This is a genomic window from Rhodanobacter sp. L36 (genome assembly GCF_009765755.1).
Taxonomy (GTDB): domain Bacteria; phylum Pseudomonadota; class Gammaproteobacteria; order Xanthomonadales; family Rhodanobacteraceae; genus Rhodanobacter.
The window spans coordinates 1122451-1179571 of the sequence record NZ_LMUV01000002.1 but is presented as its reverse complement, the minus strand read 5'-3'; the positions used below and the strand labels follow the sequence as shown (position 1 = coordinate 1179571).

The window sequence follows — 57121 nt, the reverse complement described above, 5'->3', positions numbered from 1 at the left end:
CGTGACGATCGCAACATCCCAAAACCGCTCGTCAGGAGGTCGCTTATGTCGTCCGCTAGCCTGGCTGTCGCTACTCGTCCGCACCCCGACGCTGCACGCATCGCCGCCATCAGCGCGGCCATCGCGTTCAACCTCGCCGTTGTACTCATCGTCTCGCGCCCGATCGGCGCCGTGCTGTTTTCACACGAAACGACCGCCGCACCCGTGACACAGATCCGCTGGATCGAGCCGGTCAAGGTCATACCGCAACCGCCGATGCCCGTCGTCAAGCCGCTGCCTCGTCCACCAGCCGTCCCGCATACCCAGCCGCGAACCATGCCGGCCACGCCGCCGGTCGTGGTGCCAACTGATCAAGGCAACATCGCCGCACCGTTAGTCACCGCGCCGAGCATCCATCCCGCGACGACGGCGCCGCCCGGGCCGGCGGTAAATGCCGCGCCGGTGGAAACTACCCTTGCCTATCTCGCCTCGCCGCTGAAATTTCCGACACAGGCCGTGCGCGAACGCATGCACGGCAACGTACTGCTGCGCGTACTAGTCGACGAAACCGGCAAGCCGATCGACGTGGTGATCGAGCAAAGCAGCGGCTACCCCGTGCTGGATCGCAGTGCCCGGGCGCAGGTGCTGGCGGCTTGGCGGTTCCAGCCGGCCGTGGTCGATGGCCGCGCCGTGCAGGCGTGGGCGCGGGTGCCGGTCACCTTCGACCTGCGCCAGCAGTAACACGGCAATACGCACCGGCCGCCCGGATGGCGGCCGGTCCGCCAGGCGTCTCATGGGCGGCGAATTGGACGGCAAATGCCGCCAGCGAATGGACAAAAAAAGCCACCCGGGAGCTTACGCAGCTTTAACAATGCGCATGCTCCACTGATCGCCATTACCCCTCTGGTTCGACACATGGGCAGATACAAAAATACCCTCAAGATCTTGCGGGAGATCGCGCTGGAATATGGCACCGCCAACCAGCCCGACCTCGCCTCGATGGCACGCGACATGGGTCGCGTGGTCCATCAGGAATCGCAGGTGTTGTCCAATGGGCTCGCGCCGTTGCGCGGGCGCGGGTTCGAACGCTGGCTGCTGGCCGAACGGAAAGATCCGGACATCAGCGTGCTGGTGATGGCCTGGCCGCCGAACTACCTCACGCCGATCCACGACCATGCGGGTTTGTGGGGTCTGGAGGTCGCGCTGGTCGGCGCGCTCGAAGTGCAATCCTATTCGCGCGATCCTGTCTCCGGCGAGTTGAAGATGGAAGGTCGTGACTGGCTCGGCCAGGGCGACGGCACCTGGTTCGAAGGTGTCGACACCCACGCGCATCGCTGTCGTAATTTGTCCAAGCACGACACGGCGCTGACGCTCCACGTTTATGGCGGCGATCTGACCCAGTACTTCGCCTACGAGCAGGAAGAGATCACCGGTCGATGGACGTCGCTGGCACAGCGCAGCGCCGTCGCCGGTCGCCTGCCTGCCTGAGCCACACCTACTTCGCTATCGGGAATTCCATGTTTCGACGAGTCGCCATCATCGGCGGCGGCGCCGCGGCAGCCACTTTGCTCAGCGAATTGCTGGAGCGACGGCCATCGCAACCGCTGCATCTAGATTGGTACACCGGCGGCGGTGCGCTGGCCCGCGGCATCGCCTATGGCACGACCTCCGATCGCCACCTGCTCAACGTACGTGCGGCATCGATGAGCATGTTTGCCGGCAAGCCGCGCGGCTTCCTCGATTTCGTGCAGCGCGACGATCCGACCATCACCGGCACCGATTTCCTGCCGCGTCGCCGCTATGGCGATTACCTCGAAGCCGAAGTCACGCGCTCCTTGCAGCAGGGCGTGGCGCACGGCCACGACGTCAACGTGATTCCGTTCGCGGTCGACGCACTGGTGCCCGAGCAGGACGGCATCACCGTGAACCATGGCGATGAAAGCCGTCGCGTGGATGCGGCCGTGCTGGCCCTCGGCGCGCTGTCGCCGCAACCGCTCAACGGCGTGGGCGACGACGTGCTCGAAAGCGGTCGTTACCTGGTCGATCCGTGGCAGCTGTTGCGCAACGCGACCCGCATCGGTCCGCCGCCGCGCAAGGTCGCACTGATCGGCATGGGCCTGACCGCCATCGACGTGCTGCTGGAACTCTCCGCGCTATGGCCGCAAACCGAATTCACCGCCATCTCGCGTCACGGCATGTTGCCCGAGGCACATCACCTTGCGGCAAGTGCGCCGGCCGACGACAGCGCCGAACTGATCGAGGCGATGCGCCAGACACCGGAAATCCGTTCGTGGATGCATCTGCTGCGCGAGGCGATGTCGCAGGAAGGCGACTGGCGCACCGTTCTGGACAGCCTGCGTCCGCACACGCCAAGCCTGTGGGGCGCGTTGCCACTCGACCAACGCGCGCGCTTCATGCGCCACGCACGCTGGGCATGGGAGCGCGCGCGGCATCGCATGCCGCCACAGGTGCATGAAAAAATCGCGACGCTCGAACGCGAAGGCCGGCTCCATCGCCAGCGCGGACGCATGCGCACCGTCGCGCTTTCCAGTGAAGGTTTGACGATGACGCTCGAACACGCCGGACACGCACGCTCTATCGATGCCGACATGGTCGTGCAGACCATCGGCCTGAACACCGACGTGCGCCGCACTGATCATCGCCTCGTGAGCCAGTTGCTCACCAACGCGCACATCACGCCCGACCCGCTCGGCCTCGGTGTCGGCGCATTGCCTGATGGACGGCTGCAACACGACGGCGCGCACTGGACGCGCCTGTTCGCGATCGGCAGCCTGCTGCGCGGCACGTTGTGGGAATCCACAGCGATGCCGGAAATCCGCCAGCAGGCGCGCAGCCTCGCCGACCAGTTGCTCGCCGGCTAGACCAGCCACAAACGACGCCTGCGGATGACACTCACCCTGCTCACCGCGTGCATTTTCCTGCTGCATCTGCTCGGCATCCTGACTGCCATGCACGCAGTCGTGCATACGCGCACGCCGCAAGGCGCGATTGGCTGGGTGCTCGGGCTCGTGCTGCTGCCGTATGTGACGCTGTTGCCGTATCTTTATCTCGGCGCGAGTCGCTTCAGCGGCTATCTCGCCCTGCATTCAACCACACTGACAACGACCAAGGCACCGGCCGGGGATCGCTCCGTCGAGCCCGGCTGCGAACGCTTTGCATCGATCGCTGCGTTGCAGGGCCGCCCGTTTCTCGCCGGCCACGCGTTGCGGTTGCTGATCGATGGCAATGCCGCGTTCGACGTGATGATCGCCGCGATGGCGAGCGCTGAACGCTGCCTGCTGGTGCAGTTCTTCATCTTCCGCGACGACGCGCTGGGTCGGCGCGTGCAACACGTGCTGCTGGAGCGCGCCGCCGCCGGCGTGGAAGTCTGCGTGTTGTTCGACGGCGTCGGCAGCCGTGATTTGCCGCATCACTACATCGCCGCGTTACGTGCTGGCGGCGTGGCGATTCATCCGTTCGCGACGCATCGCTGGCGCAATCGCTTCCAGTTGAATTTTCGCAATCACCGCAAGATCGTGGTGGTGGACGGCGTGCGCGGTTTCGTCGGCGGACTCAATGTCGGCGACGAATATCTCGGCCTCAAACCACCGCTGGCACCGTGGCGCGACACCCAGCTGGAATTGCGTGGGCCAGCGGTCGCCGATCTGCAACGGCTATTCGCGGAAAACTGGCAATGGATCACCGGCACGCAGCCAACCCTGCTGCCGACGCCACGTTGCGACGGCATTGCCAGTGCACTGATCGTGGCCAGCGGACCGGCCGACACGCGTGAAACGGCGTCGCTGTTTTTCACAGCGGCGATCGATGCGGCACGCGAGCGCGTGTGGCTCACTTCACCTTATTTCGTGCCCGATGCCGCGGTGCGCGCAGCACTGCAGCTCGCAGTGCTGCGCGGCGTCGACGTGCGCGTGCTGATTCCCTCGAGGCCGGATCACCAGACCGTGTTTCTCTCGTCCACGCTGCATGCGCATCAGGCAGTGCGCGCGGGCGTGCAGGTATTCCGCTACCAACCCGGCTTCCTCCACCAGAAAGCTTTGCTGGTGGACCACGACAGCGCCGCGATCGGCAGCATGAATTTGGACAGCCGATCGTTCCGGCTCAATTTCGAGGTGAGCGCGCTGATTGTCGACCGCACGTTCGCCAGCCAGGTGGAAGCGATGCTCGAAGCCGATTTCGCTCGTGCCGTGCGCATGGACGAAAGCGAATACCACGAGGCGCCTTACTTGCGCCGGGTGGCCATGCACGTCGCGCGACTGTTCGATCCGATCCTGTGATGATTCTTCCGCAAGGCCGTTATGATCGGCCTTCGTCATCGGTAGCCGAATCATGACTCGCCTTCTCGCCCTGATTGGATTTTTTCTGCTCGCCTTCGTCGCACACGCCGCGCAGCCATCGCGTTTCATCGAGCGCTCGACCAGCGTGCACGGAACAACCTATCGATATCGGCTTTTCGTTCCGGACGGCTGGACGGCCAAACGCTCGTGGCCAGTAGTGCTGTTTCTGCACGGCAGTGGCGAGCGCGGCAGCGACAACGAACGTCAGCTAAGCCAGGGTTTGCCGCCATGGCTGAAGGATCATGGCGATCATTTCCCGGCCGTGGTCGTCATCCCGCAGGCGCCGGAAGGCACGGCCTGGAACGGCGATGTCGAAGTGATGGCGCTACAGGCGCTGAAAGAAACCATCGATACCTATCACGGCGACCGCCGGCGCCTGTATCTCACCGGCTTGTCGATGGGCGGCTACGGCTCGTGGCAGATCGCAAAGGATCACCTTGGCATGTTCGCCGCGGCGGCGATCATCTGCGGCGGCATCAACCAGCCAAAGGATCCCGATCCGTTGTCCGTGCAAGGCATACCTGCCGGCACCAGCAACAGGCACGCATGGGTGGCGGCGCATATCGGCAAGCTGCCGGTGTGGATCTTCAACGGCGCGATCGATTCGGTGGTGCCGCCGGATGAATCGCATCGGATGAATGCAGCGCTCAAGGCACTCGGGGATGACGTGCGTTACACCGAATTTCCCGGCGTCGATCACGGCTCCTGGCCGATGGCCTATGCAACCGCCGAGCTGTGGCCGTGGATGTTTTCGCATCAGCTCGCGGGTGTGCACGCGCGTTGACGCTGGCCGCCGCTGAACTGAAGGATCAATCCTTGCGCGAGCGGCCGAAGCGCGTGCGCCAGTCGGCGCTGCAGATCGCCCACCCGATATACAAACCCAGCACCACGCCAAGCAATTCGCACGACACGCGCGTGCCGATGCCGTCGGGGTCGTGCACCAGCGCAAGTTCGGCTTTGAGCAACTCCAGCGATTGCAAGGGCGCGTAATTGAAATAGAACATGTCCCACAGATCGCCGCTGGCGGTGAGCGCCAGCGCCAGCAGAAAAGCCCAGCCGATCTCCGGGCCGTAACCCCAGCCGCTGCGTTTGCCGATCCAGTGAAAAAAGAAAAACAACAACACTGCAGCAAGCGTGGAAATAGCCCCGGCCTGCATGCCGCCGACGATGCCGAATCCCATCCACGACTGGTCGTAATGCATCGCGTGTTTTTCCGATCGGTGATGGCAGAACATGCATTATGTGCCATCGACGGCGGCCGCGACGCCCGCGCCCGAGTTCCTCTTCCCCCAAGAAACTTCAGCCCATGAATCCTTCCGCGAATACCCACGCCGCCCTGATCGTCGTCGACGTGCAGCCGGATTTCATGCCCGGCGGTCCGCTCGCCTGCCACGAGGGCGATGCCATCGTGCCGGGCATCGATGCGCTGCTGCGGCAGCGACTGTTCCGCCACGTGGTGGCCACGCAGGACTGGCATCCGCACGGGCACGCTTCATTCGCCAGCTCGCATCCCGGGCATGCGCCGTTCGAACAGATCACGCTGCATGGTCAGCCGCAAACACTGTGGCCGGATCACTGCGTGCAGGGAACGCCGGGCGCGGAACTTCATCCGGGCATCGACTGGTCGTCGCTGGATGCACTGATTCGCAAGGGCAGCGATCCCAACGTGGATTCGTACAGCGGCTTCCGCGAAAACCACGGTCCACATGGACAACGCCCCAGCACTGGCCTCGCCGGCTGGCTGCGCGAACGCGGCGTGGAAGATGTCGTCGTGTGCGGGCTGGCGCGCGATGTTTGCGTATTGTGGACCGCGCAGGACGCCATCGACCTCGGATTCCGCGTGCGATTCCTATGGGATTTGTGTCGACCCGTCACGCCGGATTCGGACCGCGCCACGCGCGAGACGCTGCAACAACTTGGCGTCACGATCGCGTGAGCCGTCCTTTCGAGTGACTTCGTTCGCGCTTTCGTGGCGCGTCGCTTTTTCTTCACGCCGCCACGTCGCAATTGCTTGTATTGCGTTATTTACCGGCGGTTCCGTACGACAGTAAGAACCTGCGCACGTCGACCGGCTTTCGTGAGTCGACGTGACCGGGGAGCCGCGTCGTGCCGGACCGGATGTTCCACTCAACGACATTCCACCGAGCAAGGGAGAAGAGAGTGATCACCAGGCGTTTTCTCAGCGTGGCTTTGAACACCGCGATCTGCGCAGGCGCGGCCGCGCTGATCGGTTGCAACCAGCAGCCCGCATCGCCGCAGGCGTCCGCGTCCGCAGGCGCGTCGACGGCACCCGCGATAGCACCAGCAGCGAGCGCTTCGACAGCGCAGGCACCGGCGTATGCACCACCGACCGCCGACCAGCTTTATCAACTGGTTGCGCCGATCGCGCTGTTTCCGGACAAGCTCGTGGCGCAGGTGCTGGCAGGCTCGACCTATCCCGATCAGGTTTCCGCCGCGGATACGTTCCTCGAACAGAACCAGAAACTGCAAGGCCCGGAGTTGCAGGACGCGGTGGATCCGCAGTCGTGGGATCCAAGCATCAAGGGCCTCACGGTATTTCCCAAAGTTCTCGACCAGATGGCGCAGAACATTCCGTGGACCACCGCGCTTGGCAATGCATACGCGAACGATCCGACTGACGTGCTGAACGCGATCCAGGTGATGCGCCAGCGCGCGTCGAAGCACGGCAGCCTGCGCAGCTCGGCGCAACTGCACGTGGTCAACCAGCCGTCCGCGCCGGTGGACACCAGCGTCGCGTACGCGCCTTCGGATGATGGCTATCAAACCGTCTACTCGGGCCCGTCCGTGGTGCCCGCGCCGGAGCAGACAATCGAAATTCTGCCGGCCGACCAGGACACGGTGTACGTGCCCGAATATGATCCGCAGACCGTGTACGGCGAAGAGGTCGAGAGCTACCCCGACTATCGCTATGAACAGCCCGGCTACAGCACCGGCGACATGGTCGCCACCGGTGCGCTGGCGTTCGGCGCAGGCATCGCGGTGGCATCGCTGTTCAATCATTCGCACCATCACGATCACGATCGCGACCGATCGAACTACGGCTGGAACAGCTGGGACATGCGCTGGCGCGGCAATCGCGACGGTGGCGGCAACGGCGATCGCGGTCACTGGCAGCGGCCTGCCGTGGTTCACGACAACACTGTCTATGTTTCAAAATCCACCACCATCGATCGGCGTGGCGACAACAACCACCGGGCCGGCAATCACAATGGCTTCGGTGCGCCCGGCCAACCGCCGCAGAATGCCGGCGCAATCCGTCCGCCTATGCCCATGCCGAACGAACCGGGCAACCATCTGGCCGGTCCGGCGCACGTGCACATGCCATCGCAGCAGCCGATGAACCGCCCCAACTTCAACGGTGCCCTGACCAAGGGTCAGCCCGCGCGTTTTGCGCACCCGGGAACGTTGCCGGGTAACCCGCCTGGCGTTCGTCCCGGCGTCGCGCCGATGCCGAATGGACGTCCATCGGAAATCGCCCACCAGCCGCACCTCAACATGCCGGGTGTTTCCGCGCCCGGTGCCGGCCGCGGACTCGCTGCTCATGGGCAGGACTTGCATGTTCCCGTTCCGAACGGACCGGTTCCGCATGCGCCGGTTGCGGGACAGGCGGCTCCGGGACAACCGCACATGCAGGGCGGCCGCAACGGTTCGATGCGCATTCCCGGCCAGCACATCGGCGTCGCTGCACCGTCGCGCCTCGCCCCGACGATGCCGACACGTGCGCCGGTCGAACACCTGCCGCAACGCGTTGCGCCCGTCATGCAACAGCCGATCACTTCGCCGCGACCGCAGGCGCCAATGATGCATCGCGACATTCCGCACACATCGCCCATGCAACAGCGCACACCGATGCCTGAGCGCCGCGAAACGCCGCGACCGATGCCGATGCCTCAACAACAACGCGAGGCGCCGCGGCCGATGCCCATGCAGCAACGGGAAGCACCACGACAGGCACCTATGCAGCAGCAACGCGAGGTACCCCGCCCGCAGATGATGCGACCGCAACAGACGGAACGGCCACAACAGGCGCCGCGACCCCAGCCGCAGGCGCACGGAAATCCGCCGACGAGAAATGAGGGACATCAGAAGAAGGACGACAAGCAGCACTGATCGCTGGCTGCCGTGATGGATCGATCGAAGGGACCGGCAACGGTCCCTTCGCGTGTCAGCCCGGCGCTCTGTTTTTCGGCGCGTGCCACATTTGCGGAAGCAGGATCGGAAACCATCCGGACGAGCGCGTTCGTGCATCCAGTTTCAGCAATTCGCGATCCTTGCTCAGCAACCACTGCGCCCCCGACGCCAGTGCGAGTTCGAGAAATTTCTGATCGTCCGCATCGGCACAAAGCGGGAGACGCGCATCCGCCGGCGTCATCGCGTCTTCGTCGAGATGTTGCACCAGCGCATCGAACGCGGCGCTGATCGCTGGTCGGTTGGCGTCGTCGATCGGCAGGCGCGGATAGTGCAACACGCGCTGCCATTCATCGCGGCAGTCGTCGCGCGTGACGGCCTGCACGACGCCGTTGCGCATCGCCGCCAGCACATGCGAACACATCGGCTCGTTGAACACGAACAGGTCAAGGCACACGTTGGTATCAAGCACGATGCGCGGAACGAGGGATCCGTCACGCTCCGTCGATTCACTCGGAACATTCGACTCAGGCATCGTTTTCGGACGTCGCGCCCACGTGCGCGTCGCCGTCCGCATCGATGTGGATGTTCAGCGTGATCGGGCGGCAGCACACCTGGCAATCCTCGACGTAGTTCTGGTCGCCTGCCGACGCATCGACCAGCACCTCGATCGGTTCGCCGCAATACGGGCATGAGATATCGCACGGCACAAGCATGGTCGGACTCGATGGATCGGAGCGCGCAGCTTGCCACATGCACGCTGGCACTCGCGTCGTGCGCGTTACAATCGATGCGACTCTCGCCGAGCCATATCGGCGCAACGCACTGCGACCACGGACCATCCACCGATGCTGCCTACGCCGAATCGACCGAGGATCGTGCACGTCGCCGGGCGTCCCTTCCTGAGCCAGGGCCTGCCGCGACGCATCTGGGACGACATCTACCACCGCGCGCTGACCGTGCGCTGGCCGGTGTTCTTCGGTCTGGTCGCGGCGATTTTTCTACTGCTCAACGCGGCCTTCGCCGGGCTCTACCAGTTCGGCACAGCGCCGATCGCGAACCAGTATCCGCAGGGTTTCGCCGGCGCGTTTTTCTTCAGCGTGGAAACGCTTTCCACTGTCGGCTACGGCGACATGCATCCGCAGACTGTGTACGCGCATGTGCTGGCCACGCTCGAAATCTTCACCGGCATGGTGTCCATCGCGTTGGTCACCGGCCTGATCTTTTCGCGCTTCTCGCGTCCGCGCGCCAAGATCATCTTCGCGGACCATCCGGTGGTGCGCGTCATCGACGGCAAATCCACGCTGATGGTGCGCGCGGCAAACACACGGCAGAACGTCATCGCCGAGGCGTTCGCGCAGTTGCACCTGCTGCGACTGGAAGTGTCACCGGAAGGTTTTCGCTGGCGCCGCATCCACGACCTGAAACTGGTGCGCGATCGTCATCCGATCTTCGTGCTGAGCTGGAGCCTGATGCACGTCATCGACGAAAGCAGCCCGCTCCATGGCGAAACGCCTGAATCACTCGAAGCCATGGACTCGGCCTTTCTGCTGAGCATTGAAGGCGTCGACGAAACGACGTCGCAATCCATGCTGGCTCGCCAACAATGGAGCCATCGCGCGCTGCGCTGGAACCATCGCTATCTCGACCTGGTCAGCGAGGGTGCCGACGGCACCAACATCATCGACTACACCGTGTTCCACGATGTACTGCCGATCGACGAGGGCGACAATCCGCCGGGGTGATCCGCACATCGCTGATCCGTGCATCGCGGGCATGACCTACACTTCTACTCTTTTCTGCGGACGACACCGATGGCCGGGCGCGAATTCGACAACTATCTCGTGCGTTCCGGCGCCACGCTCGAAGGCTCGCGCTTCACCGCGTATCTTGCGGTCACGCCGCGCGCCGGCGGTTTTCCGATGTACTTCGCGATCTGCGAAAACCGCAGCTTCCGCGACAAGGGCATCGCCGAAACAGCCGCAGCGAAAGCCATGACGGACATGAGCGGACTGGAAGAAGACGGCACGCCGATTTTCCCCGAAGGCTATACCGGCTTCGACGATTGACGATTCGCCGACTATCGCCCTTGGCATATCGCCGGGCCGTCGCCACATCCTGATCATTCCGCGCGCGCCGCGCGGCCTTTGATGCGTTCGCGCATCCTCTGCAGGAATTCCCATGGATCTGAAACTCGCAAACCGCACCGCCATCGTCACCGGCGGCAGCGCCGGCATCGGGCTGGCCATCGTCAACGCGCTGCTTGCCGAGGGCGTGTCCGTCGTGGTGCCCGGCCGCAGCAAGGCCAAGCTCGACCAGGCGATTCCCGACGGCGCCAAGGTGCGCAAAGTCGTCGCCGACCTCGCCACGGCGGAAGGCGCCGCCGCGCTGATCCGCGAAGTGCCCGACGCAGACATCCTGATCAATAACCTCGGCATCTACGAAGCCAAGCCGTTCGCGCAGATCAGCGACGACGACTGGATGCAGATGTTCGAAACCAACGTGTTGAGCGGCGTTCGCCTTTCGCGCCACTACTTTCCGCGCATGCTGGCGAACAACTGGGGTCGGGTGATTTTCATCTCGAGCGAATCAGGCGTCATGACGCCCGCGGAGATGATCCACTACGGCGTCAGCAAATCATCGCAGCTGGCCGTGTCGCGCGGCATGGCTGAATTGACCAAGGGCACTGCGGTCACCGTCAATGCCGTGCTGCCGGGGCCGACGCGCTCCGAGGGCATCGTCGATTTCATCAAGAGCGCGGTGACGCCCAATCTCAGCGCCGCGGATGCAGAAAGCGAGTTCTTCTCGAAACATCGCAGCAGCTCGCTGTTACAGCGGTTGATCGAAAGCGAGGAAGTCGCCAGCCTGGTGACCTATCTGGCCAGCCCGCTGTCGGCCGCTACCAACGGTGCGGCATTGCGAGTCGAAGGCGGGTTGCTGCGCTCGATCGCCTGACTCGCTGCGCGAGCTCACGCAGCGGCGAGTTCGCGCAGTTTTGCCACCGCCGCCGGAATCGCCGAGGGCGCGTCGACAGTGACGATTTTCGAGCGCTCGTCGTCGTGCAGTCCGTCTTCCATTTCGTGCGCCCAGGTCACGTGGTACGGCACGTGCACGCCCCAGCCGCCAAGACGTACCACCGGTTCCACGTCGGAGCGCAGCGAGTTGCCGACCATCGCGAACTGATCCGGCCGCAGCGAGAATCCGGACAGCACGCGCAGATACGTGTCAGCGTCTTTCTCCGACACGATCTCGATGCGCTGGAACAGATCGGCCAGGCCCGATTGCGCCACTTTCTTTTCCTGATGAAAAAGATCGCCCTTGGTGATCAGCACCACATCGTGATGGCACGACACTTCCTCGATCGCCGCGCGGATGCCGGGCAACAATTCCACCGGGTGCTGCAGCACGCGCTTGCCGATTTCCACCAGCCGATGGATGTCTGATGCGGAAATACGCTTGTTGGTGATCGCGATGGCCGTCTCCACCATCGACAGCGTCATGCCCTTGGCGCCGTAACCGAACAGCTTGAGGTTGCGTCGCTCGGTCTCCAGCATCGTGTCGTTCACGTGGCCATCTTCGAGGTCCACATAGTTGCCGAGGATGCTGATGAATTCCTCGTTGGCATGGCGGTAATAGTCTTCGCTGCGCCAGAGCGTATCGTCGCCATCGAAACCGATCAGTTGCAGCATGCCGCACCCTTTTGTGTCGCAGGCGCACGATACGCGCGCCAGGCCGGCCTATGATAAACATCGTTTTTGCCGATATCGACGGAGTTGTCATGAACAGTCACTGCGATCATCTCGATACCATCAAGGACGTGACGCCCAGCGCGCGCGGTTGCGAGGAATGCCTGAAAACGGGCGACGAATGGCTGCACCTGCGCATCTGCCGAACCTGCGGCCACGTCGGTTGTTGCGACGACTCGCCGAACCGCCACGCCAGCAAGCATTTTCACCACACGCAACATCCGATCATCGAAGGCTACGACCCACCCGAAGGCTGGGGCTGGTGCTACATCGACGACGCCATGTTCGACCTGCGTGACCGCAAGACACCACAGCTCGGCCCGATCCCTCGCTACTACTGATCCGGACATCAACGCCATGGCCACACTCAGCAGAGTGCTGTTGCAGACGACGATCCCCACCACCGTCGACGACTGGCACATTGGTCGTTTCAGTTTGCTGCGCAAGTACCTCGCCGACTTGCGCGATGCCGACGGCGAACCCTTGTTCGACGTCGTGGCACGCGATCGCGATGCGAACGGTGCACCTGATCGCGTGTTGTCCACGCTCGACACCTCGTCGTTCGACGAAATGTGGCTGTTCGCGGTGGACACCGGCAACGGACTCACCGAGGAAGACTGCGCCGCCATCACGCGCTTCCACCAGCGCGGCGGCGGGCTGATGGTGACGCGCGATCACATGGATCTCGGCTGCTCCGTATGCACACTGGGCGGTGTTGGCGCAGCACATTTCTTCCACTCGAAGAATCCCGAACCCGATGCGTCGCGCCATCATGTCGACGACACCATCACCACCGACATCTCGTGGCCGAACTATCACTCCGGTGCCAACGGTGATTTCCAGCACGTCCACATCAGCATGCCGCTGCATCCGGTGCTGACCGATCCCGAATCACCTGACGGCGCTCTGCACTCGCTGCCCGCGCATCCACATGAAGGTGCCGTCGGCAAGCCGGCCAATGATCCGAGCGCCCGCGTCATTGCCACCGGCCGCAGCAAGTTGAGCAACACGGCATTCAACCTCGCAGTGGCGTTCGAAGCTTCCGTCGATGGCGGCCCGGCGATCGCGCAATCCACCTTCCATCATTTCGCCGATTACAACTGGAATCCCGCATCGGGCGCGCCCAGCTTCGTCTCCGAACCGCCCGGCGATGCGCTCGCCCACGCACCCGAAGCGCAGCGATCGATCGAACGCTACGTGCGCAATCTCGCGCTGTGGCTGGCCGGGCGACCGGTGGATACGCCAGCTGTCATCTGATGCGACGCCTGCACGCGGGAATGACTTCGTTTCGTATCGACCAAAGGAGTCATCGTCATGCGCCATATCAGCAGCTTGAAGTTCATGCTACTCGGTGGATTATTCAGTCCCTTCCCGCTATTTGCCAACGCAGGCGATTCGCAAGCAGCGTGGATACGGCTGCACGAAACCGTTCGCGTCACTGGCGTCATTCTCAAGGGGATTTCCAGGCCCTCGCCACTAAGCGATCTCCGCGCTGGAGCGTATTCCTACGTGAAGCTGGACCATCCCATCAATTTTGTAGACAGCGATGGAACAGCCGTCGGGCGCACCTTTCGACACCAGCTAACTGGGCATCGGTGCCAGCAAGACGGCATTGGCTGTAAGCCTTGGGCAAAATTACGGGAAGCACGTAGCGCTTGTGGGACACGTCAATGCCTCGGTCGATACGACGCACTTTGACTTGCAATTCGATGTCACGCAACCGATAGAACCCGCCAGACAGTGATTCACGAAAATACCCCCGACGACACGCGTCGCTGAGTCGATGGAAGCCGCGTGACGAACCGTGGCGAGCGGTACGCTCAGGTCAGGTCACCTGATTACCCAGCATCAGGTTGATGCCGAGTGCGGTCGCCAGTTCGCGCAGCGGTTCCGCATCGCGGGTCAGTGTCATGAAACCGGCGTAGGTATCGCCGTCGGTTTCCCACGCCCACAGCGTGTAACCGTGTTCGGCGAGGCGATCGTAGGCGATGGAGAAGAGTTCGGCGCAATCCATGTCGTCGAAGAACTCGTCGTCGACCGGGTCGCCGTTCCAGTCGATCGAGAGGTTCCAGCGCGACGAGAGTTCGTCGACGGCCTGGATCAGCGAGCGCATGTCCTGCGCGTCGATGATGAAACCCGAACGCCAGTCGATCGCACGGCCGATCACCGCAATCGGCTCGATGTCGTCCGCGTCGACATCGGCGACCGCTTCGCGATAGTCGGTGAACTGCAGCAACGCGGTTTCTTCGTCGCCGGGGTTGATCAGCAACAGGAATTGCCAGACTTTCGCCTCGACCGAATCTTCGTCGAGATCGTCGAACGCATGCTCGGCGTCGAAGTCTTCTTCGAAATCGCTCATGCGCCAACCCGCTGACGCACGGCTTCGAAGTCGCGCACCGGACGAATTTCCACGCAGCCGTTTTCGATCCATGGAATCTGCGACGCGATACGCACCGCTTCGTCCATGTCCGCCGCTTCGATCAGCTGGAAGCCGCCGAGATATTCCTTGGTTTCGGCAAAGGGGCCGTCGAAAACGCTGATCTTGTTGTTGCGGCTGCGCACCGATTTCGCCGTGGCAGGTTCTTCGAGTTGTTGCGTATCCAGCAGCTGGCCATGGGCTTTCAGCTCGTCGGCGTGCTTGATGCACTGATGCATGCGCGCGTCGAATTCGCCTTCCGGCAGCGCCTGCAACATCGATTCGTCGGGGTAGATCATCAGCATGAACTTCATGGTTGGCCTCGGTGGGGACAAAGCAACCTGCCAACTGTAACCCGCCCGCGCCGCTGGGCAATGGGATACTTGCCGCTTACTTCGACGCGAATGCCGCCATGCACGAATCGCCTGCCAGCTTTGCCAGCCGTCCGATCGCGTTCGTGCGTTCGCCTTATGCGCGGCGCATCGATGCGCCGCACCAGCCGACGGTGGTGGAAGGTACCGAGAGCGGCGCATCGTCCGAAGCGATCATCGAATTCATCGAGGGGTTTCCCGCGGCGGCGTTCCGTGACCTCGCGGGATTCGAGCGCATCTGGCTGATCTTCGCGTTCCATCGCAGTGACGGCTGGAAGGCCGAAGTGCGACCGCCGCGCGGTGGTGGAAAACGCAGCGTACTAGCCACGCGCTCGCCGCACCGACCCAATGCCATTGGCCTGTCGGCGGTCGAACTGATCGCCGTGGAATCGCACGCATTGCGCGTGCGTGGCATGGACTTGCTCGACGGCACGCCGATCCTCGACATCAAGCCTTACGTGCCTTACGCCGATGCTTTTCCCGATGCGCGCGCAGGCTGGATCGATGCCATCGACGCCACTCAGGGCCAGCATTCGGCGCCGGGACCGAAGCGGCCGCGCAGCAAACCTCCTGGCTGAAGGCGACGCGCGTCGCCGTGATTCCACGCGGTGTCACACACATGTCGCCGCACTGTCCGAGGATCTGAGATGCGCGCCGGCTAAGGTGCTCTCGCCCGAGCGGACCCCTCCGATGACGGCGCCGAACACTGGCAGTGGTCGGTTCAAACTTTGCCGCGCCGGATCGTTCCGACGCGGCTTTTTTGTGTCCGACACTTCGTCGTTCGGCGATGACATTGAAGTCAACGACGGGCGCCATACTCGTGGCGCAATGAATCGCGACGTCAGCTCAGCGCGACGGTGCGTCGATCGGCGTGGCTTCCTTCATCGGTACGCCGAAATCGGGCGTGCCGTCGTCGCGCCAGTGGAACGGCTGGATGTGCGGCGCACGCTTGCTGGTGCACTTCATTCCCGCACCTGAGTTGGCGTGATAGATGATCCAGTCCTCGCGACCATCGGGCGATTTGAAAAAACCGTTGTGACCCGGCGCATACACATTGTTTTCAACCGACTGTGCGAGCGCCGGCTGCGAAGATTTGGTCCACGACAATGGACTGGTCGGGTCTGCGCTGGCCTGCGCTGTCAGCAGGCCCAGCGCGTAACCATCCGACCAGCACGCGCTGGCCGAATAGGTGAGAAATAATTTGCCCGACGGCCCTTGAAGGAACTCCGGCCCCTCGAGAATCTTGCGGCCACCCTGCATTTCCCAACTGAAGGTCGGCTGCGCGATATCCACCTGCGGCTTGGACAGCGTCCATGGATTGCGCATCGGCGCAATGATCAGATCGCTGTGGTCGCCGATGTACGCGGAGTACACGAAGTACAGATTGCCGTTCAACTCGAACACGGTGCCGTCGATGCCGTTGTGATCGGTCTGCAACATGCCGCGATCGACCCACGGACCCAGCGTCGGATCGTCCGAAGCGTTCTCCAGCACGAAGCTGTGGCGATGCGCATCATCGTCATGCAGGCGATCGGCGGCGCTGTAGTAGAGGTACCACTTGCCACGCAGATAGTGCAGTTCCGGCGCCCACACCGAGGTCGAGTTCGGTCCGTTCTTCGGCGCACGCCACACCGTCACCGGTGAGGCTTCGGAAAGCCGCGCCATGTCGCGCGTTTTCCACAATGCGATGCGATCGCCGAGCGTGTTGGTGTAGTAGTACCAGCCGTCGCGCTGCGCGACCCACGGATCAGGACCGGATGGCAAAAGCGGATTGGTGAACGTCTCTTTTGCGCTGTCCGCGACTGCTGCGTGCGGGGAAGCACACAGCAGCGCGGCGGCGAAAGTGGCGGCGAGGAAATTTCGCAGCGGCATCGAGTGGCCTTTGTGTTTGATTCGGCGTCTTACTGACCAATCTCGCGCAGCCGCTTGCCGGCCATCAGGTTGCGTTCGATCTGCTCCAGCGTGACGCCCTTGGTTTCAGGCACGAACCATATGGTGAGGAAGATGAAGACCACATTGAAGGCGGCATACAACCAGAACGTGGTGGCGTTGCCGATGCTGTTGAGTAGAGGGAGGAAGGATATGCCCACCAGATAGTTGGCGGCCCAGTTAGTGAAAGTCGAGCAGCCAATACCGAAATCACGACCTTTGAGTGGCTGCACTTCCGCACACAGTGTCCAGATCAACGGGCCGGCGGACATCGCAAAACCGACGATGAAGATCAGCAGCATGCCGACAGTAAATAATTGCTGACTGTGGGTGTGAATACCCAGATGCATCATCGTGCCAACGGTGCCTAAACCAAGCGCCATCACCACGAATCCGGCATACAAAATCGGCTTGCGTCCAAGCTTGTCGACAAGGCCGATCGCAATGAAGGTGGCCAGCACATTGGTAAGGCCAACCGCCACCGTGGACCACATCTGCGTCTCGGTGTTTGAACCCATGCCCTCGAAGATCCGCGGCGAGTAATACATCATGACGTTCATGCCGGTGAGCTGTTGCATCACCTGCAACAGCACGCCCAAGCCGACCGAGCGACGGAAGTTGGAGTTCTCCTGAAACAGATGCCAGCCGCGCTGCGGCGTCTTCAACTGTTCGGCGATGTCGTTCAACTCATGCTCAACCACGCTGCGGTCGCCACGAAGTTTCTCCAGCACCTGCTCGGCTTCGGCGCGGCGACCGCGCATCATCAGCCAGCGCGGGCTGTAAGGCAGGAAGAACACACCGATTAAGAACAGCGCCCCGGGAATCGCAATGATGCCCAGCATCCAACGCCAGTTACCCGAATAGCTGAAAGCGGTATCGGAGAGAAACGCCGCCAGGATGCCGATGGTGATCATCAGCTGATACAGGGAAATCATAGAACCGCGAATTTTCTCCGGCGCGATTTCCGCCAGATACAGAGGTGCGGTGAAACTGGCAATGCCGATGGCGAGCCCGAGAACGACTCGCGCCACGATCAGCACCTCCGCCGACCAGGCAAATGCGCAAAGAATCGAGCCAGCGACAAACAGCACCGCGCCGAGAATCAGCGAACGCTTGCGACCGAGTGTATTGGACATCCATGCAGCGCTCAGCGCTCCGATCGCGGCGCCGGCCATCATGATGCTGACGATCCATCCGATCATGGTGTCACTGACGCCGAACTCATGCTGGATGAATTTCTGCGCGCCGGAGATCACGCCGACGTCCAGCCCGAACATCAGGCCTGCCAGCGCCGCAAGGATGCAGGTGAAGACGGCCGTTGCCTTCGGATGAAGCGGCGGTGCTGCGGTGGCATTCATGGTTGGCTCCCTTTGGATGGGTGCGCCGGCGCACGGCGCTGATCGTTGTTCATCATGTGGTCGATGCGATCATGCCGCATCGATAGTCCGAGGATGACCTGCGAAGCGTGCTTCGGGCAATCCCCGCTGCGAAACCGGGGCGCAAAAAAGATTTCCCGCCTGTGTATCTTCGCTCAGGGCCTGCGCCGAAAGCCCGTCGCGTGCGCTGGTGACATAGAGCTGACCCAGCGCTGCGCCGCCCAGCGCAGGGCGCGTCGGCTGTCGCGCAGATACTTGAACGATGAGATCTTCGCGGCCATCGGGCGCGTAGCGCACCACGCGACCCATGCCCCACTGTGCGTTCCACAGGCCACCTTCGGCATCGACGGTCGAGCCGTCGGGTTCGCCTTCGATGTGGCGCAGGTCGATCCAGTCTTCGGCATCGCTTGCATGACCATCGATGCTGTACGAGCCACGGCGAATCACGCGTCGCGGTGAATCGCAAAAGTACATCGTGCGACCATCGGGACTGAACGCGAGGCTGTTGGAAATCGCCACGCCACCAAGGTCCAGCCGGTGCAGCGAAAGATCCGTGTCGAGCCGGTAGAAGCTACCGATCGGCTGCTTCGGTCCGCCACCGACTGGCTCGTGCAGAGTGCCAAACACGAAACGCCCTTCGCGATCGCAGACGCCGTCGTTGAGCCGCGTGGCGAGTGCAGCTTCGACTTCACACAACGGCTCCAGCGCGCCACTGGGAAGGTGATAGAAAGCCAACCGCGTGGCGAGTCCGAGCAGCAACCAGTCGTCGAGTTCGCACAGCGCGAACGAGGCGAGTCGTTCCGGCATCGGCCAGCTTTCGGTGAGGGCGTCAGACGGCCGATGACGATACAGTTTGGACGTCTGGATGTCCGTCCAGTACAGCGCCTGTTTGCGATCACACCACTGGATGCCCTCACCCAGCACGTTGCGGGCGTCGAGCACGGAGGTGGCAACGACGCCGCTCACACCCAACCGCCATCCACAATGAAATCCTGGCCGGTGCACATGCGGCTGTCGTCCGCGGCGAGGAACAACGCGGCGTTGGCCAGGTCCTGCGCCTGCAGATAGCCAGGCATGCATTGCTTGCGCGCTATTTCCGCTTCGCCATCGGCGTCGAGCCACAGGCGACGCTGCTTTTCGGTGATCACCCAGCCGGGCACGAGGCAATTGATGCGGATGCGATCGTGCCCGAGCGAGCGAGCCAAGCCGTTCACCAGCCCGCGTACCGCGGCCTTCGCCATGGTGTACATCGGGTAGCCGTCGTTCTTGATCATCCAGCCAGTTGAACCCAGGCAGATCACCGAACCGCCGCCGAGCGCGCGCATGTCCGGCACCACCGCCTGCGTGGCGAAATACTGATGACGAAGATTCACCGCGACGTTGCGCTCGAAATCGGCCGGCGTGGTATTCGCCAGTTGATGACGCACGTCGTTGGCCGCGTTGTTGATCAGCGTCGAGATCGGGCCGATCTCCTTGCGCGCCTTGTCGATCGCCGCGGCGAGTGCGCCCAGATCGGTGACATCGCATGGCAGGAACAGCGGCCGGTGTGTGGTGTTCTCCAGACCTTCAAGCAACACAGCTGCGCCATCGGTATCGAGATCGAGGAGCGCCACGCGCGCGCCCTGCCGTGCGAAAGCCTGCACGAAGGCCGCGCCGATGCCGGTCGCGCCGCCGGTGATCAGCACGCTGCGATCGACGAGGCTGGGATAACTGGCGAGCGCCGACGAATCTTCCGGCGTCGCCTGATCCACGCCTACCATTCCGCGACGCTGCCGTCGGCGTGGCGCCAGATCGGATTGCGCCAGCGATGGCCGACCTTCGCGCGCTCGGCCACGTATTCCTCGTTGACCTGGATGCCGAGGCCCGGGCCATTTGGAATACTCACGAAACCATCGTCGTAGGCGAACACGCTGCGATCGCTGATGTAGTCGAGCAGGTCGTTACCCGCGTTGTAGTGGATGCCGAGGCTCTGTTCCTGGATGAAGGCGTTGTGGCACACGCCGTCGAGTTGCAAGTTGGCGGCCAGTGCGATCGGACCGAGCGGGCAATGCAAGGCGAGCGCCACGTCGTAGGCTTCGGCCATCGCCGCGATCTTGCGTGTTTCGGTGATGCCGCCAGCGTGCGATGGATCGGGCTGAATGATGTCGACGCCACCCGTCGCCAACACGCGCTTGAAGTCGTAGCGCGAATACAGCCGTTCGCCGAGCGCGATCGGTGCGGGCGAAATCGCTGCCAGCTCGGGGATCGCCTCAAGGTGATCGGAGAGCACAGGTTCCTCGATGAACATCAATTTGTAGGGCGCCAGTTCGCGCATCAATACCTTGGCCATCGGCTTGTGCACGCGACCGTGGAAATCAAGACCGAGCCCGATGTTGGGGCCTACCGCGTCACGCACCGCCTGCACGTTTTCCAGCACGCGCTCGACTTTGTCGTAGGTGTCGACGAACTGCAGTTCCTCGGTCGCATTCATTTTCACCGCACTGAATCCGCGCGCCACCGCATCGACCGCCGCTTTGGCGGTGTCCGACGGACGATCGCCGCCAATCCACGAATACACGCGGATGCGTGAACGCACGGGGCCACCGAGCAAGGCGTGAATCGGTTGCCCGAGGTGCTTGCCCTTGATGTCCCACAGCGCCTGGTCGATGCCGGCGATGGCGCTCATCAGGATCGGGCCGCCGCGATAGAAACCACCGCGATACATCAGGCTCCACAAATCCTCGACATGGCGGGGATCCTTGCCGATCAGGTAATCGGCGAGTTCTTCCACGGCGGCGGCGACGGTGTGCGCGCGTCCTTCGACGACCGGCTCGCCCCAACCGCTGAAGCCTTCGTCGGTGTCGATGCGCACGAACAGCCAGCGCGGCGGAACCAGGTACGTGGTCAGGCTCGTGATCTTCATGCGCGTGGTGTATCCCTGTTGCCTGATGTGACGGAAGACGAAATCCATGCGTGCGCGAAAGCGAGCGCCGCATCCGCGATCTCGGCGACGCTGCGGCCCGGTTTGTACAACGCCGAGCCGATGCCGAATCCGCTGGCGCCGGCATGACGATAGACGTCCATACCCTCCGGGTCGATCCCGCCGACCGGAAGCAAAGCCAGGCCCTTCGGCAGGATCGCACGCCAGGCACGCAGCACCGATGGCGTGATCAGTTCAGCGGGAAAAGCCTTGAGCCCGTTCGCGCCCGCGGCCAGCGCGGCGAACGCTTCGGTCGGCGTGGACACGCCCGGCACGCAGTACATGCCTGCGCGACGCGCGGCAGCGATTACCTGGGTATCCGCATGCGGCATCACGATCAACTTGCCACCGGCTGCGGCGACATCCGCCACTGCCTCGATGGTCAACACGGTGCCCGCGCCAATCAGGCAGCGATCGCCAAGCGCATCGGCGAGCAGGCGAATGCTTTCCAGGGGGCGCGGTGAATTGAGCGGCACTTCGAGAATACGGAAGCCGGCGTCCGCGATGGCCGTGCCGACAGCAACCGCTTCATCCGGATGCAGGCCGCGCAGGATGGCGATCAACGGCAACGGCTCGAGCCAGGTGTCAAACATTCAGTGCGCTCCTTGAGCTTGGGCAATAGCCGACGGACCGACGAGTGCGGCAGCGCGGCCGATCCGCCACAGTCCGTGCGCCGACGCGTCGCTGATGCAGTCTGCTTCCGGCAAGCGAAACAAGGTCGCTGCACGCGCGTAACGCGCGCAAAGTCGCTCGTCACCGACCAACAGTGGCGAGGTATCCGGCAACAACCAGCCGGAGGCGAGGCCGGCACGCCACTCTTCGCCGATCAGCATGCCGGAGAGATAGTCGGGCACAGCGTCGAGCGCCAGCCTTCCAGCGAGCATCAACGCGCGTGCGGAAAACAATCGCGTCAACACACCGGCGGCGCCGCTGTCGCGCGCGATACGCACGCCGGCATCGAATGCCTCGTGATTCGTTGTCGTTGCGTCGGCCTCGGGAATGCCTGCGCCGAGAATCGAATGCTCGCGTAGCACCGCATAGAGTTCGCCGGTCATCATCGTCGATACACGCACGATACGCCCGTCGCGTACTTCGACCCATTTGCTGTGCGTGCCCGGCAGCAACAGTTGCGCGCGACCACTCAGTTCCGGGCGACATGCGAGTGCGCCGATCACCTGCGTTTCCTCACCGCGCATCACATCCATGCTCGCTGAGTCGCGCACGCCGGGAACGATGCCGAGCTGCCGGCCATCCGCGCTGCGCACGGCGACGATGCCTGCCATCAGCACATCGACATCGGCGGGCGTATCCGCATAACCGACCTCACGCCAACCCTGTCGACTGCCAACCATGCCGGCGGCCAGCACCGGCACCTGCGGCCAGCCTTCGCAGATCGATGACAGCGCAGCGTCGAAGCCGCCGTCGGGCAGATGACGAATACCCCACGGGCGCTCGCGCGTTTCGTGCACGGCGCCATCGCCGTCGAACAGCATCGCCCGCAGTCGCGTGGTGCCCCAGTCCAGACCGATCAGCCATGGCATCGGGTCAGGCCTTCGCATTTCGGCGGCGCTTTTCCATGTTCGCGCGCGAGTCGTCGACCATGCGCAACATGGCGCGACGTGCCGCATCCGGCTGGCGACGACGGATCGCCTCCAGCACTTTCTGATGGTGCGGCAGCGAGTATTTGAAATCCTTGGCGGTGCGTGCGGACAACACGAAGAACGTGCCCAACGCGGTTTCGATCACCGAAAAAAGCGAAGCCATCAATTCGTTGTTGGTCGCGTTGAGCACAGCCTCGTGGAAGGCGAGATCCGCTTCAGCCCAGGCGTCGAGATCCTTCGCTGCGTCCATGGCCGCATAGGCCGCATCCAGCCGTTCGAGTTGCTCCACGCTGCAACGCACGGCAGCGGCCGCAGCGGCGGCCGGTTCGATCACTTCGCGCATTTCCACCAGCTTGCGCACGAAGTCTTCGGTGGGCATCAGCGCGCAGCGCCAGCCAAGCACATCGGCATCAAGCTGATGCCAGAAGCGCGTATCGCGCACGCGCGTACCGACCTTGGGTCGTGATTCCACCAGACCCTTGGCCGAAAGCACTTTCATCGCTTCGCGCAAGGCGGTGCGGCTCACTTCCATCTGCTCGGCGAGGGTTTCCTCGCGCGGCAGCAATTCGCCCGGACGAAGTTCGCCGCCGACGATGCGCTGGCCAAGTTCGTGCACGACATGTCCGTGCAGATTGCGCGTTGGCGTGGAGCCGACCGCGCGACGCGTTTTGCCGGATGCCGCGCGCTTCCCGGCGGTCATCGGCTTCGCCACCGCCACTTTCGCGACCGGCCTGGATACTTCCTTGATCGTCTTATTTGTCATACAAGTGGGTTATATCAGACCGTATGGACAGCGTCATCATTGTGACGGAAATTTTCTGCAGCGAGGCGAGAGGCAGCAGAAACATCGAAACTCCTTGCACTTTCATCGACTGATTTTTTGCCACCGTGTGCGTTTGTAATCGGCGCTGCCGTTGTGCTCTGCACACTTCCATTGATGCGAGCGCTGGCGCCGATCCAGCATGATGATACACCTCCTTGGTGTTGCGGCGCGTCATCGACCTCCCCATTTGCGACCCGTTCCGGCCACGCCGAACCACCCCGATATCGGCAGATTAGCCGCTTGCATATTGTCCTACAATATGGTCGCATACATCGCGCCTCGCCCGGCGAGCCCAGCACAACGCAGGAAGATTTCATGAAGCGAACGGAGTGGATCACGAGCCTGTTTTGTGCCGCCATGATGGCGGTGCCCGGCATGTCCTGGTCGGCCAGTGCCACGCGCAGCGTGTTCGGCACGCTGGCAGACGGCAGCAAGGTCGATGCGGTGACGTTGAGCAACAGCCACGGCGTGAGTGCGCGGGTGATGGCGCTGGGCGCCAGTCTGCAGTCGCTGAACGCGCCGGATCGTCACGGCAAGAGCGCGGACATCATTCTTGGTTACGCCGATGTCGGCAGCTATATCGACCAGCCGCAATACTTCGGCGCGACGGTCGGCCGTTATGCCAACCGTATCGCCAAGGGCAGGTTCACGATCGACGCCCACGCGTACAGCACACCGACCAATGATGTCACCAACTCGCTGCATGGCGGCACCAAGGGTTTCGACAAGGTGCTGTGGAAAGTGACTGGCGTGAAGCAGGACGCAAAGCAGGCCAGCGTCACCCTTCAATACAACAGCGCCGATGGCGAGATGGGTTATCCGGGCAACGTCGTCGTCACCGCGACTTACACCCTCGACGAAAGCGATCGTCTTTCCATTGACTACGGCGCCACCACCGACAAACCGACACTCGTCAACCTGAGCAACCACACCTACTGGAATCTCGGCGGCGAAGGCTCGGGCAGTGTGATGGACGACCGCCTGACCATTCCCGCGGACAGTTACCTGCCGGTGGATGCCGGATCGATTCCCACCGGCGCGTTCACTGATGTCACCGGCACGCCGTTCGATTTTCGCAAGCCCAAGGCGATCGGCCACGATGTCCGCCGCAACGATCCGCAGCTGCGCAACGGCCATGGCTACGACCACAACTGGGTGATCAGCCGCAAGGTGAGCGCAACGCCGCGGATCGTGGCGCACGTGGAAGATCTGGCCTCCGGCCGCGTGTTGACGCTGACCTCGTCGCAGCCGGGGCTGCAGTTCTATTCGGGCAATTTCCTCAATGGCACGACGGCCGGACCGGCCGGGCGCCTGTATCGCCAGGGCGATGCGTTCGTGCTCGAGCCGCAACTGTTTCCCGACACGCCGAACCATCCGGATTTCGGTTCAGCGGTGCTGCGACCGGGTCAGACCTATCGCAACCTGATGGTCTACCAACTCTCCATCAGCCACTGACTTTCCGCCACAGACGATGACGTAGCACGCGCTATGCCTCGACGAAACGACACGCACGACCTGCATTGTATTTTATATGACAAATAAGGGTGAGCTTCGGAGTGCGATGGCTATCGCATCCGCCGAGAGGCCGCCACAGATTCAATCGAGGGGTAGCGCTACATCATGAAACACGTCCTGCTTGTCGCGACATTCGCACTTGCTTCGCTCATGCCGCTGTCGTCGCACGCGACCGACACGCGCTGGCCGGCGGCGAAAGCGCATGCCTGGTATGCGCAACAGAAGTGGCCGGTTGGCAGCAATTACATTCCGTCCGATGCGATCAACCAGTTCGAGATGTGGCAGGCCGCCACGTTCGATCCGAAGCGGATCGACCAGGAGTTGGGCTGGGCGCAAAAGCTGGGCATGAACACCATGCGCGTGTTCCTGCAGGACCAGCTCTATCAGCAGGATCCAAAGCGTTTCGAGAAGCGCATCGACACCTTTCTTGCGATCGCCGATCGCCATGGCATCAAGCCGATCCTGGTGTTGTTCGATTCGTGCTGGGATCCGGACCCGAAGCTCGGCCCGCAGCATCCGCCGATACCCGGCGTGCATAACTCCGGCTGGGTACAGAGCCCGGGCGCGTCGCTCGCCGATGCGAGCCAGTACCCGCGATTCGAAAAATACGTCAAAGGCATCGTCGGCCATTTCGCCAGCGACAAACGCATTCTCGCGTGGGACGTCTGGAACGAACCGGACAATCCCGGCGGCGGCGATTACCAGAAGCGCGAGGCGCCCAACAAGATCGATCTCGTCGCGAAATTGCTGCCGCAGGTCTACGACTGGGCGCGCAGCGCGCATCCGGTGCAGCCGCTCACCAGCGGCGTGTGGCATGACCCCGACTGGTCGAAGCTCGATGCGCTCGATGCCGTCGAACGCACGCAGCTGACACAGTCGGACATCATCACTTTCCACAGCTACGACTGGCCCGAAGTATTTGCGCAACGCGTGAGCCAACTCAGCGGATATGGACGTCCATTGATCTGCACGGAATACATGGCACGCGGCGCGGGCTCGACGATCGACGGCGTTCTTCCGGTCGCCAAGAAGCTCGATGTCGGCATGGTGAACTGGGGCTTCGTCGACGGGCGCACGCAGACGCGTTTTCCGTGGGATTCCTGGCAACACCCGTACACCGCGCAGGAACCGCCGATCTGGTTTCACGACCTGCTGCACGCCGATGGCTCGCCGTATCGCCAGCGCGAGGCGGACATCCTGCGAAGTCTTACCGCGGCGCCGCGCGGCGTGGTGCCGGATGACGCGAAGCTGCTGCCGCTATCGCCATGAATTGAAACAACGTCCCGCGCGTGATCGCGCGTCGACCGCATGACTGCCTGCAAAGGGATGCAGACAGACGTGGCTCCGGCCACGGGCACTCAGGGACAGACCGATAACGGACGGATCCACGCGCGCGATGCGCATGGTTCTTCCAGGCTTTTCAGCATCACCACGACGAGACCGGCCCGACCGGCAAAACACCACACCTCTGAGGGGAGCCTTCCACATGACCCGCAACCGCATCCAAGTTACTTTGCTCGCCACGATGATCGCCGCTGCTTTGACACCGGCGTACGCCGCGACATCCGCATCGACCGCAGGGCCTGCGAACGGCACTGCATCTGCGCAGGACACCGCGCAGGATTCGACTACCGCATCGTCGACCACGCCGGCCACTACCGCCGCGGAGCGCGAGAAGAAACGCAAGGCAGCCGAACAGGCAGCGACCAATCTTTCCGGCGTCACCGTGACACCGTTGCGCGAAAGCCTGCAAAGCGCGCAGTCGCTGAAGCAGAACGCACGCATGGTGGTCGATTCGATTGTCGCCGAAGACATCGGCAAGCTGCCGGACAACAGCGTGGCCGACGCGCTCCAGCGCATCACCGGCGTGCAGGTTGCGCAGGGTTTCCAGGGTGAAACAAGCTCGGTCGTGATCCGCGGCTTGCCCAACACCATTACCACCTTGAACGGGCGCGAGATCTTCAGCGGCGTCGGCCGCAGCTTCGCGTTCCAGAATCTGCCGTCGACGGCGGTGAAAGCGGTCAGTGTCTACAAGACCAGCGAAGCGAGCCTGATCGACGGCGGCATCGCCGGTCTGGTCGACATGCAGCTGTACCGCCCGTTCGATTTCGAAGGCAGCAAGGTCGCGGCCACGGCCACCGAAACCCACAGCAAGTACGGCGATCACTCCGATCCCACCGCAAGCTTGTTGGTCAGCGATCGCTGGCAGACCGACATCGGCGAATTCGGTGCACTGGCCAACGTCGGTTATTCCAAATTGCACTACGACTACAACGCCGTGTGGGGCGACTTTCCCAAGTTGCTGACCGATGGTACGGGTGCGCCAATTCGCACCGACAGCGGCAACCTGATCGCCGCGCCAAACGGCTTCGGCGCCGACTACAACATTGGTGACCGCACGCGTGAAGAGTTCAATTACGCGTTGCAGTGGAAACCGAATGATTCCACCGAAGTCTATGTCGAAGGTCTGTACGACTGGGATTCCGATCGCTACAACCAGCCGTTTTATTTCAGCTTCCCCACCGGCGTGGTCTCGCCTTCACAGCTGACCGTCGGCAACAACTGCTACGCCAACCAGCTCACCGGTTCGCCGTATCTGGGCCAGACTATTTGCGATGCGACCAGCGGCACCTGGACCGGTAATACCTACGCCGCCACCAGCACGCAGGCGCATCGACAGTGGGGCCACGACATCCAGAATTCGCTCGGCGTCAAATGGCACGGCGATCGACTGAATCTTTCCAGCGACTTGTCCTTCAATTCCACCTCGTTCCACGACCAGACTTTCATCGTGGACACGTTCCTGAAAGCACCGGTCACGACGGTGTGGAGCGGTACCGCCGGCAACCAGCAGAACTGGGGGCTGGGCGGCAACCCGCAACTCGATCCGGCCAACTATTACCTCAATGGCCTCTTCCAGACCTGGAACAACCAGCGTGCCTCGCAGTGGGCGTGGCGCGGCGACGGCAACTACGACATCAACGGCAGTTTCTTCCAGTACCTCGACTTCGGCTTGCGCTATGCCCAGCACAAGGCGGAATACGTCGGCAGCGTGGAAATTTCCACGCCACCGCCCGGCGGTACTGGCGCCATTTCAGCCGATCCGAATCCGGCCAACCAGGTGATCGCGCGTTTCCCCAGCGGGTATTTCTGCAACGAACCGACGACGTCAGCCATCCCGGTGTCATGGCTCAGCGGCTGCTACAACTACCTCACCGGCAACGCCGATGCGATACGCGCGCTCTACGGCTTGCCGGCAGGGCTGGCGCCGCAGAACCCCGGGCGGTTTTACAGCATCAAGGAAAAATCGAGCTCCGGCTACGCACAGCTCGGCTACGGCAACGATCTGTTTGGCCTTCCATTTGATGGCCTGATGGGCATGCGCGTCGAGCGTGTGCAACGAAACCTCAACGCGTTCTCCTACGACACCACGACCGGCATCTACACGCCGTTGTCGCAGGGCACCAGCGCGCCGGTGTATCTGCCCAACCTGAGCTTCAACCTGCATTTCACCGATTCGTTGCAGTTGCGCGTGATCGGCGCCAAGACACTCACCTATCCGGACTTCGGCCAGCTCAATCCGTCACTCTCGCTGAATCCCGGCACGCTCAATCGCGCCGGCGCCGCCAGCAGCGGCAACCCGAACCTCAGCCCGATCCGCTCCAACAACTACGACGCGTCACTCGAATGGTATTTCGGTCCGTCCAGTTACATCAGCGGCGGTGCGTTCTACCGCGACATCAACGGCTACATCCAGAACTACACCACCGACGTCACCATCAACGGTGGCGATTATCAGTTGAACTCGCCGCAGAGTGCCGGCTCCGGCCACCTTGCCGGCGCGGAGTTCGCCTATCAGGAGTTCTTCGATTTCCTGCCGGGCGCCCTCAGTGGCCTGGGTGCGCAGTTCAACTTCACCTACATCAAGGGTTCGACGCTGTCGCCGCAATACATCGGCGGTCCGATCGTGAGTTCGCCGCTGGTGAACGTGTCGAAAGACAACTACAACGCCGTGCTGATGTACGAAAAATACGGATGGTCGGCACGCTTGGCTTACAACTTTCGCAGCCGTTACGTCGATGGGTTCAACGCGCCTAACGTGGCCGGTGTGAACGACGAGATCAAGCCTGCCAACCAGGTGGATTTCTCGCTGGCCTACGACATCAACAAGAACGTCACCGTGGTGTTCAACGCGGCGAACATCTTCGGTGCGAACCTGCACGAATTCTTTGGCGACGGCACCTCGCGTCCGCGCGACATTCGTTACCAGGACCGCAGCATCGGCGTTGGCGCGCGCCTGAAACTCTGAGTGCTTGCAACGGTGGCGGCGCCCCTCCCCTGCCGTCGCCGTTGCCTTTTATTCCCGGGCAACGACGCAGGTCGTTGCCCGTTTGTTTCAACGAGAGAGATCGCTCGATGCATGTCGTGAAACGTTGCGGTTTTCTCCTGCTGACCACGATGCTGGTTCTGCCCATCGCACATGCGCAGGACAAGACGAACTGGATCGGCGGCTGGGCCACCGCAATGATCGACGCCTCGACCGATCGGCCTGAAAAGGTACCCGTGCTCGCCGATGTAACGCTGCGCCAGATGCTGCGCATCGGCGTGGATGGACACAGCGTGCGCATCCGTCTTTCCAACACGTTTGGTACTCAGCCGGTGACGCTGGATGCAGTCAGCATCGGGCGACGCACTGCGGACAGCGGCAGCGCGCTGGAGAAAACCAGCCTGCATGCCGTGACATTTCACGGCCGCACCGAAGCGTTGATCGCACCGGGCGCAACGCTCGACAGCGATGCCGTTTCCCTCGACGTGCATGCGAACGATACGCTGGGCATCAGCATCCACGTGGCAAGAACCACGACACCTTCGACCTGGCATTCAAACCCGCTGCAGGATCAATACCTTTCCAGCCGCGGCAACTACACCGGCGCCGCCACCATGCCGGTAGCGCGCACGCTCGACACCATCCCATGGCTGTCCGGCGTCGAAGTCGCCACGGCAACGCCGACCTCGGTCGTCGTGGCGCTGGGCGACTCGATCACCAACGGCTTTCGGTCCACGGTCAATGCCAACCATCGCTACCCCGACGTGCTGGCGGATCGGCTGCACGACGCGGACCGCACCGGCACCTGTCGCCATGCGGTGTTGAACATGGGCATCGATGGCAACGAAGTGACAAGTGCGGATGGGGCCATCGGCCCCGGCGAAAACATGGTGAAGCGTTTCGATCGCGACGTGCTTGGCCAGCGCGGCGTGCGATTCGTGCTGCTGCTCGGCGGCATCAACGACATCGGCGAACCGACCATGGTCGCGAAGCAACACGGCAACGCCATCGACGGTCGCGCGCTGGCCGCGCACATCATCGACGGTTTGCAGGCGATCGTCGCCAAGTCGCACGCCGCGGGATTGCCCGTCTACGGCGGCACCATCCTGCCGTTCGCCGGCACGCAGGGCGCGTACTCCGCCCAGGGCGAGATCGCGCGCGGCATGGTCAATGCCTGGATCCTCCATCGCGCCAGCTACGACGGCGTGGTCGATTTCGATCGCGCGCTACGCGACCCCGCGCGACCGCTGCAATTGCGCGTCGACTTCGACAGCGGTGATCACCTCCATCCAAATGACAGTGGCTATCGCGCGATGGCCGGGGCGATTTCGCTGGCGTTGTTCGACTGCGCCGCTTCCACCACCTATTCCGTTTCCGATGCCACCCCTCCCTGATTGCGAGTGACCGCCATGAAAAACATCATCCGTCTTTCCGCCCTCGCGATGGCCTGCAGCATCGCGCTGATGACCGCGCACGCCGCGCCGCGTCGCGAAGTCGACCAAGTCGTCGGCACGCATCTCGCGGCGGGCAGCGGTTATGTGTCGATGGTGAAGCTCGCGCATCAATCCGATGCGGGCGCCAACGGCTCGTTGATGATGGTGTTCGAGCAGGACGGCATGAACGGCATTCCGCTGTACGTGAGTCACGACAACGGCGACAGCTGGACCTACCTTTCCAACATCACCGACAAATCGCACGCCGGCGACAAGGGCTGGCAGCTGCGCTGGCAGCCGAACATCAGCGAAGTCACGCGCGAGAGTGGCGGTCTCAAACCGGGCACATTGTTGATGGCCGCCAACGCCACCGGCAACGACGGGCAGGGACACATCCGCAGCGAGGATCTGCAGCTCTACGCCTCCACCGACGGCGGAAAAAGCTGGAGTTATCGCGGCTCGATCATCAAGGGCGGCGGCAACCCATCGGACAAGGACAACAAGGGTGTGTGGGAACCGGACATGCACGTCCTCGACGATGGCCGCCTGGTCGCCTACTACTCCAGCGAGCAGCACAAGGCCGAGGGTTACAACCAGGTGCTCGCGCACAAGATTTCCACCGATGGCGGACGCCACTGGGGCAGTGAAACGCTCGACGTGGCGATTCCCGGCGGCGTGCAGCGGCCGGGCATGGCGATCGTGCAGCGGCTGCCGGATAACCGCTACGCGATGACTTACGAAAACATCGACGGCCCGCTCAACGGCCAGGTGTTCGTCAAGTACAGCCGCGACGGCCTCGACTGGGGCGATCCGCAGCGACATGGCGAAGCGGTGCTGACCGCGGCCGGTGCGTGGCCTGCCGCGTGCCCGGTGATTCGCTGGTTTCCGCTCGGCGGGCCTGACGGCGTGATCGTGGTGTCGGCCGAGCGCGCCGGCGGTCGCGGCGATGAAGGCGGACGCTCGCTGTACTGGAACAACGCGCTCGGTCGCGGCCCGTGGTGGCAGGCGTCCGCGCCGGTGCAGAAGCGCACCGGCAACATCCACGCCGGCTGGACGCAGTCGTTGATCCTGCGGCCGGATGGACGTCTGCTTCACGCCACTTCGTCGTCGGCGGAAAACGCGCCCGACGACGTGTCGCAGAACGAGATCCTGTTCGCGTCCGCCGTTGTGCCTTTCAATCGCTACGAGGCGGAAGACGCCGAGCGGCAGAACGCCGTACAGATCGACGACAAAAAATCTTCCAACCTGCAGAAGGCGCGACTGGGGGCCGGCACCGAAGCGCGATTGCGCTTTCCGATCAACGTCGCGACAACCGGCACGTACACCGTGCGCGTGCGTTTCTCCGATATCGGCCTGCCCGGCACGCCTATCGTCGTGGTCAACGGCGCACGCCAGAGTCCGGCGAAAGTCAGCGATGGCGGCGACGGCTGGAACGTGGCCGAAGTGCAGGTGCCGTTGATGGCCGGCATCAACAACGTGGATCTCGACGGCGGCGCGCACGCCGTCGATGTGGATTACCTGACTCTGGATCCGTCGCAGGCATCACGCTGATTTTCCTCGCCGTCGTTCTCAGAATGGCGGTGGACCCGCGGCGAAGATTTTCTGCAGAAATGCCTGGCGCGCCGCACCGCGATCGACCTCGGTGCGCGAGTGCGCATCGATCGTCTGGCGCAACAATCCGCCATCGGCATCCTTCACCGCCGCCCACATCGGAAGCTTCGCGCCGTTCGGATTGCCGGTCTTGATGAACTGCGCAAAATAGCCTTCCATCACGCGCGACGTTTCGTGATCGGCCGGCGTCCACGCGTACACCAGGTTGGTATCGAGATTGCCCAGCGCGTATTCGATCTCGCCGCTGTGCACCGCGCCCGCATCGACGGAGGCGCCGGGCTTGTCGTCGCGCTTGAGCGGACGTGGCCGATCGAAGTAGTAGAAATACACCGGTGAACTGCCGGTGCGCCGATGCAGATCCATCCAGCGCCAGGTGGTGTGAGCGATGAAACCATCGCCGGACAGCGCGGTGCCCGAGCTTTTTACTTCGTCCTCGGTGTGGCCCGGATACAACGTCAGTGCCTGCTCCGCCTGCGCGCCGAACACGCGTTGCAGCGTCTTGCGATAGTTGGCCGGCGTCGGCGGCTGGTTATCCAGCAGCCGGCTCCAGAAGCCTTCCTGTGAGTTGGCGCCGAGCAGCAGCGGCACGTGGGCCTGTGCGCCGCGTTCGAATGTTGCCTCCGGCGATTCGGTCAGGAAATAGCCGTCTATATCCGGACCGAAGTCCGGCGAATCCTTGTCCGCGGCCGCCTGCAAGAGTTTCTCTGCCGACATCGCACGCAAGGCAGCCAGTGAATCGGCGCCGGCTTTCTTCACGAAGAGCGTGCCGTTCTGCTGCATCTGTTTCAGCGGATGCGGGCTGATCGGATTGATCAGCGCGCCACTCTCGCCGATCGCGCCAGCGATGCGTCCCTTCGACAACGGCGAGGCCATCAACGAGTTCACCGAAATCGAACCGGCTGACTCACCGCCAATGGTGATTTTCGACGGGTCGCCACCGAACTGCGCGATGTTCGACTGCACCCAGCGCAGCGCCGCCGCCTGATCGAGCAGGCCGTAGTTGCCCGCGGCGTGATGCGGCGATTCCGCGGCGAGCGCCGGCAGCGCCAGGAATCCGAACACGCCAAGACGGTAGTTTACGGTCACCGTAACGACGCCTTTTGCGGCGAGGCTCGCACCGTCGTAGCGCTTTTCCGAACCGTCGCCGCACTGGAAGCCACCGCCGTAGAAGTACACCAGCACTGGCAGCTTCGCGTTCGCTGCGGAAGCCGGCGTCCACACGTTGAGGTAGAGGCAATCCTCGCTCATTCCGTTCGAACGAAACACCATGTCGCTCGCCAGCGGCAACTGCATGCAACGCGCGGCGAACCGACTTGCGTCACGCACGCCGTTCCATGCCTCGACCGGTTGCGGCGGTTGCCAGCGTTTCTTGCCGACCGGTGGCGCAGCGAATGGGATGCCCTGGAATTCGCGCAGTGTGACGCCATCGACCTGCGCGAGCTTGCCCTTCACTTCGCCGGCGTTCGTGAGCGCCTGCGGCGCATTGGAACCTTGCGCGATCGCAGTGGACGATAGCGCCCCGCCGAAGAGCGCCACCGCCAGCGCGATGCCCTGCGTGCGGCGATCAAACAATCTGGAAAGTCGGTCAGGGATGTTCATCGGCTGCTGCGCTCGCGTTCGACAGGTCCGCCAAGGCTACCGCCTTATGCGATCCATCACAGCGGCATCTTCATCGCCGGCGTTGCCTGGCTGACCTGCACCAAACCTTGACTGGCACTGTGTCCTGCTAGGCGTTCACCTGCCGGAGCACGCCATGTCGAACCAGCCGCCCGCCTCGCCCTTGAAATACGAGCCGTCGATCGAAAAACCCGAAGACGACGAAGCAGGCACGATCCATTCGCTGCTGGAGACGTTGCAGAAGATCAACGAGATCACGTTCAAGGATGGCGGCCATGGCTTGCGCAGCGTGCACGCAAAGAGTCACGGCTTGCTGACCGGCGAGCTGCAGGTGTTCGACGATCTGCCACCGGTGCTGGCGCAAGGCCTGTTCGCGCAGAGCGGCACTTATCCGTTGCTGATGCGTTTCTCGACAGTGCCGGGCGACCTGCTCGACGACAAGGTATCCACGCCGCGTGGCGTCGCGATCAAGTTGATCGGCGTGCCGGGCGAACGCGTCGATGGCAGCGAGGGCGATACCACGCAGGATTTCGTGATGGTCAACGGCCCGGCTTTCGGCGCAAAGGACGCAAAGCATTTTCTGTCGAACCTGAAACTCGTCGCGGCGACAACGGATCGCAGCGAATCGCTGAAGATCGCTTTTTCGGCGCTTGCGCGTGGCGCGGAAAAAGTGGTCGAGGCGTTCGGCGGCAAGAGCAGCGCGATCGTCGCGCTGGGCGGCCAGCCCGAGACACATATCCTCGGCGACACGTTCTACAGCCAGGTGCCATCGCTGTACGGTCCGTACATCGCGAAGTTCTCCATTGCGCCGGTGTCTCCCGAACTGACCGTGCTGCGTGACGCGCCGGTCGATCTGCACGACAAACCCGACGGCCTGCGCGACGCGGTGAATGCGCACTTCGCGCAGCACGGTGGCAACTGGGAATTGCGCGTGCAGTTGTGCACCGACCTGGAAAAAATGCCGGTCGAGGATGCGTCGGTCGCCTGGCCGGAAGACGAAAGTCCCTTCATTCCCGTCGCCCGCATCAGCGTCCCGTCACAGCCGGCGTGGAATGAGGCGCGCGCTGCGGCGATGGACGATGGCCTGTCGTTCAATCCCTGGCATGCGCTGGCGGCGCATCGCCCGATCGGATCGATCATGCGGGTACGCAAGGTCGTCTACGACGTGATGTCCAAGGTGCGCGCACGGCAGAACCGCGTCACCATCGCCGAGCCGACATCGCTACCGTCGCTCTGACAACCTCATGCGCCGGGGTTGATCTAGACTGCGCCCCGCAGCGCCGGATTTTGCGGGGCAATGCCCGCTGCCTCATTCCACCCTGCCAGGCAGCCGACCTATGGCGAACGTGATTGCACCGAAAGCTGTAACGGCCCTGTTCACCGGGGCTGCCAGCGATCGGCTGTATCGCGATGTGCTGCAGGCTCTGCCGGTGGCGGTCTACACCACCGATGCCGAAGGGTTGGTGACTTTCTGCAACGACGCGGCGGTCGAGCTGGCCGGGCGGCGTCCCGAACCCGGGCAGCGCTGGAGCGTGATCTGGAAGATGCTCCGGCTCGATGGTTCGATCCTGCCGCCGGAAGAAAGCCCACTCGCCATGACGCTGAAAACCGGCGCGGCGGTGAGCGGCGTCGAGTGCATTGCCGAACGTCCCGACGGCAGCTTCCGCCCTTACATGCAGCATCCCGAACCGCTATTCGATAACGATGGCGTGCTGATCGGTGCGGTGAATATCCTGGTCGACCTTACCGGGCAAAAGAACGCCGACAACGTGCTGCGGCGATTGAACGACGCGCTGGCCGACCTGGTCACCGAGCGCACGCGCCAGGCTGAGGAAACCGCCACCGAATTGCATCGCAGCGAGCGCAGCTTCGGCCTGCTGGTGCGCAGCGTGGTCGATTACGCGATCTACATGCTGGACATGCAGGGCAACGTCGCCAACTGGAATGCCGGCGCGGAGCGCATCAAGGGTTACGCCGCAGACGAAATCGTCGGCCAGCATTTCTCGTGCTTCTACACACCGGAAGATCGCACGACGCAGCTGCCGCAACGCGCGTTGTCGGCGGCACGGCGCGAAGGTCGCTACGTGGCCGAAGGCTGGCGCTTGCGCAAGAACGGCACGCGGTTCTGGGCCAGCGTAGTGATCGATCCCATTTACGACGACGGCGAGCTGATCGGTTTCGCCAAGGTCACGCGCGACATCACCGAGCGCAAGAACGCCGAACTCGCGCTGATCGAAAGCGAGCGCATCGCCCGCGGCGTGATCGACAGCGCACTCGACGGCTTCGTGCAGACCGACGCCGACGACCGCATCGTGGAATGGAACGCGATGGCCGAGTCGATCTTCGGCTGGTCGCGCAAGGAAGTTTTCGGCCGTCGCTTCGCCCAGCTGGTGATGGCCGAAGCCGATCAGCGGCGCTACCTCGACAACCTGCCGAACACGTCGTCCGGCAGCAAGCAGCGGTGGCAGACCTCTGCGCTGCGCCGCGACGGCAGCGCCATCACGGTGGAACTCGGACTGAGCCTGTTGCGTCTTGGCAGCGGATCGATCGTCAACGTGTTCGTGCGCGACCTCACCGACCGCATTTCGATCGAGGCGCAGTTGCGCCAGTCGCAGAAAATGGAAGCGATGGGCCAGCTCACCGGCGGCATTGCGCATGACTTCAACAATCTGCTGCAGGGCATCACCGGCGCGCTCGAACTGGTCGGCCAGCGCATTGCGGAAAACCGCACCGACAACATGGAGCGCTTCGTCAACGGCGCACTGGCTTCTGCCAAACGCGCGGCGGCGCTCACTCATCGTCTGCTGGCTTTCTCGCGCCGCCAGCCACTGGATCCGCGACCAATCGCGGCCAATCCGCTGGTGGAATCGATGGAAGATCTGCTGCGCCGGACCACCGGTGCGCACATCGATATCGTTTTCGATCTCGCCGACGATGTGTGGGCGACGCACTGCGATACGAATCAGCTCGAAAACGCGGTGCTCAATCTCGCCATCAACGCACGCGACGCAATGCCCGATGGTGGCCGCCTCACCATCAGTACGCACAACGTCGACCTGCAAGGCACGGCAGCGGACCGGCGCGGCGTGGCGCCAGGGCAATACGTTTGCGTCGTCGTTTCCGATACCGGCGTCGGCATGCCGCCGGAGGTGATCGAGCGCGCGTTCGATCCGTTCTTCACGACCAAGGCGATGGGCCAGGGCACCGGCCTGGGCCTGTCGATGGTGTATGGATTCGCGGGTCAGTCGAAGGGTTACTGCAAGATCGAGAGCGTGACTGATCGTGGCACCAGCGTGTCGCTGTACCTACCGCGCCACATGGGTCCGCTGGTCGAGGACGAACCGGTTTCAACGGGTCAACAGCCACCTTTGCAATCCGCCGGTGAAGTCGTGCTGGTGGTGGAAGACGAGGTCAGCGTGCGAGAGTTGATCGTGCATGTGCTGCACGATCTGGGCTATCTCGCGCTTGAAGCAGTGGACGGCGTATCGGGACTGGAAATTCTCAAGACCTCGCGTCATATCGATCTGCTCGTCACCGACATCGGTTTGCCCGGCTTGAACGGACGACAGATGGCCGACGCGGCGCGCGTGGATCGACCCGCCTTGAAGGTATTGCTGATGACCGGTTACGCCGAAAGCGTGGTGGCGCCCGATGGCTCGCTCGAGCCGGGCATGGAGCTGATCACCAAACCGTTCACGATGGAAGCGCTGGCCACACGCATCCGCGCGATGATCCAGCTGGACCTGCCCGCGCCGACGGCGGTTCATCCATAAAAAACAGGCCGCACATGGCGGCCTGTTTCGATTCCCATCATTGTCGTGTCGACCTGCGCAGCAGGTGATTGCTCACCGCGCGCGCTTACGCCTTGTTGTGAAGCGCATGCTTGAGATCACGCATCTGGTCATGCCCGGCCTTCACCGACGCATACGCGCTGCTGATCACCGAGCGTGTCGCGGTGGTGACGTCGTTGTCTTTCAACGCGTCTTCGAACTTGTGCTTGATGTGGTCTTCGCCACGCTCGACTTCATCGACCACGGCGGTGTCACCGGAGCTGATCGACTTGCGCAGGTTGACGAACATGCGATGCGCGGATGCGAGCACGGTGCCATCGTCATCCGGCTTGCCGCCGAGGGCGCGCACCTGCTGCTGCAGCGCCGACGCGACCTGCTTGCGCTCGGTGGCGCGGCTCTGGAACGTGGCGGTGAAACGCGTGCTGTCGGCGTCTTTCGCTGCTTCGGCATAACCATCGGCGCTGTCGATGGTGGTTTCGATCAGGCCGTTGAGGACTTTCACGTCATGGTCGCTGGGGTTGCTCATGGAAATGCTCCTTGGAGTGGGCGCGGCGACCGATCGTCACCGCTGCAGCGCTCGTCTTTCGAATCGCTGCAGCCAACTTAGTCAGGCGCATCGCAGCACACCGTGAAAAGCAGTGCATGGCCGTCTTCATGTCGGTGAAGAACGGCCACACATTTAATTTTTATCGGCGTCAATGAAACTGCTTAAGGTGCTGCCTCAGCCGAAGAAGATTTCGCCTGCAACAGCTGCTGGAGTTTCAGATACACGCCGTTGCTCCAGCCGAAACCGATGACGTTGGCCTTGTAGCCGGCGCTGATTTTCACGTCGGCATTGCCACTCACCATGTTGTATTTTTCGCGGATGGTGCCGTCGTCGGCGAGGCTGCGATCGATGGTGCCGGTGAACTCGCGCGCGAGTCGTTGCGCATCGTCGTGGAATCCGTATTGCTCGAAGCCATCGATGGCCAGCCAGTTGGTCGGCGCCCATCCGAACGGTGAATCCCATTGCGCGCCGCTTGCATGGTCGCTCATCTGCAAGCCGCCCTTGCGCTCGAAAATGTTCAGGCGACCGCGCAACGATTCGGCCTGCGATTTCGACGCCACACCGGCCCACAACGGATAGAACGTGGAAACGAAGTTGTAGTCGGACGGCTTGCCATTGACGAAGTCGTAATCCATGTACATGCCCTTGTCGGCACGCCAAAGGTATTTGTCGATCGCGGCATGACGCGCGTCGGCGGCGCTCGCCCAACGCGTCGCATCGGCGGCGTTGCCGAGTTGCCCCGCGAAGTCGTGCAGGTCGCGCTCATAGCGATACAGCAGGCTGTTGAGATCGACGGTGGCGTACTGATGCGTGGAACCGCCGAACGGCCCAACGCGGAACGTGGTGTCGTAACCCGATTCGCGCATCGCGCGATCGCCGAGGTAATAATCCGCACTCAGCCGATAGCCGTGCGACCACGCGCCGGCGCACACCCGCGACGCCTCGATGTCGCAACTGGTGGTCTTGAGCCTTGCGGTTTCCGCGGCGTCCGGATGTTGCGCGGACTTGACCAGATAACCTGGGCCTTGCGACGGATGCGCGATCAACCAGTCGATCACGCCCTGCAGGTACGTGCTGTCGCTGAACTCCAGCACCGGCGCTGCGCCGCCATAGTCGTAATAGCGCGCGAGGCCGGTGTCACCGGCGCGATGTTCCTTGCGCGTCCACGTGGCGTAGTCGCGCACGGCGAGTGGATAGGCGCGTGCAAGCCACGCGCGAGCTTCGTTCTTGCTCCTGAAACTTGCGGGATCGTCCATCACTGCGCGGATCATCGAGCTCAGGAAGGGTGGTTGCGAGCGCGTCAGGTAATAAGTGCGGTTGGCATTGAGCACGGCGCCGTAGTACTGCACTTCGAACAGCGCGTTGTCGACCATGTCGCGTGCCATCGCCTCGCGATGATCGGCCACCAGCCCGAGCACGATGAAATAGCTGTCCCAACCGTACATCTCGTTGAAGAATCCGCCCGGCACTACGTACGGATGCGGCAAGTAGAGCAGGCCCTGTTTCGGCAACGTGGTGGGCGCGAGCTCGCCGAGCTGGTCGATGGCCTGCGGCAGCACGTGCACGTCGACGTTGCAGTGCGCCTTCACCTGAGCGAGCTCTGGCGGCGTCGGCAGGTTTGCCGGCAGATACAGCACCGGATGGGTTTTCACCTTGGTGTCCTTGAGCGCGGAACAATCGTCCATCGATCGCGTCAGCGTCGTCCACGCATGATCGATGTACGCGCGCGTCTTCAACGGATCGGGCACCTGCTTCGCCGATGCGACGGAAACGAATGCGGCGCAAGTAGCTGCGAGTGCGAAACGGACAACAGGCTTCATCGGTGAATTTTCCATCGGCATCACTCCATCGGATCGCGGCTGTCGTGCGGCCACGGTAGGCTGCGCGCGGCAAATCGTGACCTTACTATGCGACGGTTAGCTTCTGGTTATCGGATGAAGATGCGCGTGCGTTCGTGACGACGGCCACCATGATGGGCCGACGCGGCTGTGCTACGTTCCGGCGAACCCGACCGATGGAAACCGCCATGCGACCGACCCGCCTGCTGTTGCTTGCCACGATGTTCGCCGCGCTGCTTGCGCCGCTTCCGCGCGCTGCCGCGCAGGCGCTGCGCGTGATGACGTTCAACGTGCGGCTCGGCATCGCGAAGGACGGCGCGAACGACTGGAATCACCGGCGCGACATCATGGTGCGCACGATCCGCGAGCAGCATCCGGATCTGCTCGGCACGCAGGAGCTCTACAAATTCCAGGGTGACTACCTCACCAGCAAACTGCCGCAGTACACATGGTTCGGCATCGGTCGACGCGGCGACGACGGCGACGAACACATGGGCGTGTTCTACCGCACCGACAAGTTCACGGTGATCCAGTCAGGTAATTTCTGGCTGTCCGACACGCCGGACAAACCGGGCAGCATCACCTGGGGCAACCTGTTTCCGCGCATGGTGACGTGGGCGCTGTTCGAGTCGAAAGCGACGCATCGTCGCTTCTACTACTACAACACGCACTTCCCTTACCGCGACCAGGACGAGCCGATCCGCACGCGTGCCGCGCAGGAAATTCTTGCACGGGTGAAGGCACTGCCGGCCGACATGCCGTTCGTGCTCACCGGCGATTTCAACAGCCCGCCCAACCAGCCCGACCACGCATTGCTTACGCAAGTGTTGCAGGACGCGCGACTCAGCGCACCGACGCGCAGCGGACCGGAAGCGACCTTTCACAACTTCACCGGCAAGCCGGATTTCCGCATCGACTGGATCCTGTCGCGCGGATTCACCGCGACCGACGTTGCCACCATCACCACCAACCAGGACGGACGTTATCCGTCGGATCATTTCCCCGTGGTGGCCGACCTGCAGTGGCCGAAGCCGGAAGACAAGAAATCGAAGTGACGCCCACCGTATCGCGATGAGCGAACAAGCGGGCAACGCCGCGTTCACCCGCGTTGTGTGATTGATCGCTCCTCGTCCATCGCCGGAATCCTGCGAACGTCATGCGCGCTACCGAACAATTCAAGCTGACGTTCAAGAGCGCGATCGCCGGCATCGGCAGCGACGAAGTGCTGACCCGCGCCGCGGCACTCGCGTTCTACTCGGCGTTGTCGTTCGCGCCGTTGATCGTGCTGCTGCTGTGGGTGCTCGCCGCGTTGCGACCCGAATGGCAGGGCGAACTGACCGAAAGCCTCGCGCAGATGGTCGGCCGCAAGGGCGCCGATGCTGTGACGCTGATCGTTCAGAACGCAAAATCGCGTCCCACGCTGGGCAACGTCGCCGGCATCATCGGCCTGGTGGTCACGCTGTTCAGCGCCTCGGCGGTGTTCGCCCAGTTACAGATCACGCTCAACCGCATCTGGCGGCTGCGCACGAAACCCAAACGCGCCGTCGGTGCGTGGCTGCGCGCTCGCGGTCGCGCGTTCGGCCTGCTGCTGGGCATGACGTTTCTGTTGATCGTGTCGTTCGCGATCAGTGCGCTGATCAAGACGTTCGTACCCGGCAGCTCCGGCTGGTGGACGGCGATCGAAAACCTCATTTCCACCGCCGTGTTTCTGGCCGCCTTCGGTGCGATGTATCGCGTGCTGCCCGACGCACAGATCGCATGGGCGGATGCCGTGCGCGGCGCGGTCGTCACTACCGTGTTGTTCCTCGCCGGCAAATACCTGATCGATCTGTACATCCGCAACGTCAGCGTCGGTGGCGCCTACGGCCCGGCCGGTGCGTTGGTGGTGTTGCTGACGTGGGTTTACTACGCCTCGACAGTGGTGCTGCTTGGCGCGGAAATCACCCACGCGTATTCGATCGCCCGCGGTGAAAAAGTGCAGCCCGATGCGCACGCGGAATTGATCGACGACACGGGTCGGCCGGTGGAGGCATCGACGGAAGGAACCGATTCCTGAGGTTGCTTCGAGTGTGACTTCGGGTGATGTATCGGGTGCGCGCTGCACCGATCGAATGTCTTACTTGGTTGCGTGCATCCGCCGGATTCGAATCGTGCTGCCACCGGCGTAGGCAACGACAAAGGTCGAGCCTTCGTGGGTTTCCCTCACCACGTTCAACGGGCCTTCCCTTTCAGCAGCGAGCATTGCCTCCTGATTGTGTGCTGCCGCCTCACCATCGGCAATCAGCACGAGTGGCGGGCTGACCTTCTGGAACGTGGTGAAATGCGCATCGCATCCCTGGCAGCCGATCAGCGACATTTCCGGCAGGCGTTTGAGCCAGATGAAGTATTTGTTCTCGTGCTTGATCCAGATCCGGTTTTCGCTATTGCCTGTCACGATGTTCGCGCCGGAGGAATCCCACACCCGAACGATCGCTGCCTGACTGCAATCCGCAGTGATGCACTCCTGGATGACGAGGTACTCATCGTCGTTGAGATGAATCGGCTCGACGCTCAGGATGTCGTCCTTCACCAAGGCCTGCGCGGGGAAAATCACCGAAGGCATGCGTGGATCAACCTTGAAGTCACCGGAGATCAGGTAACCACCGTGCTGCGTGGTGTACAGCGGCGCAGTGACATTGACGCCGGGAAGATTGGTCTGTGCCGACGCCGATAGTGCAAACAGGACGAGCGTCCACGCCAAGCATGCATGCTTGAAGAATCCCCTTTCCATCTCATCCCCTTTCCGAATCGATTCGATGTGAGCGACCGCCCATGGCCTGTGCCGCGCGCTTGCCAATCGTCCAGTGCGCGGTCGCCGGGTCAGTTTAGCGCTTCGAGCTCGCGTGCTTCTTCGAGCCTGCCTTCATCACCCGGCGGAAAGTGATACCAGGCGGCATGCGGCGAGGCTTGCTTGCAAGCCAGGCATTGCGTGCGTTCCCAGAAATGGCCGCAACCCGGGCAACAACCGGCTGTCCAGAACGTGTTCCAGCGCGTCAGACAACCGGAGCCCGGTTCACTTGGCGCGCAGCACCAGCGACTTTCGACGGATGGTTCCCATTGGCACAACGGGCAATGAATATGTGGCTGGGTTTCCATGATGTGGCGCGTAGCGAATGAAGGCCGCGATCATAAAGTGTTGGGAGACGCCGGGCCACGGACAAGCGGTCGTGCAGTCGACCGGTACGGCGAACGGCGAACGATCATCATTTTTCGTCGGGCTTGTCCGTGCGCTCGCTGTCGTCGCCACCATCACCACCGGAACCGCTGTCGGGTGAACGCCCCTCGCCGCCCACTTCGCCATCGATGCCGGCGGATGATCCCTTGCCGGGTTTGGGGTTGTCGGTGTTGACGGTGCCATCGGGGATGGGACGATTCATGCTGATCTCCTGTTTGTGGCATGCGACGCATTGGCGAGCGCCACAAGGTGCGGTTCTCGGAACAGTGAGCCGCGCAGGGTGAAATGCCTGTCGACCGATGGCGTGCAACCTCCTTGGCAACGTGTAGCCGGGCCATGCAGATTTCTCACGACCGCTTCATCGCTGTGGTCCTGTACTGCATGCACGGCGATGCCACAGGCATATTGCCCATTGCCATGACGGTGCGGCGGCGCCCACGCATCATCAGCTAGCCGCTGCGCCATCGAGAGGATAAAACCATGCGTCCCATGAAAACTCTGATCACTTCATTTGCTGTCTGCAGCGCACTGGCCGCAAGTGTCGCGCTCGCGCAGACAACGCCGGCGCCAGCCCCGACGCCCACGCCGTCGACCACACCCACCACCCCGCACTCCGTGCCGCCGCATACACCGCCATCAACGACGGCGCCACAGCCGCGCGCTCCGCTGCCGGGCACGACGCCTGCCACGCCGCCTGGAACGCTTCCCGTCCCGGGATCGACCACACGCGTTCCGCAGACGAGTCCGCAACAAAGCGAAGAGTTGCAGCAACAGCAGAACCTGCATAACCAGGTCAAGGACAACGCCAACAGCAGCATGCAGCGCAACGGCAAGCAACCGGCGCAGTCGACCCAACCCACGAACCCGATGATCAATCCCGCGGCGAGCAGCACGTCGCACTGATCTTCAACGGCAAACCTCTCTGCGACCCCTTCGCAAGAGAGGTTTGCCGGATTCAGTGGCTGCCTGCGATGGCCCAGAAATCCAGCAGCAACTTCAACCCTGGCGACGGCGATGGACGTCGACGCAAGGCCGGCAACGTCATCGTCCACTGCTCGTTGCATAGCTGATCCAGCAAGGTCAGCGGCGGTTCGGCGAATCCCATCTGCCAGTTCACGAATTGCCGCGCCGAAATTGCCTCGTGCAAATACTCGATCAGATGGCCGTGCTTGCTTGAACGCTTGATGCGCGCATATACGCGATCAACCGCCTCCGGCGCTCCTTCGAAATACTGAAAGAATTTGTCCCGGTGATGCAGCAGCACGCCGGTGACATGCACACTGTGGTTGAATTCGCGGGCGTCCATCAGCAAGCCGTCGATGTCGCGCACGCCGAGCGAGCGAACCGTGACGCTCGAATAGACGACCGCGATCAGCTCCTTCATTGCTCGCCTCCGGCGCCCGGTCCGCGCGAAGCCGTGAATATTCGCGCGTCACTGGTTGCCAAGGTGTGTTGAAACTGCATGGCTCGGTGCGGGTTCACTACTGGTCGCTCGAACGGATCAGCGACAGCCCCGCGGCGGTCAGCTGCAACGATGCCCCGGCAACTTTGGAAGCCGGCATCCGCAACACCAACCCGGCGTCGATCAATCGCTGCGCACAAGCTTCATCCAGCAAGGCGAACTGCCCTTGCGCGACCCGCGACAGGTTTTCGTAATCTTTCGGACCGAGGTTTGCCGGCGTAACCATGGACATCGACTCGTGGAAGCAGAGGCGACCATTGAACCATACGGTTCAATGGTCGCGCCTTGCCCGATGTCGAGCCACCGCACCTGATGCAGGTGCCGTTCGTTACTGGACGATCATGTTGCCGGTAGGCGTGCCCGGCGTGGTGCTGTTGAACTGGCGGTTGTTGAGCGCGGAGTTGACGAAGCCGCCGCCCGAGCCGATGCCGAAGGTGTTGTTGAACATGTCGACGTTCGACAGGTTGACCTGACCGCCCGGCTGCGCCTGCACCGCGGTGAAGTTGCCGGAAAACAGGCTGCTCTCCAGGCCGATCGAGCCGATTGACGCCTGCGCACCGAATGCAGAGGTGTTCTGCACGGTGACGTGGGTGCCATCGATATGCCCGCGCAAGGTCTGTATGCCGATGCGCGTTCCCTGCACGGTGACGTTAGAGAGCAGTGCGGAGACCGGTCCCGGTCCGGTGGTCCCCGTGATGACGACGCCTTTGTCGCCGCCGATGATCGTGGTGTCCTTCACCATCAGGTAACCGGCCGACGTGATGCTCAACGCGATGTTGTTGCGGGTGAATCCCTGGAACGTGCAGTGCTCGATGACCACATTGCCGGCCGCGATGATCTGCACGCCGTCGATGCCTGTACCGGCGCCGTCGAACGTGAGTCCGCGAAGCGTGACCCGATCCGTTGCCGCGGCATTGATGTTGATGCCGTTGGTGCCGCCAACCAGCACGCCGGCCAGGTTGCTGCCGCCATCAATGGTGATGGACTTGGTGATCGTCAACGCGCCGAAACCACCCGAATCAAGCGCATCGATTTCACCGGCAGCCGCCGTTTTGGAAATGGCGCCGGCGAAGGTCTTGCACGGTGCCGTTCGGCTGCACGGATTCGCATCGTCACCGACACCGGAGACCCAGGTTCGCGTCGCCTGCGCATGGGCCGTCGTGATGAACGCCAACGACAGGACACAGACAACAAGCATTGCCTTGAATATACGTTTCATGTTTTTCCCCTTTCAGCCGAGCAGTTGTAATGGAACCGGACCGTTCTCGCGGTCAACGGCACTTTCCTGGCTTACGACGCGCTCGCGTATCGGCGAACGCGCGGGCAGCATACGGCAAGAAGTTGCGGCCCATACGGACGGGCGAGTTCAGTAATCCAAGCCCATGCAGCCGACCCAGGTTGCAGCACGCTGCGTGCCAACTGTTGCTGTGAAGACCATGAAGCGGATAGGTCAGACGGCTCCGACGGCCATCTCCGCTGCCACGTCGAGCACCTGCATCGAGACGACTTTCCTGCCGTCGCGGATGCGCTGCTGGCCCACTTCACGAAAACCGAGCTTCGCGTGAAACCGCGCGGAAGCGGGATTGGGCGGTTCGATGTCGAACTCGCAGGCGATGATCGGCACGCCGTCGCGCAGTGCTAGTGCGCGGGCATCGCGATAGAGCTCGCTGCCGGCGCCGCGCGTCTGCGTGTTGCCGGCCACCACGATGCGGTCCACGTACAGGAAACGCGCATGACGCGCGGCGAACCAGCGATAGTTGGGGCTGTCGTAATCCAGACCTTCGCGCAGCACCAGCAGGAAGGCTTCGATCTTGCCGTCGTGTTCGATTACCCGATGCAACGCAGCTTGCGCATGCAGCCGCGCAAGGCCGGGGCGATCGAGTGGACTGAGCACCGAGACAAAGGTTTCGTTGAGCTCGAGGATGGCGGGAAAATCGTCAGGTGTCGCGTCCCGGAGCATCGGCAGTCGTCCATTCAAAGGACGCATAGTGTGACCGATCACGGGCGCTGCGGCCGCAACGCGGTTGTATAGTCGGGCGCACGTTTCTACCGACCGTGTGTCGCCGCGACAGGGGCCGCCATGCATTTCCTCGATGCCATTCTTCACGAGTTGCTGCAGTTCTTCAGCATCGAACCGTTGTTGCAGATCATCGCAACCGGCGATTACCGCGCGCTGCTGACAGTGGATGGTTTCGGCGCCCTGCTCGGCCCGCTGATTCCGCCCTTGCTTCTGTTCGAACTATTGCGCAGCGTGGCGCAGAAGACCTTCAAGCGCGAGGATTATCAGGTTCCACTGCTGATCATGGTGGCGAACCGCTTCATCGGAAACTTCATCTCGATCGCGATGGTCGGTTTATGCATCGGCCTGTTCCAGCGCTTTGCGTTGTTCCAGGCCGGGCTCACCTGGTATGGACTGCTATACGGCTATGTGGCGTGGGAGTTCTCGCACTTCGTTTATCACTATCTGGCACACAAGGTACGCCTGCTCTGGTGTCTGCACTCGACGCACCACGCGCCGGTGGCGATGAACCTGACGGTGAACTACGCGCACATATTCCTCGAAGCGCCGTACGCCGATTTCGTGCGCACCAGCATCTGCATGCTGGCTGGCGTGAGCCCGCCGCTGCTTTTCCTCATCATGATCATCGACGGCTTCTGGGGACAGTTCATCCACATCAGCGACAAGGTGCTGCCGAACGCGCGCATGGGCGTGCTCGGCCGTTTGATGCTCACGCCTTCGCACCACCGCGTGCACCACGCGCGCAACGTGCTCTACATGGACACCAATTTCTGCAACCTGCTCAACATCTGGGATCGGGTGTTCCGCACCTATCAGGAAGAGCGCGACGACATCGCCATCGAATACGGCATCACGCGTCCGGTGAAACGGTACAGCGTGATCGACGCCTACCTCGGCGAGTTCTATCTGCTGGGGCGCGACGTGATGAAGGCTCCCGGCCTGCGCAGCAAGCTGCTGTATCTGGTGATGCCACCGGGCTGGAGCCACGATGGACAGCACAAGACCGCGAAAGCCAGCAAGCAGGCGCTGTTGCAGCACTCCGAATTCAATCAGGCAGTGCCCATCGAGGCCGTAGCTACTGCGTCCGAAACGAGTGCAGCAACCATGGTCTGATTGTCGCGCCGATTCGGCCCTTGCGGCCCACGCTGCCCGGCGTTATTGATGCGGGCGAACCTCAACGGATGCACGTCATGACGATCGACCGCGCTACCTCGCGCATCGGCATTTTCCTGTTGCTGACGCTGGTGTTGAGCGCGGTGTTCTATGCGCTGATCATCGGCTGTGGCCACGTCGGCGGCGGCATGGGTCTTTACGTGACCGGCCTGATGTGGAGCCCGGGAACGGCCGCGCTGATCACTTGCCGCATCACGGGGAAACCGGTAGCAGAACTGGGCTTCGGTTGGGGCTGCTGGCGCTGGAACACGGTGGCGTATCTTCTGCCGGTCGCCTACGCAGGCGCGGCCTATCTGCTGATCTGGCTCACCGGTCTGGGCGATTTCGGCAACGCGACATTTTTCGCGCACATGGCCAAAGACCTCGGCTGGCCTAACGCGCCGATGTGGCTGGTCGGCGCCGCATCGCTGCTGCTGCTCGCGACCATCGGCATGGTCGAGAGCACGTCCACCGCACTGGGCGAGGAGATCGGCTGGCGCGGTTTTCTCGCACCGGAAATGACGCGCGCGTTCGGCTTCACGCGCGGCGCTTTTTTCACCGGCGCGATCTGGACCGTCTGGCATCTGCCGATCCTGTTGTTCGCCGATTACAACGCCGGCACGCCGTGGTGGTTCGCGATGCCGTGTTTCGCGGTGATGGTGATGTCCATCACCGTCGCCTTCAACTGGCTGCGATTGCGTTCGGGCAGCCTGTGGCCCGCGGCGATCCTGCATGCCAGCCATAACCTTTTCATCCAGGAATGGTTCACGCCGATCACCGGCCCGCGAGGTCACATCACGCCTTACGCCATCGACGAATTCGGTTTCATGTTGCCGCTGGTGTGCATCGTGGTCGCCGTGGTGTTCTGGCGTCGGCGTGGTGAATTGACGGCCGCCTGAAACTCGAACGCGTTGCAGAAAAAGAAGCCGGAAGATCACTTCCGGCTTCGAGCTCATTCCTGTGTTGTCAGGCCATGCGTCAGTGGCTGACGCCCGTCGACGTGTCGATGCCCGAGGTCACCCGTCCGCCCTGCAACCGGTTGGCCTGGATCAACGCACCTGCCGGAACGGTCATCTGCTTGCCGTCGAGATCGGCCACCGCCTGGCTGCTGAAGCCGCCGCTGCCGTTGCTGAGCCACTCGTACAACATGGCCGGTCCCAGCGCGATGGAACCGAACTGCGCCCTGGATGACCAGAGAATATCGGCGAGGCCGTCACCGTCGTAATCCGCGATGCTCGCCAGCGTGTAGCCGGTTGGCACCGGCAGCGTCTGCTGAGAAGCGATGGTCGCGCCGTCCATCGTCCACAGCGTCAGCGCATGCGCCGTGGGGTTGGTCCAGAACAGCGAGGTCACGCCGTGGCCGGCAACGTCGCCTGCGCCGAACAAGGTGAATCCGGCCGGACGATCGGCGATCTGCGTGGTGTCGAAGCTTCCCCGCTGATTGTTGATCGACAGGTAGACCGTGTTGTTCGCGGCATTCGGGCCGGTCCACACGATATCGGCGAAGCCATCCCCGTTGACGTCGGCCAGGTGCGGCACGAAACCCGCCGGGCCGTTGTATACCGGCGAGGAAGTGGCATGGAATGTGTAGTGGGCCTTACCCAGAATGTAGAACAGGGTGAAGCCGAGTTGCTGCCACTGCACCTGACCGGTTTGCGGATTGGCGAGGAAGAGTTCGTCGGTGCCGGCGCTATCGAAAGCTGCGGCGCCGGCAATGCTCCAACCCGCCGGATACGGGTCACCGATCGCCGTGCTTTCGTAATAGTTGGCGGCGCCGCCCAAACCGTCGGACAGCATGACGTAGAGCTGGTTGCCCGGGCCGGTGAGCGCGATGCTGTCGATGTCGCGGTTGAAGATCGTACCGGCCGGCGTGAAGAAATTACCGACAGCGCTGATCGCATAACCCGCCGGCATCGGTTGCGCGATGTTGTTGAGCGCGATCGAGCCCTTCATGCCCAGCTGCAGGAAACTGGCATTGACCGGTTCCAGTACGGCGATGTCGCTGTAGCCATCGCCCTGCGATTCATTCGCCGACGACAGATAATCCGACGGCGCGACATAGCCGTTCTTGAACGGCGCATAGAACGTGTTCAGCGCATCCACCAGGTTGCTCGCATTGATGCTGCCAAGCCCCGTGGCCAAGCTGTAGCCGGCGTTGGTGCTCCACGCGGGATCGAGCTGGTCGATGCCACCGGCACTCAGCACGCCATAAGCCTTGGATGATTTGCCGTTGTAGCAATCGTTGGTGCCGCCGAAACATGGCTCATCGATCGTGCCGACCGTGACATTGTTGAAGATGCATTTCGCATCGACCTGAGTGCCGTTGCTGGAACTGCACGCAGTCAGCATGGCCGTGTTCGGCGAATGGCTGGTGCCGTATTCCTTGGTGCCGAGGTTGTACAGCGCCGGCAGAATGTTGCCGCTCGGCGTACCCGAAGCCTGGTTGATCAACGCCTGCACGCCTGCCATCGCCGGTGCGGCAAATGAGGTGCCGCCCGCACTGTTGAAATACACGCTGTCCGGATCGGTGTAATCGCAGTGGGTGCCGCCTTCATCCGCATCGGACATGCAGTACACCAGGGAGTGTCCGTAAAGACCGTTCGCGGCGAACAGCGAGACGTCCGGGATCATTCGCGCACCGACGTTGGTCGAGCCATAGATGCCGACCTGCCACAATGGCTGGAACCAGTTGTTGCTGGCGCCGCCACCGCCACCGCCGGTGTTGAGAAACCGCTGACCGGCAGGCGTGTTGCAGGCGTCCACGCCATTGCTGAAACCGAGCACGGCATCCAGCGTGTCACTCGCGCAGGAGGTATCCCAGGTCTGCTCCGGGATGTAGCTCAGCGCAGAACCGTAGAGCGTGGTGTTCGACTGGCTCCAGTACGGCGCGGTGTTGTTGTAATCGTTGAAATCGGTGCCGCCCACGGCCACGTTGTAGGGCGTCGATGCGAGCCCGTTGACAGTGATGCCCTGGGACGCCGCGGACCCGTTCTGGTCGCACGAAGCCGAGCCGGCGTCGCCGGTGGAAACGAACACGGTGACGCCTTCTGCGGCTGCCTGCGACCACAGGTCGCCGGCTTCTTCGACCATGCCATCGACGAACCCCGCGGCCTCGCATTCGCCATAGCTCAGGCTGAACACCGTCGGCATCGGCGCAACGTAACCGCTGAGCAGATTCTGTGCGGCAATGAACGGACCGAACGTTGCACTCTGGCTGTCGTCGCAGGAGGCGAACACCACATTGGCATCCGGTGCGGCGGCGCCGATCCATTCGGCGTCGAGCGCGGCTTCGCCTTCATCGCCGTTGCGGCCCGGGTCGGCACAACTGGTGTCATCCGCATTCTGTTGCGGATTGATGTAGCTCACCGCACCGATCGCGCTGGCGGGCAGGAAAGCGCCACGGAACGTTTGCACGTCAGCGGGCAGGACATCGGTTCGCTCAAGCACCGCCACAGTCTGACCCGCACCGCGTATCGGCGTGCTGCGGTTCCATAGCGGCCCGACGTTGTAGACGGTGTTGAAATCCGGCGGCGCCACGTCGTACGTCGTGGCGGTATCGATTGTGCCGGGCGGTAGCGTGATCTGCGGTGCACCCTTGGCACGCGACACCGTCTTCCAGCGGCCGGAGCGCTTGTCGCGCGTGACGGTGCCGACATCGGCGTGCTGCGGCTTCGGAAAGAAGTTGTTGAGCGACGCCACGCCGGAGACCACCGGCGCCAGCGCCACGGGAATCTGCTGCACACTCGCATTGGCAAAATGCTGTTCGCCATGGACGGTGAAGCCGTGCAGCGTGGTGTGGAATGCGTTGCCGACAGCAGCGCTGGTGCCGGAAAACGTGATCGACATGCCAGTGGGCGAGACGCCGTCCAGATGCAGGCCCTGTGACTGCAACCACTGCGCGACCTTGCCGATATCGGCGGTGGCCGGACCGAACATCGTGCCGACCTGCTTGGCAGTAAGCCAGTGGTGGAAATACGGCGAACTGGGCGTCGTCAGCTGCGCCAGGTAATTCTCGAACTGTGCCTGCTTGGTCGCGCTGCGCTTGAGCAGCAGCGTCACGTTGCGGATGGTGCGGACCTGCGGCAGCGCGCCGGTGTCCTGACTCGCCACGGCCAACGCCGGCTTGCTGCCGGGCACCGTGAAGAGTTTGGTGTTGTCGATCGCGCCGGTGATACGCGCCGTGTCCGGCGTGAAGTCGGGAATGCTGGTCGCCTGGGCGGCATGCGTCGCGGACGACAACATCCCCGTGAACGCCATGACGGCGCCTGCCAGCCAAGGTAAAGGCCTGTTGCTAGACATTTGAAATCCCCACTCTGGATCGTGCGATGGATGTGAGTTCTGACGTTTCCCGTCAACGTGCACCGGCTCCAAGGTCGTTCCTTGCCGCGATCGCCCCAACGCGAACGGGCCACGAACCGTCCGGAGCTTAGGTCAGCCGCGCGGGTTAGTCACACACGCCGTTATGGTCGTAATATCACCGAATTCTCACCGACATTTGGACGTCTAAATGTCGATGAAACCGACGGCGCGTCGAAACGCCGGCGAGCTGCACACGGAAGGTGTCTGGATGTTCGCAAGACCCACCGGAGTGCCCGCGGCGATGCTTCAGCGACTGCTTGCCTGGTTCCAGCGCATCCCGATCGACGATCCCGTCGACCGGCGCAACGGTGTATTCATGCAATGGCTGCTGCTGTTCGAAGGCACGCGCATGCCATTGAACAAGCTGTACCTGCTGCTGTTCAACTGGAACTACCTGCGCGACACGCTTTACGACACCGCGCGCACCGGCCCGCGCGCGGCCATCGCGATTGACTTGGTCACCGACGTCTTCATGGCACTGGCTGCCTGGATCGGCATCTGGCTCATTCGCCGTGGCCGCTTTCGCCTGGCCGTGTCGCTTTATGTGGGCGTGGTGCTGGGATCGGCGGCGCTTGCGTACGGCGCTTTCGGCTACCACGAAAATTTCGTCGACCTCACGCTGGTCGTCGTACTCGCCCTGAGCGGACTGATGCTCGGGCGACGCGCGTTATGGACGACCTATGGCGTGCTGGCGCTGGTATTCGCGATCGGCGTGATTCCGCCGCAGATCTTCAGCGATGCAAGACTCTGGCGCGTCGCACTGGAAACCTACATCGCCTTTCCCTGTCGCGCACTGATGAGTTACCTGCTCATCGCCATCGTCATCGATCGCAGCATCAACGCACTGCGCGAGAGCCTCGACGAATCGAACGCACACCGGCGCGAGCTGAAACGCGAGATCGCCGAGCGCGAACGCACGCAGGAGCAGTTGTTGCACGCGCGCAAGATGGATGCCGTGGGCAAGCTGGCCAGCGGTATCGCGCACGACATGAATAACGTGCTCGGCATCATTCTCGGTTTTGCGACGGAGCGCGACCGCCTCGATCCCGATGTCGTCCCCGACGAAGACGCGCAGGCGATGGCCGATGCGCTGGAAGGCGTGGAGCTGGCCGCACGTCGCGGCGCAGCCGTGTGCAGCAAGCTGCTCAATTTCAGCCGCCACGACGTGACGCATACCGAAACCTTTGATGCCGCGGCAGCCCTGCGCGACATCCGTCCGCTGTTGCGACAACTGATGCCGTCGTCGGTGCAATTGAGCATCGAGATGCCGAGCCGCGACCTGCCGATCCGCTTCGACCGCAGCCAGTTCGAACTCGCCTTGCTCAACCTCGCATCCAATGCGCGCGACGCCATGCCCGATGGCGGTCAATGCACGATCACGCTGGACGCACCGGACACATCGACCGTTGCGCTGTCGATCCGCGATTCGGGCACGGGCATTGCGCAGGAGCACGTGCATCGCATCTTCGAACCTTTTTTCACAACCAAGCCGGTGGATCGCGGCACCGGACTCGGCCTCAGCGTGGTCTACAGCCTCGTACATCGCGCCGGTGGCGACATCACCGTGCATGGCACCGCAGGCGGCGGCACCACCTTCCGCATCATTCTGCCGATGGCCGACGTGACGCAGCCGTCCGTTTCGAATGTGTTGCCTGCGGGCCGCGTTCGCGTATGGCTCATCGATGACGACGACAGCTTGCGCGGCGTGCTCGCGTCCGCGCTGGAAAAAGGCGGCTGCGATGTGAGCGAGGCGGCCAATGGCGCAGAAGCCGAACGGCTGGTTGCACGCATGGACAAGCCGCCGCACGTGCTGGTGTGTGACTACCGCATGGCCGACATCGATGGCGAGACCTTGCTGCGCCGGTTGCGCGGAACCCTGCACGCGGTGCCGGCCATCCTTATTTCCGCATACCTGGACAGTGACGGATCCAGCGACGGCCCGGAAGACCTGCACAGCGAGCGGTTGCCCAAACCGTTCTCGCCATCCGTACTGCTTGCCCGCGTGTTCGCTGCGGCGCGCCGCGAACAGGATGAAGCGCTTCAGCTCATCTCCAGCAGATAGCCCTGCCCGTGGACCGCGTTCAGCGGCAACGGTTCGCCGACCGCCGCCAGCACCTTGCGGCGCAGGCGATGGATCAGTGAATCCAGCCGATGCGGATCGAAGGCGACGACGTCGTCGGTGATGGCGCCGATAAGCATGTCGCGCACCACGACCTGGTTCGGCTGCTTCATCAGTTCCTCAAGCAGGCGACGCTCGGTCTTGCTCAGGATCACGCGTTCGCCGGATGGCGCGATCAGCAACCAGTCGTCCGAATCGAGTTTCCAGGTACCGGCGGCAGCGGCACGCGGCATCGACGGGCGCAGTCGTCGCGCAACGCTGTGCAGCGTCGCTACCAGCACGTCGATCTCCACCGGCTTGGAAAGATAGGCGTCGGCGCCTTCGCTCAATCCACGCACGCGATCAGTCGTTTCCGATCGCCCGGTCAGCATCACGATGCCGATGTCGGCGAATTGCGTGCGCAAGGTGCGCGCGATTTCGAAGCCGTCACGCTCGGGCAATCCGATATCCAGGAGCACGATGTCCGGCTTGCGTCGCTCGATCGCCTGCGTCATCTGCGCGACGTGACCGATCGCCATCACCTCGAAGCCGAATTGCGTGAGCCGTGGCGTCAGCACCCTGTCGCGCAACAACGCATCGTCTTCGATCAGCAGCAGGCGAAGGCTTTCGGCAGGCATGAATCAACTTGGCGTGGAGGTGGAACGGTCATGGTTCAACCATACCGCATACCGTCGATGCCGACCGGCAGCGCGATGATATCGTTCAATACGCCACGCTGAAGCGCTTGCGAATGTGCACGGGCGTTTCCACTTCATCCAGCAATGCGACGGCGAAGTCTTCGTAAGAAATCGTGCTGACGCCTTCGGCATCGACGAGCAAGGCGTCGCCGCCGATGCGGAATTTTCCGGTGCGTTCGCCAGGTACGAAAACCGCGGCGGGCGACAGGTAAGTCCAGTCCACGTCATCCGTCTCGCGCAACGCATCGAGAAACGCTGCGCCCGCCAATGCTTCCGGCTTGTATGCGGCGGGGAAATCCGCGCTGTCCACCAGACGCATGCCCGGCGCGACTTCCAGCGAGCCCGCACCGCCGACCACCAGCACACGCGCGATATCGGCAGCATGCGCGACAGCCAGCACCTGTGCCGCCGTGACATCGACGAAGCGCGACGCGCTGATCAGCACGTCGAAACCGCGCAGCGCAGCGCCGACGCCCTGCGGATCAGCACGCACATCACCCTGGACGAAAGTGACGCCGTTGTCGTTCGCGGATTCGTCGGGGTGTCGCGCGACAACGCCCAGTGCATGCCCGCGACGACGTGCCTCGCGCGAGACCCGTTGTCCGACATTGCCGGTGCCGCCGATCAGTGCGATGCGTTGCATGCTGGTTCCTGTGAGAAGCGAAGTCGTCACTGCCCGGGGAGTACGCCCAGCGGGTTTGCCAGCGCGAAATCGATCGCCGCACACACGGCAGCCACCTGTGCGGCGTTGCATTGCTGGGGCGTGGCGCGCGGGCTGTCGGGGTAGACCTCGGTAGTGGTCTTGTACGGTGCGCGGGTGATGCTGGCGCAGAGGCCAAGCTTCGTCAGCGCGTACTCGATGACCCCGCGCGCAACCATCGGCGATCCGATGATGTCGCCATGCCGATCCGCCGGCGCAATGTGGGTGACTTTCGCGACGGCCATAATCACCGCCTGCTGGAACGCGGGCTGTGGATGCGCGCTGTCATCGACGAGATAGAAGCCATCGGGAATTTCGCCCGGCTCGTACGGCACACCATCACGCGCGGCTAGCGCGGGACGGAATTCCGATTCGTCGCTATCGGTGGTTTCGTGAAGATCGATATGCACAAGCACGCGATCACGCAACGGCGCCACCCACTGCATGAGTGCCGCCGATTCCGCAGCCGGGCTGTTCTCGCGAAACGATCGGTTGGGATCGAGCGCGCGAGCATTCCAGCGGTGGATTGCTTCATAGGCCCACGGACTGACGCACGGCGCGACCAGCAGATTGGCGCGCCCTTCATAGCCCGACGCGTGCTGCTCGACGAACTGCAACGCGCCGTGCACGCCACTGGTTTCGTAACCGTGCACGCCGCCTGTCACCAGCACGCACGGCAGATCATCGCGCCAGTGGCGGCTGCGGATCGCGAACAGCGGATGGTTGCCCGATGCATCGTCCAGACGGCCATATTCCGACACATCGAAACGCGAACGCAGCGCATCGATCGCGCGCACCACGTCCTCGTCGTAGCTGCGCTTGCGCGTTTGCCGCGACAACCAATCGGCGACCTCCGCGTCACCCCACGGCTGTCCCGGCGTGCCTATCGGATAGGGCGCGACATCACTCACGGCGTCGCTTGATTCCTGGCGCCTGCCGGAAGCTGCTCAAGATTGAAAGTGATGGTGGTGATCTTGCGATCCAGACCCTGCACCACTTCAGCGGTGAGATCGTTGGACGTGTTGCCCGAGAGCA

The 57121-nt window shown here is 62.8% G+C and carries 54 protein-coding genes (1 of these 54 cut by a window edge); 26 read left to right on the top strand and 28 right to left on the bottom strand.

From position 1 onward, the window contains the following. Positions 1-45: 45 nt before the first annotated feature. The 5 genes from GSQ73_RS05130 (at position 46) to GSQ73_RS05110 (ending at position 5118) form a co-directional block, all read left to right on the top strand. The gene (locus GSQ73_RS05130; protein WP_158881602.1) at positions 46-720 is read left to right on the top strand and encodes an energy transducer TonB; all 675 of its coding nucleotides are present in this window, start codon (positions 46-48) and stop codon (positions 718-720) included. Positions 721-894: 174 nt separating this feature from the next. Continuing rightward, on the top strand, positions 895-1467 hold the full coding sequence (locus tag GSQ73_RS05125; RefSeq protein ID WP_158881600.1) for a cysteine dioxygenase family protein: 573 nt from the start codon (positions 895-897) through the stop codon (positions 1465-1467). Positions 1468-1496: 29 nt separating this feature from the next. Continuing rightward, positions 1497-2861: an FAD/NAD(P)-binding protein gene (locus GSQ73_RS05120; RefSeq protein WP_158881598.1), complete on the top strand. Its 1365-nt coding sequence runs from the start codon at positions 1497-1499 to the stop codon at positions 2859-2861. Positions 2862-2885: 24 nt separating this feature from the next. Continuing rightward, positions 2886-4274, top strand: coding sequence for a cardiolipin synthase (gene cls, locus GSQ73_RS05115; protein WP_158881596.1), 1389 nt, complete (start codon positions 2886-2888; stop codon positions 4272-4274). Between the two features lie 52 nt (positions 4275-4326). After that, positions 4327-5118 carry a dienelactone hydrolase family protein gene (locus GSQ73_RS05110; protein ID WP_158881594.1) on the top strand — a complete coding sequence of 264 codons (792 nt, stop codon included), beginning with the start codon at positions 4327-4329 and terminating at the stop codon, positions 5116-5118. A gap of 25 nt (positions 5119-5143) precedes the next feature. Here GSQ73_RS05110 and GSQ73_RS05105 read toward each other — a convergent pair whose 3' ends face one another. Then, positions 5144-5536, bottom strand: a complete 393-nt coding sequence (locus GSQ73_RS05105) for a hypothetical protein (protein ID WP_158881592.1) — start codon at positions 5534-5536, stop codon at positions 5144-5146. 104 nt (positions 5537-5640) lie between these two features. Between GSQ73_RS05105 and pncA the strand changes: the two genes are divergently transcribed. Together pncA and GSQ73_RS05095 are read left to right on the top strand one after the other, a co-directional pair. Then, positions 5641-6270 (top strand): bifunctional nicotinamidase/pyrazinamidase, encoded by a 630-nt coding sequence (gene pncA, locus GSQ73_RS05100; protein ID WP_158881591.1) that lies wholly within the window; start codon positions 5641-5643, stop codon positions 6268-6270. 224 nt (positions 6271-6494) lie between these two features. Further along, entirely contained in the window at positions 6495-8465 is a 1971-nt protein-coding gene (locus tag GSQ73_RS05095; RefSeq protein ID WP_158881589.1) for a DUF3300 domain-containing protein, read from the top strand. Positions 8466-8520: 55 nt separating this feature from the next. Here the strand turns inward: GSQ73_RS05095 and GSQ73_RS05090 are convergent, their stop codons facing one another. Beyond that, positions 8521-9018: a putative toxin-antitoxin system toxin component, PIN family gene (locus GSQ73_RS05090; RefSeq protein ID WP_158881587.1), complete on the bottom strand. Its 498-nt coding sequence runs from the start codon at positions 9016-9018 to the stop codon at positions 8521-8523. Beyond that, entirely contained in the window at positions 9011-9199 is a 189-nt protein-coding gene (locus GSQ73_RS05085) for a CPXCG motif-containing cysteine-rich protein (RefSeq protein ID WP_158881585.1), read from the bottom strand. The genes GSQ73_RS05090 and GSQ73_RS05085 overlap by 8 nt, the downstream gene beginning before the upstream one ends. A 132-nt stretch (positions 9200-9331) precedes the next feature. Here GSQ73_RS05085 and GSQ73_RS05080 point away from each other — a divergent pair, with 132 nt between their 5' ends. From GSQ73_RS05080 to GSQ73_RS05070, 3 genes are all read left to right on the top strand, one after another. After that, on the top strand, positions 9332-10228 hold the full coding sequence (locus GSQ73_RS05080; RefSeq protein ID WP_158881583.1) for an ion channel: 897 nt from the start codon (positions 9332-9334) through the stop codon (positions 10226-10228). 69 nt (positions 10229-10297) lie between these two features. Beyond that, entirely contained in the window at positions 10298-10552 is a 255-nt protein-coding gene (locus GSQ73_RS05075) for a hypothetical protein (protein ID WP_158881581.1), read from the top strand. Positions 10553-10664: 112 nt separating this feature from the next. Further along, complete coding sequence (locus GSQ73_RS05070; RefSeq protein ID WP_158881579.1) at positions 10665-11438, top strand: SDR family oxidoreductase; 774 nt, start codon at positions 10665-10667, stop codon at positions 11436-11438. 14 nt (positions 11439-11452) lie between these two features. Here the strand turns inward: GSQ73_RS05070 and GSQ73_RS05065 are convergent, their stop codons facing one another. Continuing rightward, positions 11453-12172: an HAD family hydrolase gene (locus GSQ73_RS05065; RefSeq protein ID WP_158881577.1), complete on the bottom strand. Its 720-nt coding sequence runs from the start codon at positions 12170-12172 to the stop codon at positions 11453-11455. Positions 12173-12261: 89 nt separating this feature from the next. Between GSQ73_RS05065 and GSQ73_RS05060 the strand changes: the two genes are divergently transcribed. Both GSQ73_RS05060 and GSQ73_RS05055 read left to right on the top strand, forming a co-directional pair. Next, positions 12262-12570, top strand: coding sequence for a UBP-type zinc finger domain-containing protein (locus GSQ73_RS05060; protein ID WP_158881575.1), 309 nt, complete (start codon positions 12262-12264; stop codon positions 12568-12570). A gap of 16 nt (positions 12571-12586) precedes the next feature. After that, the gene (locus tag GSQ73_RS05055; RefSeq protein ID WP_158881573.1) at positions 12587-13486 is read left to right on the top strand and encodes a hypothetical protein; all 900 of its coding nucleotides are present in this window, start codon (positions 12587-12589) and stop codon (positions 13484-13486) included. Positions 13487-14054: 568 nt separating this feature from the next. Here the strand turns inward: GSQ73_RS05055 and GSQ73_RS05050 are convergent. Both GSQ73_RS05050 and GSQ73_RS05045 read right to left on the bottom strand, forming a co-directional pair. Further along, positions 14055-14588 carry a hypothetical protein gene (locus GSQ73_RS05050; RefSeq protein WP_158881571.1) on the bottom strand — a complete coding sequence of 178 codons (534 nt, stop codon included), beginning with the start codon at positions 14586-14588 and terminating at the stop codon, positions 14055-14057. Next, complete coding sequence (locus tag GSQ73_RS05045) at positions 14585-14959, bottom strand: YciI family protein (protein WP_158881569.1); 375 nt, start codon at positions 14957-14959, stop codon at positions 14585-14587. Before GSQ73_RS05045 ends, GSQ73_RS05050 begins: the two co-directional genes overlap by 4 nt. Positions 14960-15057: 98 nt before the next feature. Between GSQ73_RS05045 and tsaA the strand changes: the two genes are divergently transcribed. Then, positions 15058-15594, top strand: a complete 537-nt coding sequence (tsaA, locus tag GSQ73_RS05040; protein WP_158881568.1) for a tRNA (N6-threonylcarbamoyladenosine(37)-N6)-methyltransferase TrmO — start codon at positions 15058-15060, stop codon at positions 15592-15594. A 268-nt stretch (positions 15595-15862) separates the two neighbouring features. Here the strand turns inward: tsaA and GSQ73_RS05035 are convergent, their stop codons facing one another. The 8 genes from GSQ73_RS05035 to GSQ73_RS05000 form a co-directional block, all read right to left on the bottom strand. After that, positions 15863-16888 (bottom strand): glycoside hydrolase family 43 protein, encoded by a 1026-nt coding sequence (locus GSQ73_RS05035; protein WP_158881566.1) that lies wholly within the window; start codon positions 16886-16888, stop codon positions 15863-15865. A gap of 29 nt (positions 16889-16917) precedes the next feature. After that, on the bottom strand, positions 16918-18303 hold the full coding sequence (locus tag GSQ73_RS05030) for a sugar porter family MFS transporter (RefSeq protein ID WP_158881564.1): 1386 nt from the start codon (positions 18301-18303) through the stop codon (positions 16918-16920). A gap of 69 nt (positions 18304-18372) precedes the next feature. Next, positions 18373-19287: an SMP-30/gluconolactonase/LRE family protein gene (locus tag GSQ73_RS05025; RefSeq protein ID WP_254063269.1), complete on the bottom strand. Its 915-nt coding sequence runs from the start codon at positions 19285-19287 to the stop codon at positions 18373-18375. After that, positions 19284-20072, bottom strand: a complete 789-nt coding sequence (locus GSQ73_RS05020) for an SDR family oxidoreductase (RefSeq protein ID WP_254063268.1) — start codon at positions 20070-20072, stop codon at positions 19284-19286. Before GSQ73_RS05020 ends, GSQ73_RS05025 begins: the two co-directional genes overlap by 4 nt. Before the next feature lie 2 nt (positions 20073-20074). After that, positions 20075-21223 carry a galactonate dehydratase gene (gene dgoD, locus GSQ73_RS05015; protein WP_158881558.1) on the bottom strand — a complete coding sequence of 383 codons (1149 nt, stop codon included), beginning with the start codon at positions 21221-21223 and terminating at the stop codon, positions 20075-20077. Further along, positions 21220-21873 (bottom strand): 2-dehydro-3-deoxy-6-phosphogalactonate aldolase, encoded by a 654-nt coding sequence (locus GSQ73_RS05010; protein ID WP_158881556.1) that lies wholly within the window; start codon positions 21871-21873, stop codon positions 21220-21222. Before GSQ73_RS05010 ends, dgoD begins: the two co-directional genes overlap by 4 nt. Further along, positions 21874-22821, bottom strand: coding sequence for a 2-dehydro-3-deoxygalactonokinase (locus tag GSQ73_RS05005; RefSeq protein ID WP_158881554.1), 948 nt, complete (start codon positions 22819-22821; stop codon positions 21874-21876). Between the two features lie 4 nt (positions 22822-22825). Then, on the bottom strand, positions 22826-23581 hold the full coding sequence (locus tag GSQ73_RS05000) for a FadR/GntR family transcriptional regulator (RefSeq protein WP_158881552.1): 756 nt from the start codon (positions 23579-23581) through the stop codon (positions 22826-22828). A 438-nt stretch (positions 23582-24019) separates the two neighbouring features. Between GSQ73_RS05000 and GSQ73_RS04995 the strand changes: the two genes are divergently transcribed. The 5 genes from GSQ73_RS04995 to GSQ73_RS04975 all read left to right on the top strand — a co-directional run bounded on the left by GSQ73_RS04995 (position 24020) and on the right by GSQ73_RS04975 (position 32530). Then, on the top strand, positions 24020-25159 hold the full coding sequence (locus GSQ73_RS04995) for an aldose epimerase family protein (protein WP_254063267.1): 1140 nt from the start codon (positions 24020-24022) through the stop codon (positions 25157-25159). Between the two features lie 165 nt (positions 25160-25324). Continuing rightward, positions 25325-26488, top strand: a complete 1164-nt coding sequence (locus tag GSQ73_RS04990; RefSeq protein WP_158881550.1) for a cellulase family glycosylhydrolase — start codon at positions 25325-25327, stop codon at positions 26486-26488. A 217-nt stretch (positions 26489-26705) separates the two neighbouring features. Then, the gene (locus GSQ73_RS04985; RefSeq protein WP_158881548.1) at positions 26706-29528 is read left to right on the top strand and encodes a TonB-dependent receptor; all 2823 of its coding nucleotides are present in this window, start codon (positions 26706-26708) and stop codon (positions 29526-29528) included. Positions 29529-29635: 107 nt separating this feature from the next. Beyond that, positions 29636-30940, top strand: a complete 1305-nt coding sequence (locus GSQ73_RS04980) for an SGNH/GDSL hydrolase family protein (protein WP_158881546.1) — start codon at positions 29636-29638, stop codon at positions 30938-30940. A gap of 15 nt (positions 30941-30955) precedes the next feature. Next, entirely contained in the window at positions 30956-32530 is a 1575-nt protein-coding gene (locus GSQ73_RS04975; RefSeq protein WP_158881544.1) for an exo-alpha-sialidase, read from the top strand. A gap of 18 nt (positions 32531-32548) precedes the next feature. On the opposite strand, the gene GSQ73_RS04970 is transcribed toward GSQ73_RS04975, so the two are convergent. After that, the gene (locus tag GSQ73_RS04970; RefSeq protein WP_158881542.1) at positions 32549-34189 is read right to left on the bottom strand and encodes a carboxylesterase family protein; all 1641 of its coding nucleotides are present in this window, start codon (positions 34187-34189) and stop codon (positions 32549-32551) included. A gap of 154 nt (positions 34190-34343) precedes the next feature. On the opposite strand from GSQ73_RS04970, the gene GSQ73_RS04965 reads away from it, so the two are divergent. Together GSQ73_RS04965 and GSQ73_RS04960 are read left to right on the top strand one after the other, a co-directional pair. Next, on the top strand, positions 34344-35444 hold the full coding sequence (locus tag GSQ73_RS04965; protein WP_158881540.1) for a catalase family protein: 1101 nt from the start codon (positions 34344-34346) through the stop codon (positions 35442-35444). Positions 35445-35544: 100 nt separating this feature from the next. After that, complete coding sequence (locus tag GSQ73_RS04960; protein ID WP_158881538.1) at positions 35545-37980, top strand: PAS domain S-box protein; 2436 nt, start codon at positions 35545-35547, stop codon at positions 37978-37980. An 85-nt stretch (positions 37981-38065) separates the two neighbouring features. Here the strand turns inward: GSQ73_RS04960 and GSQ73_RS04955 are convergent, their stop codons facing one another. Beyond that, positions 38066-38524 carry a PA2169 family four-helix-bundle protein gene (locus tag GSQ73_RS04955; protein ID WP_158881536.1) on the bottom strand — a complete coding sequence of 153 codons (459 nt, stop codon included), beginning with the start codon at positions 38522-38524 and terminating at the stop codon, positions 38066-38068. A 182-nt stretch (positions 38525-38706) separates the two neighbouring features. Beyond that, positions 38707-40365, bottom strand: coding sequence for a trehalase family glycosidase (locus GSQ73_RS04950; RefSeq protein WP_158881534.1), 1659 nt, complete (start codon positions 40363-40365; stop codon positions 38707-38709). 206 nt (positions 40366-40571) lie between these two features. Here GSQ73_RS04950 and GSQ73_RS04945 point away from each other — a divergent pair, with 206 nt between their 5' ends. Next, positions 40572-41438 (top strand): endonuclease/exonuclease/phosphatase family protein, encoded by an 867-nt coding sequence (locus tag GSQ73_RS04945; RefSeq protein WP_158881532.1) that lies wholly within the window; start codon positions 40572-40574, stop codon positions 41436-41438. 101 nt (positions 41439-41539) lie between these two features. Next, positions 41540-42439 (top strand): YihY/virulence factor BrkB family protein, encoded by a 900-nt coding sequence (locus tag GSQ73_RS04940; RefSeq protein ID WP_158881530.1) that lies wholly within the window; start codon positions 41540-41542, stop codon positions 42437-42439. A gap of 60 nt (positions 42440-42499) precedes the next feature. Here GSQ73_RS04940 and GSQ73_RS04935 read toward each other — a convergent pair whose 3' ends face one another. After that, positions 42500-43123 (bottom strand): hypothetical protein, encoded by a 624-nt coding sequence (locus tag GSQ73_RS04935; RefSeq protein WP_158881528.1) that lies wholly within the window; start codon positions 43121-43123, stop codon positions 42500-42502. Positions 43124-43625: 502 nt separating this feature from the next. Beyond that, the gene (locus GSQ73_RS04930; RefSeq protein WP_158881526.1) at positions 43626-43799 is read right to left on the bottom strand and encodes a hypothetical protein; all 174 of its coding nucleotides are present in this window, start codon (positions 43797-43799) and stop codon (positions 43626-43628) included. Positions 43800-44077: 278 nt separating this feature from the next. Here GSQ73_RS04930 and GSQ73_RS04925 point away from each other — a divergent pair, with 278 nt between their 5' ends. Continuing rightward, positions 44078-44500, top strand: a complete 423-nt coding sequence (locus GSQ73_RS04925; RefSeq protein WP_158881524.1) for a hypothetical protein — start codon at positions 44078-44080, stop codon at positions 44498-44500. 52 nt (positions 44501-44552) lie between these two features. Here the strand turns inward: GSQ73_RS04925 and GSQ73_RS04920 are convergent, their stop codons facing one another. The 4 genes from GSQ73_RS04920 to GSQ73_RS04905 all read right to left on the bottom strand — a co-directional run bounded on the left by GSQ73_RS04920 (position 44553) and on the right by GSQ73_RS04905 (position 47019). Next, positions 44553-44981: a BLUF domain-containing protein gene (locus GSQ73_RS04920; RefSeq protein WP_158881522.1), complete on the bottom strand. Its 429-nt coding sequence runs from the start codon at positions 44979-44981 to the stop codon at positions 44553-44555. 97 nt (positions 44982-45078) lie between these two features. Further along, complete coding sequence (locus tag GSQ73_RS04915; protein ID WP_158881520.1) at positions 45079-45285, bottom strand: hypothetical protein; 207 nt, start codon at positions 45283-45285, stop codon at positions 45079-45081. Between the two features lie 102 nt (positions 45286-45387). Then, complete coding sequence (locus tag GSQ73_RS17900) at positions 45388-46278, bottom strand: hypothetical protein (RefSeq protein ID WP_216844723.1); 891 nt, start codon at positions 46276-46278, stop codon at positions 45388-45390. Positions 46279-46509: 231 nt separating this feature from the next. Further along, entirely contained in the window at positions 46510-47019 is a 510-nt protein-coding gene (locus GSQ73_RS04905) for a GNAT family N-acetyltransferase (RefSeq protein WP_158881518.1), read from the bottom strand. A gap of 120 nt (positions 47020-47139) precedes the next feature. Here GSQ73_RS04905 and GSQ73_RS04900 point away from each other — a divergent pair, with 120 nt between their 5' ends. Then, on the top strand, positions 47140-48192 hold the full coding sequence (locus tag GSQ73_RS04900; protein WP_158881516.1) for a sterol desaturase family protein: 1053 nt from the start codon (positions 47140-47142) through the stop codon (positions 48190-48192). Positions 48193-48269: 77 nt separating this feature from the next. Further along, the gene (locus tag GSQ73_RS04895; protein WP_158881514.1) at positions 48270-49130 is read left to right on the top strand and encodes a CPBP family intramembrane glutamic endopeptidase; all 861 of its coding nucleotides are present in this window, start codon (positions 48270-48272) and stop codon (positions 49128-49130) included. Positions 49131-49209: 79 nt separating this feature from the next. On the opposite strand, the gene GSQ73_RS04890 is transcribed toward GSQ73_RS04895, so the two are convergent. Next, complete coding sequence (locus GSQ73_RS04890; protein ID WP_158881512.1) at positions 49210-52488, bottom strand: protease pro-enzyme activation domain-containing protein; 3279 nt, start codon at positions 52486-52488, stop codon at positions 49210-49212. Between the two features lie 250 nt (positions 52489-52738). On the opposite strand from GSQ73_RS04890, the gene GSQ73_RS04885 reads away from it, so the two are divergent. Next, complete coding sequence (locus GSQ73_RS04885; protein ID WP_158881510.1) at positions 52739-54652, top strand: ATP-binding protein; 1914 nt, start codon at positions 52739-52741, stop codon at positions 54650-54652. Here GSQ73_RS04885 and GSQ73_RS04880 read toward each other — a convergent pair. From GSQ73_RS04880 to GSQ73_RS04865, 4 genes are all read right to left on the bottom strand, one after another. Next, entirely contained in the window at positions 54631-55326 is a 696-nt protein-coding gene (locus GSQ73_RS04880; protein WP_158881508.1) for a response regulator transcription factor, read from the bottom strand. The two genes, GSQ73_RS04885 and GSQ73_RS04880, sit on opposite strands and share 22 nt — an antisense overlap. Positions 55327-55411: 85 nt before the next feature. After that, positions 55412-56029, bottom strand: a complete 618-nt coding sequence (locus GSQ73_RS04875) for an NAD(P)-dependent oxidoreductase (RefSeq protein WP_158881506.1) — start codon at positions 56027-56029, stop codon at positions 55412-55414. 26 nt (positions 56030-56055) lie between these two features. Next, positions 56056-56997 carry a M14 family metallocarboxypeptidase gene (locus GSQ73_RS04870; RefSeq protein ID WP_158881505.1) on the bottom strand — a complete coding sequence of 314 codons (942 nt, stop codon included), beginning with the start codon at positions 56995-56997 and terminating at the stop codon, positions 56056-56058. Next, positions 56994-57121, bottom strand: the 3' portion of a protein-coding gene (locus GSQ73_RS04865; RefSeq protein ID WP_158881503.1) for an OmpH family outer membrane protein. It continues 487 nt past the right edge of the window; the window shows 128 of its 615 coding nt (coding positions 488-615); its start codon lies beyond the right edge, outside the window; its stop codon occupies positions 56994-56996. The genes GSQ73_RS04870 and GSQ73_RS04865 overlap by 4 nt, the downstream gene beginning before the upstream one ends.

Coding starts and splice junctions, on each gene's coding strand:
- GSQ73_RS05075 (WP_158881581.1), top strand. CDS start 10,298: ATGGCCGGGCGCGAATTCGACAACTATCTCGTGCGTTCCGGCGCCACG.
- GSQ73_RS05030 (WP_158881564.1), bottom strand. CDS start 18,303: ATGAATGCCACCGCAGCACCGCCGCTTCATCCGAAGGCAACGGCCGTC.
- GSQ73_RS05120 (WP_158881598.1), top strand. CDS start 1,497: ATGTTTCGACGAGTCGCCATCATCGGCGGCGGCGCCGCGGCAGCCACT.
- GSQ73_RS05110 (WP_158881594.1), top strand. CDS start 4,327: ATGACTCGCCTTCTCGCCCTGATTGGATTTTTTCTGCTCGCCTTCGTC.
- GSQ73_RS04960 (WP_158881538.1), top strand. CDS start 35,545: ATGGCGAACGTGATTGCACCGAAAGCTGTAACGGCCCTGTTCACCGGG.
- GSQ73_RS05125 (WP_158881600.1), top strand. CDS start 895: ATGGGCAGATACAAAAATACCCTCAAGATCTTGCGGGAGATCGCGCTG.
- GSQ73_RS04955 (WP_158881536.1), bottom strand. CDS start 38,524: ATGAGCAACCCCAGCGACCATGACGTGAAAGTCCTCAACGGCCTGATC.
- GSQ73_RS04980 (WP_158881546.1), top strand. CDS start 29,636: ATGCATGTCGTGAAACGTTGCGGTTTTCTCCTGCTGACCACGATGCTG.
- GSQ73_RS04990 (WP_158881550.1), top strand. CDS start 25,325: ATGAAACACGTCCTGCTTGTCGCGACATTCGCACTTGCTTCGCTCATG.
- tsaA (WP_158881568.1), top strand. CDS start 15,058: ATGCACGAATCGCCTGCCAGCTTTGCCAGCCGTCCGATCGCGTTCGTG.
- GSQ73_RS05005 (WP_158881554.1), bottom strand. CDS start 22,821: ATGCCATGGCTGATCGGTCTGGACTGGGGCACCACGCGACTGCGGGCG.
- GSQ73_RS05070 (WP_158881579.1), top strand. CDS start 10,665: ATGGATCTGAAACTCGCAAACCGCACCGCCATCGTCACCGGCGGCAGC.
- GSQ73_RS04925 (WP_158881524.1), top strand. CDS start 44,078: ATGCGTCCCATGAAAACTCTGATCACTTCATTTGCTGTCTGCAGCGCA.
- GSQ73_RS05060 (WP_158881575.1), top strand. CDS start 12,262: ATGAACAGTCACTGCGATCATCTCGATACCATCAAGGACGTGACGCCC.
- GSQ73_RS04895 (WP_158881514.1), top strand. CDS start 48,270: ATGACGATCGACCGCGCTACCTCGCGCATCGGCATTTTCCTGTTGCTG.
- GSQ73_RS05085 (WP_158881585.1), bottom strand. CDS start 9,199: ATGCTTGTGCCGTGCGATATCTCATGCCCGTATTGCGGCGAACCGATC.
- GSQ73_RS04940 (WP_158881530.1), top strand. CDS start 41,540: ATGCGCGCTACCGAACAATTCAAGCTGACGTTCAAGAGCGCGATCGCC.
- GSQ73_RS05065 (WP_158881577.1), bottom strand. CDS start 12,172: ATGCTGCAACTGATCGGTTTCGATGGCGACGATACGCTCTGGCGCAGC.
- GSQ73_RS05050 (WP_158881571.1), bottom strand. CDS start 14,588: ATGAGCGATTTCGAAGAAGACTTCGACGCCGAGCATGCGTTCGACGAT.
- GSQ73_RS04950 (WP_158881534.1), bottom strand. CDS start 40,365: ATGAAGCCTGTTGTCCGTTTCGCACTCGCAGCTACTTGCGCCGCATTC.
- GSQ73_RS05000 (WP_158881552.1), bottom strand. CDS start 23,581: ATGACCGCCGGGAAGCGCGCGGCATCCGGCAAAACGCGTCGCGCGGTC.
- GSQ73_RS17900 (WP_216844723.1), bottom strand. CDS start 46,278: ATGAAACGTATATTCAAGGCAATGCTTGTTGTCTGTGTCCTGTCGTTG.
- GSQ73_RS04880 (WP_158881508.1), bottom strand. CDS start 55,326: ATGCCTGCCGAAAGCCTTCGCCTGCTGCTGATCGAAGACGATGCGTTG.
- GSQ73_RS04930 (WP_158881526.1), bottom strand. CDS start 43,799: ATGAATCGTCCCATCCCCGATGGCACCGTCAACACCGACAACCCCAAA.
- GSQ73_RS05035 (WP_158881566.1), bottom strand. CDS start 16,888: ATGCCGCTGCGAAATTTCCTCGCCGCCACTTTCGCCGCCGCGCTGCTG.
- GSQ73_RS05090 (WP_158881587.1), bottom strand. CDS start 9,018: ATGCCTGAGTCGAATGTTCCGAGTGAATCGACGGAGCGTGACGGATCC.
- dgoD (WP_158881558.1), bottom strand. CDS start 21,223: ATGAAGATCACGAGCCTGACCACGTACCTGGTTCCGCCGCGCTGGCTG.
- GSQ73_RS04995 (WP_254063267.1), top strand. CDS start 24,020: ATGAAGCGAACGGAGTGGATCACGAGCCTGTTTTGTGCCGCCATGATG.
- GSQ73_RS04965 (WP_158881540.1), top strand. CDS start 34,344: ATGTCGAACCAGCCGCCCGCCTCGCCCTTGAAATACGAGCCGTCGATC.
- GSQ73_RS04890 (WP_158881512.1), bottom strand. CDS start 52,488: ATGGCGTTCACGGGGATGTTGTCGTCCGCGACGCATGCCGCCCAGGCG.
- GSQ73_RS04885 (WP_158881510.1), top strand. CDS start 52,739: ATGTCGATGAAACCGACGGCGCGTCGAAACGCCGGCGAGCTGCACACG.
- GSQ73_RS05045 (WP_158881569.1), bottom strand. CDS start 14,959: ATGAAGTTCATGCTGATGATCTACCCCGACGAATCGATGTTGCAGGCG.
- GSQ73_RS05130 (WP_158881602.1), top strand. CDS start 46: ATGTCGTCCGCTAGCCTGGCTGTCGCTACTCGTCCGCACCCCGACGCT.
- pncA (WP_158881591.1), top strand. CDS start 5,641: ATGAATCCTTCCGCGAATACCCACGCCGCCCTGATCGTCGTCGACGTG.
- GSQ73_RS05105 (WP_158881592.1), bottom strand. CDS start 5,536: ATGCATTACGACCAGTCGTGGATGGGATTCGGCATCGTCGGCGGCATG.
- GSQ73_RS04970 (WP_158881542.1), bottom strand. CDS start 34,189: ATGAACATCCCTGACCGACTTTCCAGATTGTTTGATCGCCGCACGCAG.
- GSQ73_RS04920 (WP_158881522.1), bottom strand. CDS start 44,981: ATGAAGGAGCTGATCGCGGTCGTCTATTCGAGCGTCACGGTTCGCTCG.
- GSQ73_RS04905 (WP_158881518.1), bottom strand. CDS start 47,019: ATGCTCCGGGACGCGACACCTGACGATTTTCCCGCCATCCTCGAGCTC.
- cls (WP_158881596.1), top strand. CDS start 2,886: ATGACACTCACCCTGCTCACCGCGTGCATTTTCCTGCTGCATCTGCTC.
- GSQ73_RS04985 (WP_158881548.1), top strand. CDS start 26,706: ATGACCCGCAACCGCATCCAAGTTACTTTGCTCGCCACGATGATCGCC.
- GSQ73_RS04875 (WP_158881506.1), bottom strand. CDS start 56,029: ATGCAACGCATCGCACTGATCGGCGGCACCGGCAATGTCGGACAACGG.
- GSQ73_RS05080 (WP_158881583.1), top strand. CDS start 9,332: ATGCTGCCTACGCCGAATCGACCGAGGATCGTGCACGTCGCCGGGCGT.
- GSQ73_RS04915 (WP_158881520.1), bottom strand. CDS start 45,285: ATGGTTACGCCGGCAAACCTCGGTCCGAAAGATTACGAAAACCTGTCG.
- GSQ73_RS04945 (WP_158881532.1), top strand. CDS start 40,572: ATGCGACCGACCCGCCTGCTGTTGCTTGCCACGATGTTCGCCGCGCTG.
- GSQ73_RS04975 (WP_158881544.1), top strand. CDS start 30,956: ATGAAAAACATCATCCGTCTTTCCGCCCTCGCGATGGCCTGCAGCATC.
- GSQ73_RS04900 (WP_158881516.1), top strand. CDS start 47,140: ATGCATTTCCTCGATGCCATTCTTCACGAGTTGCTGCAGTTCTTCAGC.
- GSQ73_RS05055 (WP_158881573.1), top strand. CDS start 12,587: ATGGCCACACTCAGCAGAGTGCTGTTGCAGACGACGATCCCCACCACC.
- GSQ73_RS05010 (WP_158881556.1), bottom strand. CDS start 21,873: ATGTTTGACACCTGGCTCGAGCCGTTGCCGTTGATCGCCATCCTGCGC.